Origin of the sequence: Nesterenkonia sp. AY15 (assembly GCF_022565855.1) — a bacterium.
Taxonomy (GTDB): domain Bacteria; phylum Actinomycetota; class Actinomycetes; order Actinomycetales; family Micrococcaceae; genus Nesterenkonia.
This window is the reverse complement of sequence record NZ_JAJOYV010000006.1, coordinates 113585-163352: the sequence shown is the minus strand read 5'-3', so window position 1 is coordinate 163352 and position 49768 is coordinate 113585. Positions and strand designations below refer to the sequence as shown.

46 protein-coding genes and 3 tRNA genes (1 of these 49 only partly in view) are annotated in these 49768 nt (G+C 67.1%); 25 read left to right on the top strand and 24 right to left on the bottom strand.

Annotated elements, in window-relative coordinates; genetic code table 11:
- Positions 1-202: 202 nt before the first annotated feature.
- Positions 203-276, bottom strand: a tRNA-Arg gene (locus LSI54_RS10500).
- Positions 277-587: 311 nt separating this feature from the next.
- On the opposite strand from LSI54_RS10500, the gene LSI54_RS10495 reads away from it, so the two are divergent.
- A complete protein-coding gene (locus LSI54_RS10495; protein WP_241465251.1) occupies positions 588-2462 on the top strand; it encodes a phosphoenolpyruvate carboxykinase (GTP) in 1875 nt (624 codons plus the stop codon).
- 156 nt (positions 2463-2618) lie between these two features.
- Here LSI54_RS10495 and LSI54_RS10490 read toward each other — a convergent pair whose 3' ends face one another.
- Entirely contained in the window at positions 2619-4232 is a 1614-nt protein-coding gene (locus LSI54_RS10490; RefSeq protein ID WP_241478323.1) for a BCCT family transporter, read from the bottom strand.
- A 262-nt stretch (positions 4233-4494) separates the two neighbouring features.
- Between LSI54_RS10490 and LSI54_RS10485 the strand changes: the two genes are divergently transcribed.
- Both LSI54_RS10485 and LSI54_RS10480 read left to right on the top strand, forming a co-directional pair.
- The gene (locus tag LSI54_RS10485; RefSeq protein WP_241478322.1) at positions 4495-6114 is read left to right on the top strand and encodes an SLC13 family permease; all 1620 of its coding nucleotides are present in this window, start codon (positions 4495-4497) and stop codon (positions 6112-6114) included.
- Between the two features lie 70 nt (positions 6115-6184).
- On the top strand, positions 6185-6976 hold the full coding sequence (locus LSI54_RS10480; protein WP_241478321.1) for a carbon-nitrogen hydrolase family protein: 792 nt from the start codon (positions 6185-6187) through the stop codon (positions 6974-6976).
- A gap of 4 nt (positions 6977-6980) precedes the next feature.
- Here the strand turns inward: LSI54_RS10480 and LSI54_RS10475 are convergent, their stop codons facing one another.
- Both LSI54_RS10475 and LSI54_RS10470 read right to left on the bottom strand, forming a co-directional pair.
- A complete protein-coding gene (locus LSI54_RS10475) occupies positions 6981-8699 on the bottom strand; it encodes a flavin monoamine oxidase family protein (RefSeq protein ID WP_241478320.1) in 1719 nt (572 codons plus the stop codon).
- A 30-nt stretch (positions 8700-8729) separates the two neighbouring features.
- Entirely contained in the window at positions 8730-10133 is a 1404-nt protein-coding gene (locus LSI54_RS10470; RefSeq protein ID WP_241465246.1) for a phosphomannomutase/phosphoglucomutase, read from the bottom strand.
- 67 nt (positions 10134-10200) lie between these two features.
- On the opposite strand from LSI54_RS10470, the gene LSI54_RS10465 reads away from it, so the two are divergent.
- Together LSI54_RS10465 and LSI54_RS10460 are read left to right on the top strand one after the other, a co-directional pair.
- Positions 10201-11088 carry a hypothetical protein gene (locus LSI54_RS10465; protein WP_241478319.1) on the top strand — a complete coding sequence of 296 codons (888 nt, stop codon included), beginning with the start codon at positions 10201-10203 and terminating at the stop codon, positions 11086-11088.
- Positions 11089-11126: 38 nt separating this feature from the next.
- Positions 11127-11936: a DNA-formamidopyrimidine glycosylase family protein gene (locus LSI54_RS10460; protein WP_241478318.1), complete on the top strand. Its 810-nt coding sequence runs from the start codon at positions 11127-11129 to the stop codon at positions 11934-11936.
- 241 nt (positions 11937-12177) lie between these two features.
- Here LSI54_RS10460 and LSI54_RS10455 read toward each other — a convergent pair whose 3' ends face one another.
- The 4 genes from LSI54_RS10455 to LSI54_RS10440 all read right to left on the bottom strand — a co-directional run bounded on the left by LSI54_RS10455 (position 12178) and on the right by LSI54_RS10440 (position 14258).
- Entirely contained in the window at positions 12178-12381 is a 204-nt protein-coding gene (locus LSI54_RS10455; RefSeq protein ID WP_241475981.1) for a DUF2945 domain-containing protein, read from the bottom strand.
- A 32-nt stretch (positions 12382-12413) separates the two neighbouring features.
- Positions 12414-12737, bottom strand: coding sequence for a hypothetical protein (locus LSI54_RS10450; protein ID WP_241470499.1), 324 nt, complete (start codon positions 12735-12737; stop codon positions 12414-12416).
- Between the two features lie 101 nt (positions 12738-12838).
- Positions 12839-14056 (bottom strand): MFS transporter, encoded by a 1218-nt coding sequence (locus LSI54_RS10445; RefSeq protein ID WP_241475980.1) that lies wholly within the window; start codon positions 14054-14056, stop codon positions 12839-12841.
- A gap of 114 nt (positions 14057-14170) precedes the next feature.
- Positions 14171-14258: transfer RNA gene (locus tag LSI54_RS10440), tRNA-Ser, on the bottom strand.
- A 102-nt stretch (positions 14259-14360) separates the two neighbouring features.
- Between LSI54_RS10440 and LSI54_RS10435 the strand changes: the two genes are divergently transcribed.
- Both LSI54_RS10435 and LSI54_RS10430 read left to right on the top strand, forming a co-directional pair.
- Positions 14361-15350: an NAD(P)H-quinone oxidoreductase gene (locus LSI54_RS10435; RefSeq protein WP_241478317.1), complete on the top strand. Its 990-nt coding sequence runs from the start codon at positions 14361-14363 to the stop codon at positions 15348-15350.
- 52 nt (positions 15351-15402) lie between these two features.
- On the top strand, positions 15403-15831 hold the full coding sequence (locus LSI54_RS10430) for a hypothetical protein (protein ID WP_342357816.1): 429 nt from the start codon (positions 15403-15405) through the stop codon (positions 15829-15831).
- A gap of 39 nt (positions 15832-15870) precedes the next feature.
- Here LSI54_RS10430 and LSI54_RS10425 read toward each other — a convergent pair whose 3' ends face one another.
- Positions 15871-16317 (bottom strand): NUDIX hydrolase, encoded by a 447-nt coding sequence (locus LSI54_RS10425; RefSeq protein ID WP_241478316.1) that lies wholly within the window; start codon positions 16315-16317, stop codon positions 15871-15873.
- A gap of 68 nt (positions 16318-16385) precedes the next feature.
- On the opposite strand from LSI54_RS10425, the gene LSI54_RS10420 reads away from it, so the two are divergent.
- A complete protein-coding gene (locus LSI54_RS10420) occupies positions 16386-17048 on the top strand; it encodes a pentapeptide repeat-containing protein (protein WP_241478315.1) in 663 nt (220 codons plus the stop codon).
- A gap of 3 nt (positions 17049-17051) precedes the next feature.
- Here LSI54_RS10420 and LSI54_RS10415 read toward each other — a convergent pair whose 3' ends face one another.
- Both LSI54_RS10415 and LSI54_RS10410 read right to left on the bottom strand, forming a co-directional pair.
- Positions 17052-18179: an ArsO family NAD(P)H-dependent flavin-containing monooxygenase gene (locus tag LSI54_RS10415; RefSeq protein ID WP_241478314.1), complete on the bottom strand. Its 1128-nt coding sequence runs from the start codon at positions 18177-18179 to the stop codon at positions 17052-17054.
- Positions 18176-18574 carry an ArsR/SmtB family transcription factor gene (locus LSI54_RS10410; protein WP_241478313.1) on the bottom strand — a complete coding sequence of 133 codons (399 nt, stop codon included), beginning with the start codon at positions 18572-18574 and terminating at the stop codon, positions 18176-18178. The genes LSI54_RS10415 and LSI54_RS10410 overlap by 4 nt, the downstream gene beginning before the upstream one ends.
- A gap of 99 nt (positions 18575-18673) precedes the next feature.
- Here LSI54_RS10410 and LSI54_RS10405 point away from each other — a divergent pair, with 99 nt between their 5' ends.
- On the top strand, positions 18674-19999 hold the full coding sequence (locus LSI54_RS10405) for an NAD(P)-binding domain-containing protein (RefSeq protein ID WP_446740427.1): 1326 nt from the start codon (positions 18674-18676) through the stop codon (positions 19997-19999).
- 475 nt (positions 20000-20474) lie between these two features.
- Here the strand turns inward: LSI54_RS10405 and LSI54_RS10400 are convergent, their stop codons facing one another.
- The 4 genes from LSI54_RS10400 to LSI54_RS10385 all read right to left on the bottom strand — a co-directional run bounded on the left by LSI54_RS10400 (position 20475) and on the right by LSI54_RS10385 (position 24298).
- A complete protein-coding gene (locus LSI54_RS10400; protein ID WP_241470496.1) occupies positions 20475-21032 on the bottom strand; it encodes a sigma-70 family RNA polymerase sigma factor in 558 nt (185 codons plus the stop codon).
- A 402-nt stretch (positions 21033-21434) separates the two neighbouring features.
- Positions 21435-21875, bottom strand: coding sequence for a BON domain-containing protein (locus LSI54_RS13205; RefSeq protein ID WP_342357818.1), 441 nt, complete (start codon positions 21873-21875; stop codon positions 21435-21437).
- Between the two features lie 270 nt (positions 21876-22145).
- Positions 22146-22808 carry a response regulator gene (locus LSI54_RS10390; RefSeq protein ID WP_241478311.1) on the bottom strand — a complete coding sequence of 221 codons (663 nt, stop codon included), beginning with the start codon at positions 22806-22808 and terminating at the stop codon, positions 22146-22148.
- Positions 22805-24298 carry a GAF domain-containing sensor histidine kinase gene (locus LSI54_RS10385; RefSeq protein WP_241478310.1) on the bottom strand — a complete coding sequence of 498 codons (1494 nt, stop codon included), beginning with the start codon at positions 24296-24298 and terminating at the stop codon, positions 22805-22807. The genes LSI54_RS10390 and LSI54_RS10385 overlap by 4 nt, the downstream gene beginning before the upstream one ends.
- On the opposite strand from LSI54_RS10385, the gene LSI54_RS13200 reads away from it, so the two are divergent.
- A complete protein-coding gene (locus LSI54_RS13200; RefSeq protein WP_241478327.1) occupies positions 24233-24484 on the top strand; it encodes a hypothetical protein in 252 nt (83 codons plus the stop codon). The genes LSI54_RS10385 and LSI54_RS13200 overlap by 66 nt on opposite strands.
- A 407-nt stretch (positions 24485-24891) precedes the next feature.
- Here the strand turns inward: LSI54_RS13200 and LSI54_RS10375 are convergent, their stop codons facing one another.
- From LSI54_RS10375 to tmk, 8 genes are all read right to left on the bottom strand, one after another.
- The gene (locus LSI54_RS10375) at positions 24892-26373 is read right to left on the bottom strand and encodes a multicopper oxidase family protein (RefSeq protein ID WP_241478309.1); all 1482 of its coding nucleotides are present in this window, start codon (positions 26371-26373) and stop codon (positions 24892-24894) included.
- A complete protein-coding gene (locus tag LSI54_RS10370; protein ID WP_241470492.1) occupies positions 26370-26654 on the bottom strand; it encodes an SHOCT domain-containing protein in 285 nt (94 codons plus the stop codon). The genes LSI54_RS10375 and LSI54_RS10370 overlap by 4 nt, the downstream gene beginning before the upstream one ends.
- Before the next feature lie 79 nt (positions 26655-26733).
- The gene (locus tag LSI54_RS10365) at positions 26734-27063 is read right to left on the bottom strand and encodes a DUF305 domain-containing protein (protein WP_241478308.1); all 330 of its coding nucleotides are present in this window, start codon (positions 27061-27063) and stop codon (positions 26734-26736) included.
- Between the two features lie 365 nt (positions 27064-27428).
- A tRNA-Thr gene (locus LSI54_RS10360) sits at positions 27429-27501 on the bottom strand.
- A gap of 66 nt (positions 27502-27567) precedes the next feature.
- Positions 27568-28599: a universal stress protein gene (locus LSI54_RS10355; protein WP_241470426.1), complete on the bottom strand. Its 1032-nt coding sequence runs from the start codon at positions 28597-28599 to the stop codon at positions 27568-27570.
- 119 nt (positions 28600-28718) lie between these two features.
- The gene (locus LSI54_RS10350) at positions 28719-30302 is read right to left on the bottom strand and encodes an alpha/beta hydrolase (protein WP_241478307.1); all 1584 of its coding nucleotides are present in this window, start codon (positions 30300-30302) and stop codon (positions 28719-28721) included.
- On the bottom strand, positions 30295-31452 hold the full coding sequence (locus LSI54_RS10345) for a DNA polymerase III subunit delta' (protein WP_241478306.1): 1158 nt from the start codon (positions 31450-31452) through the stop codon (positions 30295-30297). Before LSI54_RS10345 ends, LSI54_RS10350 begins: the two co-directional genes overlap by 8 nt.
- Entirely contained in the window at positions 31449-32087 is a 639-nt protein-coding gene (gene tmk, locus LSI54_RS10340) for a dTMP kinase (protein WP_241465220.1), read from the bottom strand. Before tmk ends, LSI54_RS10345 begins: the two co-directional genes overlap by 4 nt.
- Before the next feature lie 105 nt (positions 32088-32192).
- Here tmk and LSI54_RS10335 point away from each other — a divergent pair, with 105 nt between their 5' ends.
- Genes LSI54_RS10335 through LSI54_RS10325 form a run of 3 tightly spaced genes read left to right on the top strand, consistent with a single transcriptional unit; the run spans position 32193 to position 34665 of the window.
- Positions 32193-33545 carry a trans-sulfuration enzyme family protein gene (locus LSI54_RS10335; RefSeq protein WP_241478305.1) on the top strand — a complete coding sequence of 451 codons (1353 nt, stop codon included), beginning with the start codon at positions 32193-32195 and terminating at the stop codon, positions 33543-33545.
- Positions 33546-33554: 9 nt separating this feature from the next.
- Positions 33555-33866 carry a DUF2516 family protein gene (locus LSI54_RS10330; protein ID WP_051501343.1) on the top strand — a complete coding sequence of 104 codons (312 nt, stop codon included), beginning with the start codon at positions 33555-33557 and terminating at the stop codon, positions 33864-33866.
- A gap of 52 nt (positions 33867-33918) precedes the next feature.
- On the top strand, positions 33919-34665 hold the full coding sequence (locus LSI54_RS10325) for a phosphoglyceromutase (RefSeq protein ID WP_241465218.1): 747 nt from the start codon (positions 33919-33921) through the stop codon (positions 34663-34665).
- 193 nt (positions 34666-34858) lie between these two features.
- Here LSI54_RS10325 and phoU read toward each other — a convergent pair whose 3' ends face one another.
- Positions 34859-35512, bottom strand: a complete 654-nt coding sequence (gene phoU, locus LSI54_RS10320; protein WP_241465217.1) for a phosphate signaling complex protein PhoU — start codon at positions 35510-35512, stop codon at positions 34859-34861.
- 170 nt (positions 35513-35682) lie between these two features.
- Between phoU and LSI54_RS10315 the strand changes: the two genes are divergently transcribed.
- The 12 genes from LSI54_RS10315 to LSI54_RS10260 form a co-directional block, all read left to right on the top strand.
- Positions 35683-36948, top strand: coding sequence for a sensor histidine kinase (locus LSI54_RS10315; protein ID WP_241465216.1), 1266 nt, complete (start codon positions 35683-35685; stop codon positions 36946-36948).
- On the top strand, positions 36945-37625 hold the full coding sequence (locus tag LSI54_RS10310; RefSeq protein WP_241465215.1) for a response regulator: 681 nt from the start codon (positions 36945-36947) through the stop codon (positions 37623-37625). The genes LSI54_RS10315 and LSI54_RS10310 overlap by 4 nt, the downstream gene beginning before the upstream one ends.
- Before the next feature lie 58 nt (positions 37626-37683).
- The gene (gene purH / locus LSI54_RS10305; protein WP_241478304.1) at positions 37684-39381 is read left to right on the top strand and encodes a bifunctional phosphoribosylaminoimidazolecarboxamide formyltransferase/IMP cyclohydrolase; all 1698 of its coding nucleotides are present in this window, start codon (positions 37684-37686) and stop codon (positions 39379-39381) included.
- A gap of 107 nt (positions 39382-39488) precedes the next feature.
- Positions 39489-40823: a magnesium transporter gene (gene mgtE / locus LSI54_RS10300; protein WP_241465213.1), complete on the top strand. Its 1335-nt coding sequence runs from the start codon at positions 39489-39491 to the stop codon at positions 40821-40823.
- Positions 40824-40899: 76 nt separating this feature from the next.
- Positions 40900-43125 carry an NADP-dependent isocitrate dehydrogenase gene (locus LSI54_RS10295; RefSeq protein ID WP_241478303.1) on the top strand — a complete coding sequence of 742 codons (2226 nt, stop codon included), beginning with the start codon at positions 40900-40902 and terminating at the stop codon, positions 43123-43125.
- Between the two features lies 1 nt (position 43126).
- Positions 43127-44041 carry an NAD(P)-dependent oxidoreductase gene (locus LSI54_RS10290; RefSeq protein WP_241478302.1) on the top strand — a complete coding sequence of 305 codons (915 nt, stop codon included), beginning with the start codon at positions 43127-43129 and terminating at the stop codon, positions 44039-44041.
- A gap of 99 nt (positions 44042-44140) precedes the next feature.
- A complete protein-coding gene (locus LSI54_RS10285) occupies positions 44141-44674 on the top strand; it encodes a gamma carbonic anhydrase family protein (RefSeq protein ID WP_241465210.1) in 534 nt (177 codons plus the stop codon).
- Positions 44675-44799: 125 nt separating this feature from the next.
- Positions 44800-45765 (top strand): TIGR03885 family FMN-dependent LLM class oxidoreductase, encoded by a 966-nt coding sequence (locus LSI54_RS10280; protein WP_241478301.1) that lies wholly within the window; start codon positions 44800-44802, stop codon positions 45763-45765.
- Entirely contained in the window at positions 45765-47456 is a 1692-nt protein-coding gene (locus LSI54_RS10275; RefSeq protein ID WP_241470420.1) for an alpha-amylase family protein, read from the top strand. Before LSI54_RS10280 ends, LSI54_RS10275 begins: the two co-directional genes overlap by 1 nt.
- A gap of 108 nt (positions 47457-47564) precedes the next feature.
- On the top strand, positions 47565-48407 hold the full coding sequence (locus LSI54_RS10270) for a hypothetical protein (RefSeq protein WP_241465207.1): 843 nt from the start codon (positions 47565-47567) through the stop codon (positions 48405-48407).
- A gap of 95 nt (positions 48408-48502) precedes the next feature.
- On the top strand, positions 48503-49429 hold the full coding sequence (locus LSI54_RS10265) for a hypothetical protein (protein WP_241478300.1): 927 nt from the start codon (positions 48503-48505) through the stop codon (positions 49427-49429).
- 283 nt (positions 49430-49712) lie between these two features.
- Positions 49713-49768, top strand: the 5' portion of a protein-coding gene (locus LSI54_RS10260; protein WP_241470418.1) for a hypothetical protein. The gene runs 178 nt beyond the window's last position; only the first 56 of its 234 coding nucleotides appear in the window; the start codon lies at positions 49713-49715; its stop codon lies off the right edge, out of view.

Sequence of the window (49768 nt, the reverse complement as noted above, 5' to 3'; positions counted from 1 at the left end):
AAGCACCTATCGGACCTGCGACCTACGGCACGGCTGCGATTGCTGAGGAGGGTCTCTGGGGCCGTTCAGGATGGGCAGGAAGGCCGTGACACGCCGGGGCTATACACACATTTGTTCCTATAACCCTGCGTCAAAGTCTCGGGGCAAAAAAGAACACCCTCTGAATCAACAGATTCAGAAGGTGTTCTCAGAGGATCTTCGGTGCGCCCAAAGGGATTCGAACCCCCGACCTTCGGTTCCGTAGACCGACGCTCTATCCAGCTGAGCTATAGGCGCATCTTCATTTTTCACTGCCTGACCGTCAAGCGATCGCGACCTAGAAGACTATACACGGCACCTCCGGGGCCGACAAATCCTTCGGGTCCCGCTGGGAAGACCGGAGCGCCGTCGTCGTTGTTTACAGTCCCGTCATCTGAGAACGCTACAGTGGTACGTAGCTGGTCCCCATCGGTGTTGACGGGGATGCAGGGATGAGTGCGCACAGTGCTGTGAGCACCCGGGGCATCGATGATGTTCCACGTCCTTGGGTCCTGGTCTCACCAACCAGGAGGGGGTCAGAACGAACCTGTACCCAATGGAGGGAAACAATGGTCAACACCGTTGCAACGGCGCCCGGTGCGAATGGATCGACTGGATCAGGAACCACGGATCCTGAGATCACGGCCGATGCTCCCACAACACATGCCCCGCTGCTGACCTTCGTCCAGGAGATCGCAGCTCTCACCCAGCCCGACCGGATCCACTGGGTGGACGGATCCGAGACGGAGCACCGCACACTCACCGACGAACTGGTCGAGTCCGGGACCCTCACCCGCCTCACCAGCCCAGACTTCCCCAATTCTTTCGCCGCATTCTCAGATCCCGCCGATGTGGCCCGCGTGGAGTCCCGCACCTTCATCTGCTCCGAGAACGAGCGCGACGCCGGCTTCACCAACAACTGGGTCGACCCGGCGGAGATGCGCGAGAAGCTGAGCGGCGTGTTCGACGGTGCGATGCAGGGACGCACCATGTACGTGATCCCCTTCGTGATGGGCCACCTCGACGCTGAGGACCCGAAGTTCGGGGTGGAGATCACCGATTCCGCCTATGTGGTCACCAGCATGCGAATCATGGCCCGGATCGGCACCGATGTGCTGCGCAAGATCGAGGAGCTGGACGCGTTCTTCGTGCCAGCGGTCCACTCGGTCGGCGCCCCCCTTCAGCCAGGTCAGCGCGATGTCCCCTGGCCGTGCAACGACGAGAAGTACATCGTGCACTACCCGGAGACTCGGGAGATCTGGTCCTACGGCTCCGGCTACGGCGGCAACGCCCTGCTCGGGAAGAAGTGCTACGCGCTGCGGATCGCCTCGGTGATGGCCAGGGACGAGGGCTGGCTCGCCGAGCACATGCTCATCCTCAAGCTCACCAGCCCTGCCAATCGCAGCTACTTCATCGCCGGCGCCTTCCCCTCGGCCTGCGGCAAGACCAACCTCGCGCTGATCGACCCCACCCTTGACGGGTGGAAGGCCGAGACCCTCGGTGATGACATCACCTGGATCCGGCCAGGCCACGACGGCGAATTCCGCGTGGTCAACCCGGAGTCGGGCTACTTCGGGGTCGCCCCGGGCACCGGATGGCACACCAACGCCAATGCGATGCGCGCCATCGCCAAGGGCAACTCGGTGTTCACCAACTGCGCGCTCACCGACGACGGCGGCGTCTGGTGGGAGGGCATGACCGAAGAACCTCCGGCACACCTGACCGACTGGCGCGGCGAGGACTGGACCCCGGACTCTGATCAGCCGGCGGCACACCCCAATGCTCGGTTCTGCACCCCGATCGATCAGACCGACATGCTCGCCCCGGAGTACTTCGAGCCCAACGGCGTGAAGCTGGACGCGATCCTCTTCGGTGGACGGCGCAAGACCACCGTCCCGCTGGTCACCCAGGCCCGCGACTGGAAGCACGGCATCTTCTTCGGCGCCACCCTCTCCTCGGAGACCACCGCCGCAGCCGAGGGTGCGGTGGGCAATGTCCGCCGCGACCCGATGGCGATGCTCCCGTTCATCGGTTACGACGCCGGGGACTACCTCAAGCACTGGGTGGAGGTCTCCGGTGAGGCTGACCAGTCCAAGCTGCCCGAGATCTTCCTGGTCAACTGGTTCCGCAGGGGCCGCGACGGAAAGATCTCCTGGCCCGGCTTCGCCGAGAACTCTCGGGTGCTCAAGTGGGTCACCGAACGCCTGGAGGGTGCCGGCAAGGCCGTTGAGACTCCCATCGGCTTCACCCCCACCATGGATGGACTGGATCTGACCGGGCTGGACATCACCCCGGAGGCGCTCGAGGACTCGATCACCGTGCACCGCGACGAATGGGTCACCGAGCTCGAAGGCATCGACGAGTGGTTCGCCGAGTTCGGCGACTCGCTGCCGGAGTCCATCGCGGCTGAGAGCGAAGAGCTGCGCCGTCGTCTGACGCCTTGAACTGAGGTCTCAGAGTCGACGTCCCTGAACTGTGACGGTTCGGAGCTGAGGCGCTGAGCTGTTGAAAAGGCCCGGTCCGCGCGTTCCACGCGCAGACCGGGCCTTTTCTGCGCCCCTGGCGGTTGCGCAGAGCACGCACAGACGGCGGGAGCAGGGCTAGTTGTGCTGACCGGCTCCGACCGGCTGCCGAGGCGCAGCGTGACTGATCCCGGTGAAGCGGGCGTCCCCGCGCAGCTGCTTGATCAGCGAGATGCCGAGCAGGGTGACGATGACGGTGAACGGCACCGCCGAGAGCAGCGCGGTCTGCTGCAGCGCCTGCAGGCCGCCGGCGATCAGCAGGACGATGGCGCAGAGACCGGTGAGCAGGCCCCAGATGCCCAGCATGGGTCGACTCGGGTGCATCGAGCCTCGGGAGGAGAGCACGCTGAGCACGAAGGTGTTCGAGTCTGCGCTGGAGACGAAGAACAGGACCACCATCGCCACGGTGAGCACCGAGGTGATGGCCGTGAGCGGCAGCTCGCCGAGCAGCGCGAAGAAGGTCACGTTGGTGTCCTGCAGGGTTGCCTCGCCGAGGCTGGTGCCGGAGAACATGTCGAAGTGGATCGCGGATCCGCCGAAGATCGTGAACCAGAGGCTGAAGACCAGGGTCGGCACGCCGAGCACCGCGACCACGAACTCGCGGATGGTGCGCCCCTTGGAGATCTTCGCCAGGAAGATTCCGACGAAGGCGCCCCAGCTCAGCCACCAGGCCATCATGAAGTAGGTCCACCACTGCATCCACTGCAGGTCCTCGGGGGTGCCCGGGGTGAGCATCGCGACCATCGGGAACTCTGCGACGAACTGTCCCATGGAGCGGAAGTAGAGGTTGCTGATGAAGCCGGTCGGGCCGACGATCAGCACGAAGAGGCCCAGTGCGGCCGCGGCGAGCATGGTGGCCTTGCTGATCCACTTGATGCCGCGGGTGACCCCTGACATCGCGGAGAGGGTGAAGACCACGGTGATCCCGGCGATGATGACGACCTGCACGAACAGATCGGACGGGATCCCGGTGAGGCTGTTGACCCCCTCGGCGATCTGCGCCGCGCCGAGTCCCAACGAGGTGGTGGTGCCGAAGAGCGTCGCGATGATGGTGAAGATGTCGATGAGCTGACCCGCCCATCCGTCCATGCTCTTGCCCAGCACCGGGCGCAGCATCGGGGAGATCAGCCCGGTGTTGTGCCGACGGTGGGTGGAGTAAGCGATGGCCAGACCGAAGACGCCGAACAGCGCCCAGGCGTTGGGGCCCCAGTTGAAGTAGGAGAACTGCATCGCACGCACGGCGGCGTCCATGGTCTCGGGCTCGGCGAGCCCATGCGGAGGCACCATGAAGTGGCTCATCGGTTCCGCGGCACCGTAGCTGATCAGTCCGATGCCCATCACGGTGCCGCAGATCATCGCGATCCAGGACCAGTTGCTGAACTCAGGACGATCGTGATCCTCGCCGAGCCGGATCTTCCCGAACCTGCTCAGTCCGAGGTAGACCATCAGCACGATGCAGCCGGCGGTGACCGCGAGATAGGCCCACCCGATGTTCTGTGAGGACCAGTTCGAGGCCGCGGCCATCACCAGGTTCAGGTGTTCCGGGACAAATGCGGCCCAGAGCACGAAGCTCAGCAGCGCGGCCACCGAGACGACGAAGACTCCGCTGGGTCGGGAGCTGCGTGGGACTCGGCTGACACCGTTTCGCTCGGTGTCCGGCTCCGCTCTGGGGGGCGTTTTCTGGCTGTTCATCGGTGACCCGCGTCCTTGGCTCAGCGAACAGAGCCAACAGCCCGCCGCGACGAATGCGCGGGCGGCTGCCAGAACATCGGGGACAAGCATACTGAACCTCGCCCGCCTGGCGGCACCATGCTGCCCCCGGCTCGGCGGGCCTGTGGGTGTTTCTCGGCCCGTGGCCCTAGTCAGCTCACCGAACGTGCTCTAGGTTATGAGCCACACGTGATATCTGTCACATGTTTCGGTGGGTGGGGCATCAGAAGGTGGGGGCAGAACCATGGGTGATGATTCCGGGGGTGCAACAGGACGGCAGGCCCCGCGTGGGGCTGTCGTCGACGACGCGGGTCCCGTGAGGTCCCCGGCGAAGACCTGGGCCTTCCGAGGCCTGGGCGTGGTGCTGGCCATCCTCGTGTGGTCGCTGCTCGGCGCAGCCGAGATGTCTGGCGACGCTCGGCTGGTGGCCGGGGTGGCGATCCTGATGGCGGTCTGGTGGATGACCGAATCCATGCCGCTCTCGGTCACCTCGCTGCTGCCGATCGTGTTGTTCCCGGTGCTCACCGCACTGGAGGTCGCCGAGGTCACCGCGCCCTACGCGAACCCGATCGTGTTCCTGTTCCTTGGTGGCTTCCTGATTGCCATCGCGATGCAGAAGTGGAACCTGCACCGCCGGATCGCGCTGCTGACGCTGCGGCGGGTCGGCACGCACCCGCGGCAGATCATCCTCGGGATGATGATCGCCACCGCATTCCTCTCCATGTGGGTCTCCAACACCGCGACGACCCTGATGATGCTGCCGATCGGGCTCAGCGTGCTGACCCTGGTGGTGGAGAACAGCCGGAACACCGGCACCCGCGCCGAGAACGAATCCATGACCGAGGAGATCCGCTCCGGCAAGGCCATCAGCGACGTCATCGACGACCGCGATGTGCGGATCTTCGGGGTGGCCCTGGTGCTGGCGATCGCCTGGGCCGCCACCATCGGCGGGCTGGGCACCCTGCTGGGCTCCCCGCCCAACGCGATCGTCGCGGGCTACATCAGCGAGGAGCTCGGCCGCACCGTGGGCTTCGCCCAATGGATGATCCTCGGCGTGCCGATCGTGGTCGTCTTCATCGGCCTGTCCTGGCTGATCATCACCCGGCTGATGTTCCGCTTCAAGCTCGACGAGATCCCCGGCGGCAAGAAGCTGATCAACGACGAGGTCTCCGCCCTGGGACCGATGAGCCAGGGCGAGAAGGTCGTGCTGAGCGTGTTCATCCTCGCCGCATTCTGCTGGATCGTGCCGGGCTTGCTCTCCGGGATCGGCGACATCGGCACCCAGCTGCCCTGGCTGGAGCTCTTCGACGACACGGTGATCGCCATCGGTGCCGGCGTGCTGCTCTTCCTGATCCCCGGTGACAAGAAGGGCAACATGACCCTGCAGTGGAAGGACGCCGAGGAGGGACTCCCCTGGGGCGTGCTGCTGCTCTTCGGCGGTGGCCTCTCCCTGGCCGCCGCGGTGGCTGCGACCGGCCTGGACGCCTGGTTCGGTGAACAGGTCAGCGGACTCGGCGCACTGCCGATCATCCTGCTGCTGGCCGCGGTCGTGACCATCGTGCTGCTGCTGACCGAGATCACCAGCAACACGGCCACAGCAGCCACTTTCATCCCGATCCTCGGCGGAGTCGCCGTAGGCATCGGGGTGGACCCGGTGACGCTGCTCATCCCGGCTGCACTGGCCGCGACCTGCGCATTCATGCTGCCCGTGGGCACCCCGCCGAATGCCATCGTCTACGCCACCGGCTACGTCAAGATCACCGAGATGGTCCGCGGCGGCGTCGTCCTCAACGTCGTCGGCATCATCTTGATCACCATCTTCACCGTGCTCCTGGGCCCGCTCGCCTTCGACATGGTGTTCTAGGCAATGGCGCTCCAGCGACTTCCTCCACGTCCTTCCCCGTGAGCGCAGAAGGTCGGGGGATACTTGGCGCATGCGAATCGCACTGATGCAGCACACCGCCCGACCCCTGGAGGCCGAGCGCAATCTGGGCCTGATCGACGACGCCGCGGCTCAGGCGCGCGAGCAGGGGGCGCAGCTGCTGGTCACGCCCGAGCTCTTCGCCTTCGGCTACGTCCCGGCGCAGATCCGCGCACAGGTCGGCGCAGAAGAGGTCGACGCCGCCCGCGCCAGGCTGCGCGGCATCGCCCGGGACCGCGAGATCGGCATGGTGTGGTCCCTGCCTGGCGGTGAGGCACCGGATCAGCGCGGGATCACCGCTGATCTGGCCGATGAGCACGGAGAGGTGCTCACCAGCTATCAGAAGGTCCAGCTCTACGGGCCCGAGGAGAAGGCGGCGTTCGCACCGGGGGAGCAGCCACCACCGGTGATCAGCTGGCGCGGACTCAGACTGGGCCTGCTGGTCTGCTACGACGTGGAGTTCCCCGAGATGGTGCGGGCCGCCGCGGTCCGCGGCGCCCAGCTGCTGCTGGTGCCCACCGCCCTGGCCGGGGACGAGGCCTCCGTCCCTGGGATCCTGCTGCCCGCGCGCGCGCTTGAGAACGGTCTCGCCCTGGCCTATGCCAACCACTGCGGCCCGGAGGGTGGGCTGGTGTTCGACGGGCGCAGCGTCGTCGTCGGCCCCGCCGGTCAGCGTCTGGGGGAGCTCGGTGCGGAACCGGGGCTGCTGGTGGTGGATCTGCCCGAGATCACCGAGGAGTCAGCGCCCGGCAGCGCGGACTACCTGCAGGACCGGCGCGCGGACCTGCATCGTCACTGGCTCTAGCCGCTCAGTCCAACCGCACCGGGGCCAGCTCATCCCAGACGTCACCCGGACCGGGATTCTCGCGGGTCGCGGCGCCGCCCAGATGGTGCAGCACCCCCCAGACCGCGTTCAGCGCGGTGGTCACCGCACCGTCGGCCCAGCCGGCGGTGAACGAGATGTCATCCCCGGCGAGGAAGACTCCGCGCTGGTGCTCGGGCAGTCGGTCCTGGACGAAGTGCCCGAAGAGCCGCTCCTGATAGCGGTAGTGACCGGGCAGGTTGTTCTTGAAGGCACCCATGAAGTTCGGGTCCGCCTCCCAGGAGACCGTGATCGGCTCACCGATCATATGCGCGCCGATGTCCACCCCGGGATAGATCTTCGCCAGCGAGTGCAGCATCAGCCGGGTCCGCTCGGCGGCGTCCAGCGGCAGCCACTTCAGGGCGTCGTCGTTCCAGGTGTAGCTGAGCAGGATCGCCGCGGGCCGGTCGGGGCCCTCATCCAGCAGGTAGGTGGCGCGGGGGAGCCGATCGGTCAGCGTCATAGACATCACCGGGCGCCCGGTCTCGGGGTCGACGTCCCGCCAGAAGGGCCGGTCCACCATCACGAAGGTCTTCGAGGAGAGCATGTAGTGGCTCTTCTCGATCGCGGTCCACATCGAGGGGGCGAAGAGGTTCTCATCGGTGTCGATGCGCGCCGAGAGCAGCCAGGACTGGCAGGTCACCACCGCGGCGGCGAACTCCTGGGTGCGGCCCCATTTCTCGGTCACCCGCACCCCGCCGCCGGGCAGCGCAGGGTTGGTGCCGCGATGGATCCCGGAGACCGCTCCGCGCGGGGCTCCGCCGTGCAGGGACTCCAGCGAGGTGCCAGGCGTCCAATGCTGCAGCTCGGAGGGGCGGTGCTTCCACAGCTGCACCGGAAGCCGCTGGGCGCCGCCGTCGATGCTGCGATGGTGATCATCGGCGCCGGTGAACACGACTCGCAGCACCTCGAGGATCGAATTCGTGAAGTCGGTGTCCCAGCCCCCGCTGCCGAACCCGACCTGGCCGAAGGCCTCCAGATGTTCGAAGCTCAGGTCCTTGAACGCCTGGGAGGAGGTGAGGAAGCCGTAGAAGGACTCATCGTCGAAGCGCTCCACCAGCTGGTTCCAGAGCCGCTTCAACGAGGTGACATCGCGCTCGCAGATCGCTTGCTGCACGGCCGCCAGGTCCGCCTCCTCGGTGAGGGCGCGCTGCCAGGCCTGCGCCACCTCGGCGAAGAAGGGCGGCAGGTGGGTGGCGTCCTCGGCGTAGTGCGACTGGCCCTTGAGCTCGATGACCGTGGAGGGAGCCGCCGCGGTGAGTGGATTGGGGAACTCACGGGTCGGCAGACCCAGCAGGTCCACATAGTGATAGAACGCCTTTCCCGACGTGGGGAAGCGCATCCCGCCCAGATCCGCCACCACCTCCGGTGCTGCGGCGAAGGATTGGGTCTTCAGCCGACCGCCGATCTCCCCGGCCTCGAAGATCACCGGCTTGAGTCCCAGCTTCATCAGCTCGTAGGCGGCCACGACGCCAGCCAGCCCGGCCCCGATGACGGCCACCTCGGTGCCCTGAGCCTGCTCCGGGATGGCGCCCAGCCCTGCAGGGTGCTGCAGGTAGTGGTCGTAGCTGAAGGGGAAGTCCGGATTCAGCATGGTGAGCGTCGCCTCCCCGAGGGCGGCGTCTGCGGGATCGGGGGTCTCAGGCAGCGGGCTGGAGAGCGTCATGAGGTCAGCCTATGTCTGCGAGACAGCGGTTCAGCTCTGCGTGACCAGACCGAGGACCTCGTCGCGCACGGCTTCCATCTGCTCGGTGCTGTGGGCCTCGCCGTTGAAACGCAGGAACGGTTCGGTGTTGGAGGGACGCAGGTTGAACCACCAGGTGCCGTCCGTGGCCCGGACTGTCAGTCCGTCCATGTGGGAGATCTCGGCGTCGCGGTCGGCGAAGGCCGCTTCGACCCGTTCTGCCGCTCCGGCCTTGTCCTCGACCTCGGAGTTGATCTCCCCGGAGGCGGAATAGGGGTTGAACTCGGCGGCCAGTTCGCTCAGCGGCCGGTCCTGGTGACCCAGTGATGCGAGCACGTGCATGGCGGCGAGCATGCCGGTGTCGGCGTTGAAGAAATCGCGGAAGTAATAGTGCGCGGAGTGCTCTCCACCGAATACCGCCTGCTCCTCGGCCATGACTGCCTTGATGTAGGAGTGCCCCACCCGGGTCTCCACGGGGCGACCACCGGCCTGCGCCACGACCTCGGGCACCGCGCGGGAGGTGATCAGGTTATGGATGACGACGGGAGTCTCTTCACCCTCGGACTGGGCGCGGGTGATCTCGCGGCGGGCCACCAGCGCCGTCACCGCGGAGGGGGAGACGGGCTCGCCCAGCTCGTCGATCACGAAGCAGCGGTCCGCGTCGCCGTCGAACGCCAGACCGATGTCCGCGCCGGTCTCGCGCACCTTTGCCTGCAGGTCTCGGAGGTTCTCTGATTCCAGCGGGTTGGCAGGGTGATTGGGGAAGGTGCCGTCGAGCTCGAAGAACAGCGGGGTGATCCCCAGCGGCAGGGCCGCCAGCAGGTCATCACCGAGCACTGCTCCGGTGGTCAGCCCGGACATGCCGTTGGCTGCGTCGACGACGACCTTCAGCGGCTTGATCCCGGAGAGGTCCACCAGGGAGCGCAGGTACTCGGAGTACTGGGCCAGGATATTGATCAGCTCCACCGAACCGGTCTCATCGACGGCGGGGATCTCCTCGGCGTCGAGGTAGGTCTGTGCGGCGTCGCGGATGTCCTCCAGCCCGGTCTCCGCGGAGAGCGGCACCGCGCCGGCCTTGGACATCTTCATCCCGTTGTACTGTGCCGGATTGTGACTGGCGGTGAAGACCACGCCGGGGGCCTCCATGGTGCCGGAGGCGAAGTAGAGCATGTCCGTGGAGATCAGACCCAGCTGGGTCACGTTCGCTCCGCGGGAGGTGGCTCCCTGGGTGAAGGCCGCCGTGAAGTCTGCGGAGGAAGCGCGCATGTCACCGCCCACCAGCACGGTCTGCCCGGCGAGACCGAGGACGTCGACGAATGCGGCGCCCACGGCACGCACCGACTCTTCGGTGATGGTCTCGTCCACAAGTCCGCGGACGTCATATGCCTTGAATGAGGCTGAAAGATCAATAGTCACGGGAATTATCGTACGTGAGCGGTGTTCATCTAGCTCGCGCCCAGGGGAACACACGTAGACTGGAGGTGTGGAAATACTGGTAGTCCTCGCAATCGGCGTCATGTTGTTCCTGGGCATCCGCATGCTCATGCAGCGTCAGGCCCAGAAGCTCAACGATGGCATCAAGGTCGCTGTGACGCCTGAGAACGCGCGCAAGGCTGCGCTCGCGCTCTCCGACGAACAGCACCGCGAGCTCTACCGCGCCATCGGCGCGGAGGACGGTCGGCGGGCGCTGGCCATCTTCAAGCAGTCCACCGGAGCGCCGATCAAGGACTGCATCATCGCGGTCCAGGCGCTGCACGCCCACCCCCAGCAGGCACCCTCGGAGCTGCGGGCCGAAGACGAGATGAACGGGGCCGCCGGCGGAGCGGTCGCCAGCCCGATCGACACCCACGATCGGCCCGGCCCCGAGGACGAGGTCCTCGACGGTGAGCTGGTCGAAGACGCCATCGACGGAGTCCGCGATGACGCCGACTCCTCCGACCGTGACCCCTCCAAGCCCATCGGCGAGGCGGACCCGCAGACCGGCGAGATCCTCGGGGAGAACGCTCAGCAGATCCCGAACATCCCCGGCGGCGAGAAGCCCCGACGTGATGGTGATGCCCCTCGCGATGTCGATGAGCGCGCCAAGCGTCTGATGGATGAGTCGGGATTCAACCCCGAAGACGAACTCACCATCCCTGCGGACTGGGGTGCTGAGGAAGAGGAGATCGCAGGATTCCATCTGGAGGTCCAGCGCGGCGCTGAGAAGATCACCCTCTCCCACGATGACCTGGAGCCCTGGGTCCACGATCAGCTCTACGCGCTGCTGCGCGATGACCTGGTGGACGAGGCGGCCGAGCTGCTTTCTGCGCACTCGCCGCTGACCAAAGAGGAAGCCCGCAAGTTCCTTGTGGTCTTCAAGAACCAGACCTGATCCCAGACCTCCTGCAGAACCGCTGACGGAGACCTGACGTGCCTGAGGGAGATACCGTCTTCCGGCAGGCGGCCGTGCTGCACGCCGCCCTTGCCGGAGAGGTGCTCACGGCGAGCGATTTCCGCGTGCCGAAGTATGCGACCGTGGATCTCTCCGGCCGGACCGTGGAGCGAGTGATCGCCCGTGGCAAGCACCTGCTGATGCAGTTCGGTGATCTCACGGTGCAGTCCCATTTGAAGATGGAGGGGACTTGGCACGTCTACCCCCGCGACGCACAGGGGGCACGGCCTCGGTGGCGACGCCCGGCCCACACTGCGCGCTGCGTCCTGCGCACCCATGATCAGGAAGCCGTGGGCTTCTCGCTGGGGGAGCTGAGCATCTCCTCCCCGGCCGAAGCGCAGGAGAAGCTCGCCCATCTCGGCCCCGATCTGCTCGGCCCCGACTGGGATTCCACCGAGGCCTCGCGTCGGCTGCTGTCGGCCCCGCGGCGCAGCATCGGGGTGGCGCTGCTGGACCAGAGCAACCTTGCCGGCATCGGCAACGTCTTCCGCAGCGAGATCTGCTTCCTCGCCGGGATCCTGCCCAGTCGGCCCGTGTCTGAGGTGGCGGATCTTGCGCGGGTGATCGAGCTCAGCGAGAAGCTGCTGAATGTGAACAGGCTGCGCATCCGGCGGTGCACCACCGCCAATCCCACGGCAGGTCCGCCCTACTGGGTGTACGGGCGGGGCGGCAAGCCCTGCATGCGCTGCGGGACCCGGGTGCGCAAGAGCGAACTCGGAGAGGCTGAGCTGCGCGAAGCCGCGGTGGAAGACCGAGTGATCTATTTCTGCCCATCCTGCCAGTCCTGATTGCCCTGAATCCGGGCAGCCCGGGATTCAGGGCAGCCCGGATTCAGGACTGGGCGGGGTCTGCGCTCGGGAACGTCGTGATCGCAGTGTCGAAGCAGTCGGCTTGCTCGGAGAGATCTCCGCGCAGACCTCCGGCGCGCAGTCGGCGTTCATGATCGCCTGGATCATGTATCTGTCAGCGGTGGCCGGGACGGCTTCGTGCGATCACCTTCGCGGACCGCGCAGAAGCAGCCCCGAGCGGCTAGCGCTTATCGAGCGCCTTCTCATGGTGGGCGGCCTCGGCGCCGGTCTTCTCCGACTCCACCAGGTAGACCGGGTCCTCCGCGGAGGCGCGGAAGGTCTGGTCCTGGAACTTCAGATCCTTGGTGTGCTTGGAATTCACGGTCCCGTGGGTCTTGCCCTGCGGGGTGTTCCAAGAGACCTTGTCGCCTTCTTTGAGCGCCATGGGTGGTGCCTGCTCTCTGCTGCGCTGGAGGGTCAGTCGGCGTCGTCGAACTTCTCGCGGTTCGCCCAGGTCTCACCCGGGTCCCCGCCCCAGGCGTCCCAGGCGACCCGGCCCGGGCTGGGGTAGCCGGCCTCGCCGTGGTGGAAGCCCTCGGCGTCACGGTCCACGGTGTGCCGCGCGAAGTACTGGCGCATCTTGTGGATGTGCTCCACCGGCACCTCAGAGCCCTCGGCGAGCTCCTGGGCCCGGTGGCGTCCGGTCTCGGTGAAGCCCTTGCCGGCCTTGCCCTCATCGATCCAGCTCAGCGCGCGTTGGGCGGCGTGCTGGACGTCCTGCGGGGGAGTGTGCCCGGTCATGGGTGACCTCCTGGGTAGGGTCTGCTCGGACTTCACTGTACTGGTGTCGCGGATCCGTTCACCAGCAACCCTGGGAAGAGAGCTGAGCGCAGAGTCACAGGTCAGTCGTTGCCAGGCCGACGACGGCGGCTGACCAGGATCACTGCCAGCAGCGTGGAGAGCAGGTAGACGACGCCCACGGCGAGCCAGCCCAACGTGAAGCCTCCGCCCGAACTGATCAGCAGTCCCATGCCGAGCGGACCGATCGCGAATCCGGTGAACATTCCGGCGGTGACCACTCCGCTGGAGGAGGCCATCTTCGCGGAGGGGATGCTGCGCAGCAGCACGCTCATCAGCACCACCGAGACGCCGAGGGCCGAGGCGCCGTGGAGCACCACCGCGGTCCAGAGCAGCGGGGACCAGCCGGTGGCGTCGGCACCGAGGAAGGCGCCGACGCCGGCCAGCGCGGTCAGTGCCAGTATCAGCAGCAGCAGCGGCCCGGAGGTGCCTCGAGCCATCACCCGCGCCCACCCGATCCGGGCGGTCACCCCGACCACACCGGCGACGGCGGCGGTGGCGCCGCCGAGGACCAGCGAGAAGTCGAGCTCGCGGACCGCGAAGAGCGGGAGGTAGACGTTGGTCGCCTGCACGCCGATCCCATTGAGGCAGCCGAACGCCGCCAGCGCCCAGACCGCGGCGGAGTGCCCGCGGGGTGGGCCTGGGGTCTCCGAGGATGCGTCGGACGTCGCTGGGGCATTCCGAGTCGGATGCAGCAGCGGGACGGTGCGCAGGATGCGCCAGGTCAGCACCAGCAGCACCAGCGGCAGCAGGGCGGCAAGCAGCGCGGTGCCGCGCCAGCCGATCAGCACCGCCAACAGCGGGAAGCTCAGGCTGGCCACCAGCTGGCTGACCTGGACCCCGGACTGTTTGACCCCGACCCAGCCGATGCGTCTATTCGCCGGCACCCGCTCCAGCAGGATCCGGTTGGTGACTCCATTGGGGAAGGACTGGGCGACCCCGGAGAGGCCGGCGGCGACGATGAGCACCATGTAGCCGCCGGGGACCCCGGCGAGACCCAGCGCCACGGAAGCGATCAAGAAGATCACTGTCATCAGCGCGAGATCCGAGTGACGGTCAGCCAGTCGTCCCAGCGTGGCATTGCCGACCGCGGCGCAGGCGAAGCAGACGGTGGCCAGCAGCCCGAACTGCGCCTCGTTGATGCCGAGGTCGGTGATGATCTCTTCGCTGGTGGCGCTGAGCCCGTAGAGCAGCAGCGGGCCGACGGCCACGGCGCCGAGCAGGATGCTCAGCAGTCCCGGCCCAGCCGATTCCTTGCGCATCCGCACCTCCGCTTCACCACCGGTGTCCGCGTGGTCGGGGCGGGACGAACTTTTCAGACCTGCTTCGAGAACCTGAGTGGGGTCCCGGCCGCGGGACCCCACCTTCTCATTGAGCGGAGCGCGTGGGATTCGAACCCACGGTGCGGGGTTGCCGCACACTGGTTTTCAAGACCAGCTCCTTCGGCCGCTCGGACAGCGCTCCTTGGCATTTCAGCCGACATGGAGCTCTCCAGCGTTTCGTGGAAAACTCCAGACACAGACTATACGTGAGTCCCAGGGACGGATCGAGTTGAGGAGCGAGAGCATGCGAGCAGTGCAGTACAGCGACGCCGGTGGACCAGAGGTCATCGCCCTCGCCGAGCAGGCAGACCCCACGCCGGCAACCGGGCAGGTGCGGATCGAGGTCGCCGCCGCGGGACTGAACCGTGCTGACGTGATGCAGCGCCTCGGGGTGTATCCGCCCCCGAGGGGCGCCTCCGAGATCCCCGGGCTGGAAGTCTCAGGCCGAGTCATCGCCGCAGGTCAGGGCAGTGGTGTCATCGTGGAGGAGCTGATCGGCAAGGCAGTCGTGGCGCTGCTGGCCGGTGGCGGCTACGCCGAGAAGGTGGTCGTCGATGCCCGCCATGTGCTGCCGGTGCCGGCCGGAGTCAGCCTCACCGACGCCGCAGGTCTGATCGAGGTGGCCGCCACCGTGCACTCGAACCTGCGCGGCGAAGCTCAGGTGAAGCCGGGGGACACCGTGCTGGTCCACGGCGGGACCGGAGGGATCGGATCCTTCGCGCTGCAGTATCTGCACGGGCTCGGAGCGGAGGTGCTGACCACCGTCGGTTCCGCGGACAAGGCGAGCCTCGCCGTCGAGCTCGGGGCGGACCACGTCATCAACTACCGCGAGGAGGACCTCGGCGCACGGGTCCAGGAGCTCACCGAGGGCCGCGGGGTGGATGTGATCCTCGACGTCGTCGGGGCGAAGTACCTCGAGACCAACCTGCGCTCACTGGCCACCGCCGGGCGACTGGTGATCATCGGGCTGCAGGGTGGACGCACCGCCGAGCTGGACCTGGGGCTGATGCTGGCCAAGCGGCTGCGCATCATCGCGACCACCCTGCGCTCCCGGGACGCCGAGGCCAAGGCCGAGATCGTGCAGGCCGTGGGTGCCGAGATCTGGCCGCTGATCGAATCCGGGCAGATCAGGATCCAGACCGACAAGACCTTCCCGCTGGAGCAGGCCGCTGCGGCGCATGAGTACTTCGACTCCGGCACCCACACCGGCAAGGTCCTGCTGACCATGACGTGATCGACCCCTGTTGCGTTGAGGGAGGGCCGGATTCGATAGACTCTCGGGCATCATGATGAAGCTCTTTCCTCGCCGCCGCCGCGCCCGCCGCCTCGACAAAGAGCTGGGCAAGGGACTGTGGCGGCAGGCCCACGATCGCTACGTGCGCGGCCTGAACCGGTACCACCAGGTGATCGAGGGCGTGAAGGACGACGCGGCCTACAGCCAGCTGGTGCTGGTCGGCGATGAGCTGGCCGAGCAGCTGGACACCGTCTACGAGCTCTGCCGCAAGGCGCAGATCAGTCATTTCAGCGACGGCCTGCAGGTGCCCGGCGGGGCCACGAAGCTGCATTCGTCGCTCTCGCGGGCGGCGAATCACCTGGCCACCACCGCAGAGGCCGCCGCGATGGTGCGGCTGGGTCACGGTGAGCTGGTGGCTGTGCGCCGTCGCGCCGATCAGGTCAATGATTCACTCAAGGACGCCTCGGAGTCCGCGGTCTGAGTTCGGGTGTGACGCCGGACCGTACCGTTCGCTCGGCGTTCAGCGAACGGCGTCGCTCAGCAGCCCGGCGAACCGTCGGCCGACGTCGACCAGCGAGACCCGGTGCAGACCGTCGATCTCTGCGTGGCTGAACCAGCGCACATCATCGGTGGACCCCTCCGGCTCCACCGTCAGTGACCCGCCGGTGATCCGCGCCCGGTAGATGATGCGCAGATTCTGCAGGGGCGTGCCGCGCTGGCTGTCATGGATCCGGCGCTCCCCGGGAATGATGAAATTGTCGATGCCCAGCAGCTCCTCGACCTCGGCCTCGTAGCCCGATTCCTCGAAGACCTCCCGGATGACGCCGTCGGCGGGGTCCTCGCCCGGGTCGAGGCCGCCACCGGGCAGAGTCCAGCCCTTGGCGGTCCCGCTGACATGCCAATGCGGCAGCAGCATCCGCCCATCGTGGTCGGTGATGACGGCATAAGAAGCTACTCGAAGGTCCATATTTGCACTGTAACACCGGGCGATGTCTGCCCGCGGGGCTAGGCTGAGCGCGACCGAGAGGCAGGCAGATGAGACCGATTCAAGGCCCCAGACTTCGCGCGTCCCGACTCGAGGACCTCGCGCCGGGCAGCGCTGCAGCCCTTGAGCGCACCGGCCAGGGAGACCGCATCGTCCTCGAAGACGCCGACCTGAGCGGCATCGATCTCTCCTGCGGCAGACTCACCGAGTGTCTCCTGCGGTCCGTGACTCTGATGGACGCCGACCTCTCCGCCGCCTCGGTGGTCGAATCTCACTGGGAGCGGGTCAACGCGCCGCATCTGAAGGCTCCGCGGTCCACCTGGCGGGAGGTCGTCATCGACGGCAGCCGCTTCGGCGTCGCGGAGCTCTATGACGCCGGGATCAGCGGGCTGGTGCTGCGCGGATGCAAGCTTGATCTGGTGAACCTGCGCAACGCCGTGATCGCCGACGTCTTGTTCGAGAACTGCACGATCGCCGAGCTGGACATCTCCGGCGCCCGCGCCACCCGGGTGAGATTCTCCGACTGCACCGTGGGAACCCTGGAGGCTCGTGAGGCACGACTGAAGGACGTGGATCTGCGCGGCGCCCGGCTGAGCCGGATCGTCGGGATGGCCGGGCTCAAAGGCGCGGTGATCAGCGAGGAGCAGCTGGTGGAGCTGGCCCCCGCGCTGGCGGAGCACCTCGGTCTGCTGGTGTCCGAGGCGCCGCGCTGAGCCTCAGGTGTCTGCGACGGCCATCGCGGTGGCTTTCGCGAAGGGGCCGACGCCGACCAAGGTGGCGGACGCCGTGCCGGTCCAGTCCCCGTAGCCGAGCAGATAGAGCCGAGGGTCGGCAAGGACCTGTGTCTTGGACGGTCCGCCGACGCGAATATGACCGTGCGCATCCCGCAGGCCGAGAGGCTGAAGGTGATGCAGCGCGGGACGGAACCCGGTGCACCAGATGATGACGTCCGCGTCCTGGGTGTCATCGTTCTCCCAGGCCACCCCGGTGGAGGTCAGGCGCGTGAACATCGGGTGGGCTGTGAGCGCGCCGCGGTCTCGCGCCTCACGCACGGAGGGGATCATCACGATGTCGCCGAGCCCGGCGACCCCGGCGTGCTCACGGCCCTCTTCCAGTGCGCGGATGCGGGCGGTGGCTGCGGCGAAGAGCGCCCGGCCGTCGACGTCGTCGGGCAAGAACCTCGGTGGGCGGCTGGATGCCCATGTGGTCTCAGCAACCGTGGAGACTTCGGCCAGAATCTGGGCCGCGGAGTTGCCTCCGCCGACGATGATGACCCGCCGACCCTCGAACTCCTCTGGGTTCTTGTAGTCCGCGGCGTGCAGCTGCTTCCCGGAGAAATCGCGCATGCCGGGGTAGACCGGCCAGAACGGTCGTTCCCAGGTGCCCGTGGTTGAGATGACGGTCTGCGCGGACAGGGAAAGATCGTCACCGGTCAGGAGCATCCGTCCCTGCGGATCCTGATCCTCGGTCTTCACTGCGGTGACCCGATGGGGGCGACAGACGTTCAGCTCATAGCGCTGTTCGTAACGGGTGAGGTAGTCCACGACGTGAGAGCGCGGCGGGTATCCGTGCGCGGACTCGTCCCAGGTCGGCATCATCCATCCGGGCAGCGAGGAGGAGGACGAGGGCGAGAAGATGCGCAGCCCGTCCCACATGCGAGGCCAGGCGCCGCCGGGGCGGTCGGCGGCATCGATGATCACGAAGTCTTCACCCGGCGTGAGGCCGGCCCGGCGAAGGTAGAAACCCGTGGCGAGTCCTGCCTGGCCCCCGCCGACGATGGCGACCTGCACATGGGCGGGTGGTTGTGGCGTGGGACCCTGCGCTGGGTCGGGCTGTTCAGTCACTCGGTTCCGTCCGGGAGATCGCTGCGACACGCCACCGGGTCACCCGCGGGGGCGAGGGCGCCTGCCAACAGTTGGAGCGCGTCGGGAGCCACGCGGTAATAGATCCACTTGCCCCGTCGTTCACCGCGGGTCAGGCCGGCGTCCACGAGGATCCGCATGTGGTGCGAGACCGTCGGCTGCCCCAGGCCTATCGGGCCGGTCATCTCGCAGATGCACGCCTCGCCCTCCGGTGCCGCGGCGATCATCGAGAGCAGCTTGACCCGGGTGGGGTCACCGAGTGCCTTGAACACCCGGGCGAGCGTCTCGGCGTTCTCATCATTGACGAGGCCGCCGGTCACGGGCACGCAGCAGGCGGCGAGCTCGTCGGGTCGGATCGCGGGAAGAGTTGTGGGCACACCCCCATTCTGGCTGACATATTGACATTTGTCGATGCGTGGCTGACAGTGGTGGCAAGCAGTGAATGTATCGATGTTCTTGAATATGAGGAGAAGTGGATGATGAGTGATCTTCCCGTCGCAGTGATCGGTGCCGGACCCCAGGGGATGGCCGCAGCAGCGCAACTCTTGGAGCATGGTCTTGAGCCCCTGGTGCTGGAATCCGGTCAGAGCCCGGCGTCTGCCGTCTCCGAATGGGGACACGTGCGGCTGTTCTCGGCATGGCCCGAGCTGATCGACCAGGCCTCGGCACGTCTGCTGGAGCCCACCGGATGGACCGCGCCCCAGGAGGGCTACCCCACCGGGGCGCAATGGGTTCAGGATTACCTTGCACCGCTGGCGAAGGTGCTGGGTGGCCGCGTCCGATGCGATGCGCGGGTCACTGCGGTCTCGCGCAAGGGACGGGATCGGTTGGTCGACGCCGACCGGGCAGCCCAGCCATTCACCATCCACATGATCGACTCCGCGGGCAGGGAGTCGCGCGTTCAGGCCCGCGCGGTCATCGACGCCTCCGGCAGCTGGCGAGTCCCGAACCCCGCCGGCGCAGACGGCGTGCCCGCCCTGGGTGAACGTGCGGCAGCTGATCTGATCACCTATCAGGTGCCTGATCGGGCAGAGCCCGCGCGGTATGCCGGCAGGCATGTCGTGGTCCTCGGGGCAGGCGATTCAGCCTTCAACGCTCTCCACGAGCTCGTCCAGATCGCAGAACAGCACCCTGACACCCGAATCACCTGGGCGATCCGCCGAGTGGTGAGCGAAGGGACCTTCGGCGGGGGCGCCGCCGACGAGCTTCCCCAGCGTGGTGCACTGGGCCAGCGCGCGAAGCAGGCGGTCGAATCCGGCGCCGTAGAGCTGGTCACCGGATTCAGGACTGCCGAGGTTCGTCGGACCGGTGAGCAGCTGGTGCTGATCGACGAGGATGGGCGTGAGCTGCCCGCTGCAGACGCTGTGGTGGTGCTGACCGGGTTCCGGCCAGACCTGTCCTTCCTCTCCGAGATGCGTCTCGATCTCGATCCGATCCTGGAAGCGCCGCGCCGGGTTGCGGCCGAGATCGACCCCAATATTCACTCCTGCGGCTCCGTGCAGGCCACCGGCGCCGCCGACCTGGCCCAGCCTGAACCTGATCTGTACCTGGTCGGCATGAAGTCCTACGGTCGAGCCCCGACCTTCCTGGCGCTGACCGGCTATGAGCAGGTGCGCAGCGTCGTCGCCAAGCTGGCCGGGGACCACGAAGGCGCGGCTCGGGTCGAGCTGGAGCTGCCGGACACCGGTGTCTGCGGCGGTGCGGGCGACTTCGACGCACCAGAGAGCACCGGTGGAGGCTGCTGTGCTCCAGCGCCCGAACCGCAGCTCATCTCGATCGGCCGCGCACCGGCCGACGTCTGATGTCAGATGCAGCGAGCCCCTCCCGGACTTTCCTGGGAGGGGCTCGCTGCATTGATTCTGCGATTGGTCACGCGGCTGAGCTGCCGGAATCGAGTTCGGCGAGGTGAGCTGCCACGTGTTTCGCATCGCGGAGCGCGCAACATGCTGCTGTTCGCGCAGGACCTGCGCGCGACCGGAGAGCTCCGCCATGACCTGGACGACCGGCAGGTCGCAGATATGTGGACGCGCGCTCTGACCGCCCCGGCTCGATGGTCGCCTGACGTCCGAGATCGTGGCCAGAGCGCGACGTTGTAGCGGGACAGCTGGTCAGGCGGCACCGTCCGAGCAGCTCGTCGGCGAATCTAACCGGGATCTCCTATCGGAGAACCGGTGTCCTTGGCAGCCAACGGGGCTCTGCGGTCCCAGACCTGCACGCATCCGGGTAGTGTCGGAGTGCTCCGTCACGAAGCCGGCTCCCTCTTCCCGCCACGTCACGTCAACCCCGGCGAGACGCTCCCCCCACGGCCCAGGCACTTCCTCCGTCGTGAGCATGGGCCCCCAGTGCCGTTCGCAGTGACTTCAGCCCGTAATACATCCGTGTCCGTAAGGTCGCGACCGGAACCCCCGTCTGTTCCGAAAGCTCCTGATAGCTTCTGCCGTCTAGTTGCACGGCGACAATGACCTCCCGGTGCTCGGAGGTGAGGGTGGCCAGGGATTCATACAGGACGAGCCGCTCCACGATGAGCAGGTCTTCCGTCACCGGCTCGCTCGCCCATTCGATCTTCTCCGCGTCCGAGGGCGCTGGGCGCCGGGCGCGCGCCCGGAGGCAGTCGATGATGAGGTTCCGCTCGATCGCGAACAGCCAGGTCCGCACTGAGCCGCGCGAGCTGCTGTATCGCCCTCTGCTGCGCCAGGCTCGGATGAACGCTTCCTGCACGCAGTCCTCCGCCTCGGCCCGGTCGCCCAACGCGTTGAACGCGTGCGCGAAGAGGGCCCCTCCGTGCGCGGCGTAGGACTCAGTGACATTGAAGTTCGTCTCAGCTGCTGCACGCACGGGAGACACCTCCTCGAGGTCCAGCGCATCCAGCGCCGATCTCCGGAGGGGGACATCCCTGCGGGGCAGGTGCGACTTCCACCGCGACCCCGAGCTCAGTCAACAGATCCACGGCAAGAAGTTTCAGGTCTTCTCGCTGTTCAAGGTTTGGTTCCCTATGACGGCCGGTGCGGCCGGATAGCGACTTTTCGGAGAAACTGCGTTCAAAAGGGGGATGAACAAGCATGAGGAGGATCCCTTACTGCTCTCGGGGTCGTGTCCGGTGCAAGGGACTCGCCGAGAGCGATTCGGCTATTCACGATTCGAACGGTGCCTTCAATAAGCAGTCAACTGCCGTATCTTGACTAAGTGAAGGGACTTAGGTCCCAACCTGAGACGCCCAGGGCGTTCTGGAGGCTCTGGTCAGTAGGGTCGGACGGCCAGTCGGTTGTCGATCCGGGTCACGTTGGGGCAGGCCCAGGTCGCCAGACCTGCCTGTTTCTTCTGCGCCAGAGATGTCACATGCCCGGTCAGGATGGCGGTGTCGCCCAAGATGGTGACCCTCACGTCGCGGGCGTCGAGCTGCGGGTTTCGCAACATTGCGTTCTTCAGCCGCTGTTCTGCGTTCTCCGCAGGCGTGCGATCGATCAGGGTGATCTGGTTGTCCAGAGATTTCACTCCGCAGAGGTCTTGGACCGCCAGCTGGGCGGCTTCGCGTTGAAAGCCCCAGTCCACCTCACCGGTGAGAGTGATGTGGCGGTTCAACACCTGAGACTTGACTGCCCGGGGCACAGCGGTGTCGCAGGTCAAGGCTCGCTCAACGGTTCTGCGGATATCGGAATCTGCGACCCATTGCGAAGCCACCGGGTTCACGACCACTCCGTCAGTACTGTCACCCTGGATGCATCCTGATCCGGGGTCCCCTTGAGATCCACTGCCGCTGCGGTCTGGAGGGCGCGGTCCGTGGGAGTCTCGGCCGTTGATGCGATCTGCATAGACGAACTCCTCTGGTCACTGCCCACAGAGTTGCGGGTCTAACACCACTGTGGTCTAAGGGCTCGGCATCCTGTAGGGCCGGAGGTCCCACCGTCTCTGCATGGAAACCTCTCCCGCAGCTCGACGGCGCGCTCTGGCCTAGTCGGCGGAGTCTCCGACGCTCATCCTCGCCCCGTAGACGGCGACCTGGGTGCGGCGGTCCATTCCGAGCTTCGCCAGAAGTCCCGAGACGTAGTTCTTCACGGTCTTCTCCTTCAGGCTCAGCCGCTCCCCGATCTGCCGATTGGTGAGCCCTTCCGTGATGAGCTTCAGGATCTGGGTCTCACGAAGGGTGAGATCGATTCGCGCTGTTTCCGCGGCCTGCTCCTGTGCCTGCGCGGTCTTGGCACTGAGGGAAGCGTGGACCCTCCGGGCAAGATCGGGGGTGACAAGGTTCTCCCCTTGGGAGACTCGGAGGATGGACTTGATCAGGTGTCGGCCGTGGATGTTCTTGAGCACATACCCAGATGCGCCCGCGACGACAGCGGCGATGCTGGCCGCGTCGTCGTCGTAGGCGGTGAGGATCAGGCACGGGATCTCGGGATGAGCTGAACGGATGCGGCGGCACAGTTCTATGCCACTGCCGTCAGGAAGCTGGACGTCAAGCACCGCAACGTCGGGCAGCGTCGCCGCGACTCGGCCAAGGGTGCCACGCGCGGTGGCAGATTCTCCTACCACTTCCATACCAGGTTCGATATCGATGAGCTGAGCGATGCCACGTCGCACGACCTCGTGATCATCGACGAGGAAGACCCGGATCATGGGAGCCCCGGAGATTTGACGGGTGCCCACCAGAGCGCGCGGGTGCCTCCGGCGCCGCGCGGGGAGAGCGTGAAGTCGCCGCCGTGAGCCCGAGCCCTGGCCCGCAGGTTGTCGGTGCCGCTGCGTCGGGATGTGTCGGAGGAGAGCCCTACGCCGTCGTCATCGACTCTGAGAGTCACGGTGTGGGGAGTCGCGGTGATCTCCACCTCAATCGTTGTGGCGTCGGCGTGCCGTGCAACATTGCAGAGCGTCTCGCGCAGGGCTGCTGCGACGTCGTCAGCCAGGGAACCGACGATGATGAGGTCGATGGTTCCGACGAAGGTGATTCGCGGCTGTGCAGACAGCGTGTCGGAGAGCTCCGTGAGGATCCTGAGGAGACGGTGACGGGTGGCCTCAGCGCCGGTGCGTGTCTGCAGGGTGAAGATGGCGGTTCGAATGTCACCTATCGCCGCATCGATCTGTGTCACGTGTGCTTCAATGCTGTCGCTGAGTTGAGGGTGTGCCGACGCCAGCGCCTCCAGCCCCAGCCCGGTGCCGAAGAGTCGCTGGATGACATGGTCGTGGAGATCCTGCGCGATGCGGGCGCGCTCGTCGACGATTTCCAGTCGTTGCCGATCCGCCCGGGCCCAGGCAAGGGCGATAGCGAGACCGGCCTGGGCGGCAAACTCCTCGAGCAGCTCAAGATCATCCTCGGTGAACGGTGATTCGTCGGCTGACCGGGTGGCGCATAGTGCCGCCACGCGGTCACCATCCACGACGAGAGGCACCGCAACCATCGAGGCGCTCGGAATGTCATCGGCGAACGGAACGGGTTCGTCTCCCCCCTCCGGCGTGATGCCGGGCTCCCCATCCATGGCTCGGGCGAGGACGCAATCCATCCAAGGAACTGAGGAACGCTCGATCTGTGTGGCACGGTCTCCACGAGCAGTGTGGACATAGAAATCACGGCCCACAGCTTCAGAGACCACGACGCTGACCAGCTGCGCGCCGGTGAGAGACACGACGCTCTCTGCAAGCACACCGAACACTTCGCCGCCCTCCGCAGCCAACAGCTTCGCCGCGACCTCGCTCAGCGCTGCACTGAGTTCCTGCGCGCGACGGGATCGTTCGTAGACGCGTGCGTTGTCGATCGCGGTCGCCGCGGTCGCCGCCAGAGCTTTGACCAGAGCCTCATCGTGTGAGGTGAACGCCTTCTCGGAGGGGTTGGTGAGGTAGAGGGCGCCGTAGGTGCTTCCCCGGATCGTGATGGGGACACCGAGAAACGCCTTCATGGCGGGGTGTGCCAGCGGTGCGCCCACGGAACGAGGATCCTCTGTCAGATTCCGCAGCCGGATTGGGGCGCCACCAGTCAGAACAGCACCTAGAACGCCGAGTCCGCGGGGAGGGGCTCCCATCTGCTTGACGAGCTCGGGAGACATCCCCACGTGGATGAATCGCTCCATGGTGCCATGGTCATCAACGACCCCGAGGGCTCCGAATCGCGCGTCCACCAGAGTTCGCGCCGATTCTGCAAGGTTGTGGAGGACCTGGTCGAGATCAAGATCCCCAGTCACGAGTTGACTTGCTTGGAGCAGGCTCAGCAATCCGTGCTGATCTGTCAGGAAGTGGTTGCTTCGCACCATTTCGGCTCGGCTTGGTGTGGTCACGTCGGGAGCATAGAGGTCGCGAAAATCTGAAGCTGGAGTCTCCACGTCTGCCCCCGATGGTAGATAGATCTCAGCATATGTCGGATATCACTGGCAGGGGAGCCTTGGTCTCCAAAATCCACGAGCAGACACGGGTGGGTCCGCCGAACCAATCGGTGAAAGGTCTGGTCACGCCGCGAGTGCCGTACTGACCTGTCGAAAGGTACTCGAACCTGTTGGTGGAACGAGTAATGAATCAGGCCGAGCATCAAGTCTTGGACGGGCGGGCAGCCGAACAGCGGAGGTCAGGATATGAGCTGAACGCCTCGACCATGGGGTAGAGAAGTCACATCTAAGGTCAGCTTCCGCTCCCTTGTCGCTGCCCGTCTGGCCCGGGCTCGTGGGCATCATCGTGGGTCGTGCTGCTCCTTCGTTGGCCGGTGCGGTATGCACCGGTGTCAGCGGACCTCGATGGTGCCCATCATGCCGAGGTCTTCATGGTCGAGGATGTGGCAGTGGTAGACGGTGCGGCCGCCGAAGTCTTCGAAGGCCACCCGGATCGTCACCTCTCCGAAGGCCGGGATGTTGACCACGTCCTGCCACCGCGGCACGGAGACGTCGCTGCCGCCGTCGATCACGACCTGCATGGGCCACACATGCAGGTGCATCGGGTGGTCCATGGGGCTGGAGTTGGTCAGGATCCACTCCTCCACGGTGCCCACCTGGGCCCGCTGGTCGGTGCGTTCAGCGTCGAACTCGCGCCCGTCGATCGTGAAGGACATCATCCCCCCGGGACCGCTCATGCCTCTCATCCCGCCCATGCCCATGCCCATGGCGAAGTCAATGGTGCGACGGGCCGCGACCGGCTCGTCGCGCAGGTCCCGCAGGGCCGGACCCGCGGGCACGGGCCCGGCCTCCCCGGCCGGGTCCCCGGCGACCTCGAGGATGAGCAGGTCGATCGGCTCGTCGTTGCCGGGGCCGTCTCCGGGCGTGGCCCCGCCCATCATGGTGTCCATGGTCCCGCGTTCCACTGGGGTGGCGCGAAGCGTGGAGGTGCCCTCGCGGGTGTCCACCAGCAGCTCCACGCGGTTGCCGGGGGCCAGTGTCACTTCGGTGACGTCCACCGGCTCGGGCAGCCGGCCGACGTCGCGGGCCAGCAGTCGCAGGTCCTGCCCGTCCAGGGTCAGGCTCAGGTACCGGGAAGGGCAGGCGTTGACGACCCGCCACAGCTCCCGCTCCCCGGGGGCTGCGTCGGCCTCAGGTCGGACCTGACCGTTGACCAGCACGGTCTCACCCTCCCGGCCGATCATTCGTTGCCGTGGGGAGACCTCGGCGAGGTTGCCGGAGCCGTCCAGGGTGATGTCGGAGACGACCAGGACGCGCTCACGGGCCACCGGGACGGGATCGGGGTCCTCGACGACGATGGTCCCGTAGAGCCCGGCAGCGATCTGGTCGGCCACGTGCCCGTGTTTGTGCGGGTGGTACCAGTATGTGCCGGGCGGGTGGTCCTGCGGCAGGACGTACTCGTAGTCGAAGGACTCACCAGGGTCGATGCTCACGAAGGGGTTGTCCCCGTTGTTCTCAGGAGACACGTGCAACCCGTGCACGTGCAGGTTCGTCGGGGTCTCCAGACCGTTGGTCATCGCCACCCGGACCGTGTCCCCACCCCGGACCCGCAGGGTGGGTCCGGGCAGCGACCCGTTGAAAGCCCGCACGCTCGCCTCACGCGCCCCGATCCGCACCCGGGCGGGGGCGGCCTCCAAGGCCAGGTCCAGGACCCCGTCCCGGCTGGCCAGCACCTCGGGCTGCACCAGCCCCCGGCCGCCGCCGCGGGTCACGCCGCCGCCGCTGGTCCACCACAGCCCGCCTGCACCCGCGGCCGCAGCGCCGACCCCGACCGCACCCAGGGCCAGCAGCTGCCGTCGTGTCAGCGGGCTCACCGGTCACCATCCTCCAGGGTCCGCAGCCGTTCGCTGAACTCCTCGGTGCTGATCTCCCCGCGCGCGTAGCGCTCCTCGAGGATCTCCCGGGACCGGCGCGGGCGCGCACCGGTCGGCGGAGCCGAACCGCCCTGGCGGCTCCCGTCGCCGGAACTGCCGGTGAGAGCTTTCAGAAGCACAAGCACAAGCACGATCACGATCACGACCGTTCCCACGATCAGCAGGAGCCAGAAGAACCACATCCAGCCCATGCCCCCTCCCATTCCGCTGTCCCACATCATCACGGTCCTCCTTCGTGGCTCGGATTGCTGCTCTCCATCGGCTGCCGCACGAGTGCGACGATGCCAGACGCCGGAGCGGTCAGGAAGCCTCCGGCAGCTCTTGAAGCATCCGCTCGATCTCGGCGATCTCCGCCTCCTGGTCCTCGACCACGTGGCGGGCCAGCTCGACGCCCTCCAGATTCTGTCCCTGCGCGACCTGCAGATGAGCCATTTCGACCTGACCCTCGTCATGGACGATCATCTGTTCCAGGTGCAGCCGGGCGGCTTCCGTGCCTTCGAGGGTGGATATGTCCGCCTCGCTCATCATCCCGCTCATCCCGGCCCGGGAGCCATGATCCAGGTCCTCTGTGGCACCAGGGTCTGCCCCACATGTGTCGCGCAGGGCATTCGTGCGCTCGGCCCCGGGCATTGATGACCTCCTGGGTGAGCTCGGCAGCTTCGGGACTGGACCGGAGGCACCGGTTCGCTCTACGTCCTGTGGTCGGCGATCTCTGCGATGCTCGCCAGGATGATTCCGGGGGATCCGAGGGCCACGTCGGTGCCGGCGCATTCATCGATTTCGCCGAGCGTATGGCCGGTCATGGGTCGAAGGTGCAGTTCTAGGCGAGGCCAGCGGGTGGGCTCCGCCCGACTCCGAGCCACGAAAACAGAATTCGGGCGGGAGGGCCGTGCCTCCCGCCCGAATGTTGACCCTTGTCTGAAGCCCAGGTTCAGCGTCCGGACAGGGAAGAACCCTCCGAACTGAATATAACTGCAGGTCAGAGGGCTCATCGGAGCCGCCTGCCGGAATCGAACCGGCGACCTATTCATTACGAGTGAATCGCTCTACCGACTGAGCTAAGGCGGCGTGGCACCGCGGTGAGGCGCACGAGGGTTCACTTTACTGGTGCACCCCACCGCGGTCAAAGCTCGCTCAGTCGTGAGCTGGGACGACCATCACCGGAGCCGTCGCGTGGTGCAGCAGCTCGCGGGAGACCGAGCCAAGCAGCGCGCTGCGCATTCCTCCGTGACCCCGGGTGCCGACCACTGTCAGCTGTGCCTTGCTGCCCATCTCCTGCATCACATTGACCGGGAAGCCTTCCTCGACGGAACCGGTGACGGAGAGCTCCGGGAACTGCGCCTGGATCCAACCGACTTCCACGTCGAGGTCCCTGTTCAGGTCATCCACCCGGGTCTGCACCATCGCCTGCTCGCGGGCGGCAAGCTCCGGGTACCACATGGCCGCCGTCGTCAGCGGTGGCAGCGCCATCACCAGCTGCAGTCGGGTGCCGTGGCTGATCGCTGTTCGAGCGGCCTGCACGGAGGCTCGCCGGGAATGTGGAGATCCGTCGATGCCGACGACCACCGGCCGGGTGTCAGCGGTGCTGATCGCCTCGGAACCCTCGCCCACGCTGGACTCGTCGGTGTGTGGGACCACCACCGTGGGGGAGTGTGCGTGACCTGGCAGGGCGGCTGCCACGGATCCCAGGATGCGCCCGGTGAACCCGCCGCGGCCGCGGCTTCCGACCACGCACAGCTCAGCGGAGCCCGAGAGATGGACCATCAACCCTGCGGCGTCGCCGTGCTCCAGTCGGTAGGTGACCTCGCCGGCATGTCCTGCAAGCTGTTCCCGTGCCGTGTTCAGCGTCTTCTCCGTGGCCTGCCGCGCCAGGGTCTGGCCCCCGGCATCCGGGAAGCTCTCGAGGTATCCGCTCACCGCGGGGGGGATGGTGAAGGAGCTCATCACCGTCAGCGGGAGACCACGGAAGTGCGCCTCGCGGGCCGCCCAGCGCAGTGCGGAGGTGGCGTTGGGTGAACCGTCGAACCCGACGAGGACGCCGAGCGGGCGCGGGGCCCGTGCCTGTTCACCGCCAGCCGTCGGCTCCGGAGCGCTCGAGGTGTGGGCATCGTGAGTCTGGGAATCGGATGACGTCGCATCGGGTGTGAGCGGAGCTTCTGTGTTCATGGCAGTGTCCTAACGCAGATCAGCTGAAAAGGACCGATGAGTCAGAAAGGCCGTGTGGACGTCGTCGTCACCGGTAGTCAGAGTCTACAAGGCAGTTTCTACAACCGGTAGAAAAAAGTTCAACAATCTTCGCGACCCTCGGCCAGGTCCCCGCCGAGCAGATACCCGTCCACCGCCTGATCCACGCAGCTGTTGCCTGACCGGTACGCCAGGTGCCCTTCGCCTTCGCGGATGATCAGCGCAGACTGCGGCACCTGCTCGTGCATGTTCTCCGCCCATTCCACCGGGGTGGCAGGGTCTCCGGTGGTGCCGATCATCAGCAGCTCGTCGACCTCGCTGAGCTCAGGGTCCCAGGGTTCCGCGACGTTCTGAACGGGCCACTCCTCGCAGACAACGGCCCTGTGCCCGAGGTAGGGCCCGAAGGTGGGGGCTTCTTCGGAGACCTCTTCGAACTCGGCCTCGATCTGATCGGGGTCCTGCGGCATCGGATAGTCCAGGCACATCACTGCGGTGAATACGAAGCTGTTGATCCATCCGTAGCTGCCGTCGGGGCTCCGCCCGGACTGCAGGTCCGCGAAGTACTGAAAGCTGGTGAAGTCCTGCTGCACCAGGGCCATGGTCAGCGCCTCGGAGAGCAGCGGCCAGCTCGCGCGGCTGTACATCGGGGTGATGAAGCCGCTGACCAGGGTGGAGACATTGATGGTCCGTCCGTCCGCGCCCTGCGCCGGGTTCTCGGCGACTCCGGCGAAGAGCTCCTGCACGCCGTCGACCACCTCATCCACGGTGTCTCCGGCCGGGCAGGTCGCCTGCTCGGTGCACCACTGCGCATAGTTCTCCAGCGCCACCTCGAAGCCGAGCGCCTGCCCCTTGTTCAACTCGTGGGCATCGATCGAGACGTCGAGCATCCCGTCCAGGACGAAGCGCCCCACCCGCTCACCGTAGTGCTCGGCGTAGGTCATCCCCAGCTTGGTGCCGTAGGAGAAGCCCAGGTAGTTCAGCTCGTCCTGACCCAGCACGGCGCGGATCACGTCCATGTCCCGGACCGCCGAGAGCGTGTCCACGTGTCCCAGCAGAGCGCCGCTCTCGGACTCGCACCGTGCCGCCAGCTCGGCGGCCGATTCGCGGGCCTCCGCGTATGAGGACTCGGCGTCGAGCTGTTCGTCGGAGACCTGCTCGCGGTACTCGTCCATCTCGGCGTCGTCCAGGCAGTTCACCGGCGCTGACCGGTGCACCCCGCGCGGGTCGAAACCGATGATGTTGTAGTGCTCGACGAGCTCCTCGCTGAACGCGATGGCGAGCGAGTCGGCGACCGCGTCGTAGCCGGAGGAGCCGGGTCCGCCGGGATTGGTGAGCAGATATTCGGCCTGGTCTCCGCCGGACTGGGAGCTGATGATCCGGATCTCGAGATCCGTTTGTGCCCCCGGATCGGCCCAGTCCATCGGCACCGTGACATCGGCGCACATCATGGTCTCCTCGCAGGAGGTCCAATCGATGTCCTGCTCGTAATACTCGGTGTAGTCCTCGGCCGCGCCGGCCAGTTCGCCCGCCGGCACCGAGGTGGCAGTCATCGGCTCCGCCTCAGCGTCTGCCGCGCCGGAATCCTCGTCCCCACCGGCGTTCACGCAGCCCGAGAGCAGCAGCGCGGCAGCGGCGGCGAGGCTGATCAGCCGAAGCCTGCGGGGAGGGAGACCAATCTCAGGCATGGGACCTCCCAGGTAGGAACTGCATCATCAACGCCTCCACGGCCAGCAGCGGGGGGACATTCTGGGTGATCCGGGTCCGGGCTGCGTTGATCGCGTCGAGCCCGGCGAGGGTCTGCTCGGCGCTGAGCGATTCCGCGTATCGCTTCAGCTCCTCACGCAGATGCTCGTTGATCAGCTCCGCATGGGTCTCCAGCTTCAGGCTCAGCACATCTCGGAAGACCGCGGTGAGGTCGATCAGCGCCCGGTCCAGGGAATCGGCGACGGCGCGCTTGGCCCGCCGGGTGTTCTCCTCCTCCAGCTTCTTGAACTGGCTGCGCAGCTTGGGCGGGATCTTCTCCTCGGCCTCAAGCCCCAGTGACCGACGCAGCGAGGCCTGTTCGGCCTCCAGCCGCGCCTCCGCAGTGCTGGCAGCATCCGCCTGGGTCATCTCCACCAGAGACCCCGCGGCCTTGATCGCGGCCGAGGAAGAGGTCAGCCGCAGCGGCAGGGTGACCACCTGCTCGCGCCTGCTCCGTGCCTCCGGGTCCCGGGCCAGCCGGCGCGCGACCCCGATGTGGTTCTGCGAGACCCGCGCGGCGAACTGCGCCTGCTCCTCGTTGAGCCCGTCCCGGCTGGTCAGGAGCTGCGCCACCGCGGCGGTGGGCGGGATCCGCAGGCTCACCAGCCGGCAGCGCGAGCGGATGGTGACCAGCACGTCCGCCGGACTCGGGGCGCACAGCACCCAGAGCGTATGCGGCGGCGGCTCCTCGATCGCCTTGAGCAGCACATTGGTGGCCCGTTCGGTCATCCGGTCCGCGTCCTCGACCACGATCACGCGCCAGCGTGCACCCTGGGGCTTCTCCTGCGCGGTGGTGATCAGCTGGCGGACATCGTCGATCTTGTAGGTCACGTTCTCGGTGGAGACCAGCTTCACCGAGGGATGGCTCTCCGCGGACACCAGCCGGCAGGACCGGCATTCGCCGCAGCCGCGGGCCGCCGGCTCGTCCTGGTCACAGTTCAGGGCGGCGGCGAAGGCGCGTGCGGCGTTGGACCGTCCCGAGCCTGGGGGACCGGTGAACAGCCACGCATGTGCGGGGGTGCCTGACCCTGCGGCGCGACGAAGCTGTTCGACGACGGCATCCTGACCGACCAGCTCGGTATAGACGCTCATGGGCTCAGCAGCTCCTGGACCCGGGACCGGATCGCGGCCTGCAGCTCCTGCGCGGAACCAGACGCGTCGAGCACCAGATATCGCTCGGGCGCGGCGTCCGCGCGGGCGAGGAAGGCGTGGCGCAGCCGGTCATGGAAGGCGTCCTCGGCGGACTCGATCCGGTCCGAGTGTCCCGCGCGGCCCTCCCGCCTGGCACGCGCGATGGCCGGATCGATGTCCAGCACCACGGTGAGATCCGGCTGCAGCCCGCCGGTGGCGAAGGCGTTGATCTCAGCGACGGCCGCTGTCCCGAGCTCGCGTCCCACACCCTGGTAGGCCACCGAGGAATCCACATAGCGGTCGCAGAGCACGAAGCGGCCGGCCTCGAGTGCGGGCTCGATCCGCTGGACCACATGGGCGGCGCGGGAGGCCGCGAAGAGCAGCGCCTCGGTGCGCGGATCGACCTCGCCCTGATCATGTTCGAGCACCAGCGAGCGGATGCGCTCGCCGATCACGGTTCCGCCGGGCTCGCGGGTGCGCTCGTAGGGCACCGACCGATCCTCGAACCAGGACTCGAGCAGGTCCAGCTGGGTGGTCTTGCCGGCGCCGTCGCCGCCTTCGAAGGCGACGAAGCCTCCGCGTCTGAGATGGGTCACGCTCCCAGCCTACCCAGCCCCGGTGACACGGACATGACACCGGGAGCCCGGGCAGCGGCGGGCGGCCCACCCAATCCCGGACACCTGCTGGGGTACCGTAACAGTGTGAACCAGCACGAACGCACCTTTGTGGTCAGTGCGGGCCGCGGCCCCCACGGTCCGAACCAGCCCGTCAACATGCCGGTGGACTTCACCTCCACGTATTCCTACCGGCCAGGCGTCCACGCCTCCTTGGACTACGCGCGGGAGGGGATGCCCTCCTGGTCCCCGCTGGAGGAGCTGCTGGCTCAGCTCGAGGCGGGCACCCGCACCACCTCCCAGTCCCAAGGTCAGGTCACCACGGCCGAGGAGCATCCGGTCCAGGTGCTGCCAGGTCTGCTGTTCTCCTCCGGGATGGCCGCCATCTCCGCCGTCGTGCATCTGCTGCCACCCGGAGGCCACCTGATCATGCCGCGGCACAGCTACATGGGATTCTCCGCGCTGGCCCAGCAGATGGCAGACCAGGGTCTGCTCACGCTGCACCGGGTGGACATCGCCGACACCGCGCAGGTCTCCAGCACGCTGCACGACGTCTCCACCCTGGCTGGCGCCCAGGACGCTCGCGTCATGCTGTGGATCGAATCCCCGACCAACCCGATGCTGGAGATCGCGGACCTTCCCGCGCTGCTGGCCGCTGCGAAGCAGCGCGGGGTACTCACTGCGGTGGACAACACCTTCGCGACACCGCTGCGCCAGCGCCCGCTCCAACACGGCGCCGACGTCGTGGTCCACTCGGTCACCAAGTTCCTCTCCGGACACTCCGACCTCATCATGGGCGCCGCGATCACCGGTGACCCCGAGATCCATCAGCGGCTGCACCAGCACCGCACCCTCCACGGCGCGATCCCGGGCCCGATGGAGGTCTTCCTCGCCCTGCGCGGCGTGCGCACCCTCGCGGTGCGCCTGGACGCCGCGGAGTCCAACGCCGGCGAGCTCTCCCGCCGGCTGGATCAGCTCAGCCAGGATGCCGGGCTGCCGCTGCGCAAGGTCAACTACCCCGGCCTGGCCGCGCACCCGCAGCATCAGCGCGCCGCAGAGCAGCTCGGCGGGTTCGGCGCGATCCTGACCATCGAGCTCGACGCCGACCATCCCGGTTCCGCCGACGCCTGGGATTCAGCACAGCCCGGTTCCGGAGAGCCCCAGCCGGGACAGCCCGATTCGGGCCAGCGCATCACAAGTCAGCGCAGCGAGGCCGAGGTGGCCGACGCGGTGCTCAGCGCACTGCAGCTCTGGACCCCGGCCACCAGCCTGGGCGGCGTGGAGTCCCTCGCCGAGCGCCGTCGTCGTCATCCGGGTGAACCGTCCTCGGTCCCGGACGGGCTGATCCGGCTCTCGGTGGGCATCGAGGACGTCGAGGATCTCTTCGCAGATCTGCTCAACGCGTTGCGCGCCGCCGCAGCCGGGGAGCCCATCCGATAACATCGGGGTATGCAGTCTCCCCTCTCTGATATCTGGATCTTCGTCCTGCAGACCGAAGCCTGGATGCACCTCGCCTTCGCACTGGTCTGCCTCGGGCTCGCCATCGTGGCACTGGTCAAGTGCATCCCCAAGAACGCGCAGCGGTTCGACATCGCCTTCAAGCGGACCAAGGGCTTCTGGCTGGGCATGACCGGCGGCGCCGTCGTCCTGGCTCTGCTCGGCGCTGCGGGAGCCGGTCCCTTCGGCCTGATCTTCCCGGTGGCCGCGGCCTGCATGGCGATGGTCTACCTGACCGACGTGAACCCCGAAGTCTCCGACTGACCGCACCCTGCGCTGATTTCCACGTTCGACTCCGAAAGGGAGACACACTCCTATGGCCTATGACCTGATCCTGCTCCGCCACGGGCAGAGCGACTGGAACGAGAAGAACCTCTTCACCGGGTGGGTGGATGTGCCGCTGACCGCCCTGGGCCGTGAAGAGGCCGCACGCGGCGGTGAGCTGCTCAAGGAGCACCAGCTGCTCCCCGACGTGGTCCACACCTCGCTGCTGCAGCGCGCCATCACCACCTGCCACCTGGCGCTGGAGACCGCAGACCGGCTATGGATCCCGGTGAAGCGCGACTGGCGGCTCAACGAGCGCCACTACGGCGCGCTCCAGGGCAAGGACAAGGCCGAGACGCTGGCGCAGTACGGCGAAGAGCAGTTCATGATGTGGCGCCGCTCCTATGACACCCCTCCGCCGGAGATCGCCGCCGACGACGAGTTCTCCCAGCTGGGGGATCCGCGCTACGCCGACCTCGGCGACTCCGCGCCGCGCACCGAGTGCCTCAAGGACGTCGTGGATCGGATGCTGCCCTACTGGGAGTCCGCCGTGATCCCGGATCTGCGCGAGAACAAGACCGTGCTGCTCGCAGCCCACGGCAACTCGCTGCGCGCCCTGGTGAAGTACCTCGACGGAATCTCCGACGAGGACATCGCCGGACTCAACATCCCCACCGGGATCCCGCTGCACTACCAGCTCGACGACGATCTCAAGCCGCTGAACCCCGGCGGCACCTACCTCGACCCCGAGGCCGCCAAGGACGCGATCAAGGCCGTGGCGAACCAGGGCAAGAAGTAGTCCGCACAGCGAAAGAGACCCCTCAGACATCATGCGATGCCTGAGGGGTCTCTTCGTGGGTCATCCGATGCTCACGCGCCATCGATCGGCCGGCCTGCGGCGGAATGGGCGCCCGAGAGTGGCGTGATCACGCCGCAGAGCGCCCGATGCATGGTGGTGGATGTGCCTGGGGAAGGCCGTCCCACCAGCAGGCTCAGTGTTCGCGGGTGTCCCAGGCGCCGGTGACCAGATAGTCGACCTTGTTCGCCACCGAGACCCCGTGGTCCCCGAATCGTTCGAAGAACCGGCTCACCAGGGTGGAGTCCACGCTGGTCGCCGCACTCTGCTGCCAGTCATCGGCGGCGACGATGGTGAACACCGAGGCGTGCAGGTCGTTGAGCTGTTCGTTCAGCGCGTGGATCTCCGCGACCAGGTGCAGCTCGCGGGTCTCCAGCAGCGTGATCAGCCGCGACGAGATCTCGGTGCTCAGCTTGGCCATCTTGTCGAAGACCGAGTGCAGCGAGTCCGGGGCCACCCGGTCCGGGTACCGCATCCGGGCGAGCTGGGCGATATGCCGCGCCAGATCGCCCATGCGCTCCAGCGAGGTGCTCATCCGCAGCGCGCCCACGATCATCCGCAGGTCTGAGGCCACCGGACCCTGCAGCGCGAGCAGCTCGATGGCCTTCTCGTCGAGCTCCACCTGCAGCCGGTCGATCTGGGCATCGGCGGCGATGACCTCCTCCGCCAGCTGGAGATCGGTGGTGTCGAAGGCGGTGTAGGCCTTCTCCATCGCAGTATGGACCAATGATGTGATCTGTATCAGCTGCTCACCAAGGTTGATGAGGTCTGCCTGAAAGAGCTTTCGCACGTGTTCGCGTTCCTTTCCCGCCGTGGAGTATCCCGACAGTGAATCCTTGCTGACGCAGATGAACGCCAGCGAAGTCAGCAGTCGACGCGAAGGTGAACGCTGGCTGAACCCTGGGCGCTGGTCCGGGCTTATGGTGACCCTCACCGGGAGTCGGGCCTAAGCTGTAGGACGTGGATCACCTGCTCATCGCCGCACTGTCCGGCGTCGTCGGCCTGGCACTTGGCGTTGTCGGCATGTATGCCTTCCGCGTCAGTGAGAAGCAGCGTGCCGCCGGCATCGATGTGGACGAACCCTCGATGCCCGCAGGCGCCACCGAGGTGCTCGCCTCGCTCGGGCTGGCCTATATCGTGGTGGACACCGTCGACGGGGTGGTGCGCGCCAACCCGGCCGCCTACGCCTTCGGCCTGGTCCGCGGCCATACTGTGGTCCACCAGCAGCTGCTGAACCTCACCGCCCGGGTCCGCGGGGACGGGGTGATCATCGATCAGGAGCATGAGCTGGCCCGTGGGCTGCAGGGGGAGACCTCACTGGTCGTGCACCTGCGCGTGGCGCCGCTGGGGGATGAGTACATCCTGGTCCTCGCCGATGACCGCACGGAGTTCTCCCGCATCGAGGCTGTGCGAAATGACTTCGTCGCCAACGTCTCCCACGAGCTGAAGACCCCGGTCGGGGCGATCTCGCTGCTGGCCGAGACCATCGAGGACGCCGCCGACGACGACGTCGCCGTTCGGCGCTTCACCCAGCGCCTGCACAAGGAATCCCGCCGGCTCGCGGCGCTGGTCCAAGACATCATCGAGCTCTCCCGGGTGCAGGGCAAGAACGTGGTCCACGCCGGCCGGCCGGTGGACCTCGAAGACGTCATCGCCGACGCCGCGGACCGCTCTCGGCTGCCCGCGGAGTCCAAGAACATCGAGCTGAAGATCGGTGGTGCGCTTCCGCACCGGGTCCACGGCGACGCCGACCAGCTGGCGATGGCGTTCCGGAACCTGATCGACAACGCCGTGCGCTACTCCCCGGAATCCACCCGGGTCGGCATCGGGCTCTCCAGCCGCGACGGGATCGCCCAGGTCACCATCACCGACCAGGGGATCGGAATCGCAAGGGAGGACCAGGAGCGGATCTTCGAACGCTTCTACCGGGTCGACGCCGCCCGCTCCCGCCAGACCGGAGGCACCGGCCTGGGCCTGAGCATCGTCAAGCACGTGATCACCAACCACGGCGGCGAGGTCGCGCTGTGGTCCCAGCAGGGGAGGGGCTCCACCTTCACGGTGCGCCTGCCCGAGCTCGACGAGAGCCTCGACACCCTTGAAGGGCTCGGCCGGGGTGCGGCCGGGCTTGGCCAAGCATCAGTTCGCACCGCCCCACATGGTGCTGCATCGCGTCACAGTGCAGCGAACCCGGCACCCACCAGGGCCGGCGAAGGAGGAAACGCGTGACCAGAATTCTGCTCGTCGAGGATGAGCCCTCATTCTCAGAAGCACTGTCCTATGCCCTCGAGAAGGAGGGGTACGACGTCGTCGTCGCGGAGAACGGCCTCGACGCCGTCGAGATATTCACCCGTGAAGGAGCAGATCTGGTCCTGCTGGACCTGATGCTCCCCGGGCAGTCCGGCACCGAGGTGTGCCGCCAGATCCGGCTGCAGTCCAATGTTCCGGTGATCATGCTCACGGCCAAGGACTCCGAGATCGACAAGGTCGTGGGCCTGGAGCTCGGCGCCGATGACTACGTCACCAAGCCCTACTCCTCCCGGGAGCTACTCGCCCGAGTCCGAGCGGTGCTGCGCCGGCGGGTCGAGACCGAGGTGGACGACGGCTCGATGGTCATCGCGGGACCGGTCAGCATGGACATCGAACGCCACACCGTGGAGGTCAAGGGCGCACCGCTGAGCCTGCCGCTGAAGGAGTTCGAGCTGCTGGAGATGCTGCTGCGCAACGCCGGGCGGGTGCTCACCCGGGGCCAGCTCATCGATCGGGTCTGGGGATCGGACTATGTCGGAGACACCAAGACCCTCGACGTCCACGTCAAGCGACTCCGCGCCAAGATCGAACCCGACCCGTCACGCCCGGAGTTCCTGATCACCGTCCGCGGGCTGGGCTACAAATTTGAGTCCTGAACCGGGTCGGTAGACTGGCCCAGGTCCCCGAAGCGTCGTCCCCCTCACAGGAGTGTGCATGAGCACCGTCAGCGATTCCGCAGCGCAGAACACCACCGCGGCTGCCCCCGGCGCCTCCGGCACCTCCGGCGCCGCCTCGCGCCAGCCGATCCGGCGCGCCCTGATCTCGGTCTATGACAAGACCGGGCTGGAGGACCTCGCCGCGGGACTGCACGCCGCCGGCGTCGAGATCGTCTCCACCGGCTCCACCGCCAAGCGCATCGCCGCCGCCGGGGTCCCTGTCATCGAGGTCTCCGAGGTCACCGGCTTCGCGGAGTGCCTGGACGGCCGGGTGAAGACCCTGCACCCCCGGGTGCACGCCGGCATCCTGGCGGACCGTCGCCGCGAAGACCACCGGGCCCAGCTCGAGGAGCTTCAGATCGAACCCTTCGACCTGGTCGTGGTGAACCTCTACCCCTTCGCCGACACCGTCGCCTCCGGCGCCGCGGAGGACCAGATCGTCGAACAGATCGACATCGGCGGACCCTCCATGGTCCGCGCCGCCGCCAAGAACCACGCCTCCGTCGCTGTGGTGGTCGATCCGCTGCGCTATCACGACATCATCTCCGCGGCCTCCGCCGGAGGCTTCACGCTCACCGCCCGGCAGCGCCTGGCCGCCCTGGCCTTCGCCCACACGGCCGCCTACGACACCGCCGTGGCGCGCTGGACCTCCCAGCAGTTCGACGACGACTTCGACGCCGCCTCGGTGCCCGCCTCGCCGCTGAGCCGCACCGAGAAGAAGCTGAACTTCCCGCCCTACGCCGGGCTCGCGCTGCAGCGCCTGGACACCCTGCGCTACGGCGAGAACGCGCACCAGCCCGCCGCGCTCTATGCCGACTCCAGCGCCCGCCCCGGCCTGGCCCAGGCCCAGACGCTGCACGGCAAGGCGATGAGCTACAACAACTATGTCGACGCCGACGCCGCAGTGCGCACCGCCTTCGACTTCGCCCAGCCCGCCGTGGCGATCATCAAGCACGCCAACCCCTGCGGTGTGGCCGTGGGCGCCACCGTGGCCGAGGCCCACCGCACCGCCCACGCCTGCGACCCGCTCTCGGCCTTCGGCGGTGTCATCGCCGCCAACCGCACCGTCACCGCGGAGATGGCCAAGACCGTCTCGGAGATCTTCACCGAAGTCGTCGTCGCCCCGGCCTTCGAGGAGGAGGCGCTGGCGATCCTGACCAGGAAGAAGAACATCCGGCTGCTGCGCCTGCCCGAAGGCCACCGGCGCGACCGGGTGGAATACAAGCAGATCTCCGGAGGCATGCTGCTCCAGGCCTCCGACGCGGTCGACGCCGAGGGTGACACCACCTCCGGCTGGAAGCTGGTCTCCGGGGAAGCCGCCGACGTCGACATGCTCGCCGACCTCGACTTCGCCTGGCGGGCGATCCGCTCGGTGAAGTCCAACGCGATCCTGCTGGCGAAGAACCAGGCCACCGTGGGGATCGGCATGGGTCAGGTCAACCGGCTCGACTCCTGCCGGCTCGCTGTGCAGCGCGCGAACACGCTCGCCGGTGACGGGGTGGAGCGGGCCCGCGGGTCCGTCGCGGCCTCCGACGCCTTCTTCCCCTTCGCCGACGGGCTGCAGAGCCTGATCGCCGCCGGGGTGCGCGCGGTCGTGCAGCCCGGCGGGTCCCAGCGCGACGAGGAGGTCATCTCCGCAGCCCGCGACGCCGGCCTGACCATGTACCTCACCGGAACGCGCCACTTCTTCCACTGATCGACCACCACCACTGACCAGATCTGCAGCCGCGAACCTCACCCCGTCCGCACCCGCGGATCCGGTCGCCCCTACGCCTGCTCGGCACCCTTGAAAGGGTGGAACCCGTGAACGAACTGCTTGACGAGCTGGAAGACATGATCCGTGAGGAGCGCCTCACGGAGCTGCGCTCCGCCCTGGACGAGCTCAACGTGGGTGACATCGTCGACTTCCTGGAACGCCTCGGCGTCAAGAACCGCGCGGTGGCCTTCCGGCTGCTCTCCAAGGGCGTCGCCGTCGAAGCCTTCGACCTGCTGGACCAGTCGCTGCAGGGCGAGATCATCGAGGGCCTCAAGGACGTCGAGGTCGCGCACTACTTCGAGTCCCTGGACCCCGATGACCGAGTCCGGCTCATGGACGAGATGCCGGCTTCGATCGCCCGCCGGATGATGCGCCACCTGGACCCGCGTGAGCGCAGCCTGACCAACATCGTGCTCGGCTACCCCAGCGGCACCATCGGGCGCCAGATGAGCCCCGAGTTCGTCGCGATCCCCGAGCACTGGACCGTCGCCGAGGCGATGGACAAGGTCAGCAAGGCCGGTGAGGACGCGGAGACGCTCTACACCCTGCCCGTGGTGGACCCCGGTCGGCTGCTGCAGGGCGTGGTCTCGCTGCGCGACCTGGTCAGCAACAGCGGCGAGACACTCATCGCGGAGCTGATGCGCGAGGCAGATTCGGTGGACGCCGACCACGACGCCGAGGACGCCGCTCGCATGTGCGCCGACCGCAAGCACCTCGCCGTGCCGGTCACCGACTCCGAGCACCGGGTGGTCGGGATCTTCACGGTCGACGACGCACTCGACATCCTCGAGCGCGCCGAATCCGAGGACGCCGCCCGCCACGGTGGCGCCGAGCCGCTGAACCGGCCCTACCTCTCCACCCCGGTGCTGCAGATCATGCGCTCCCGCGTGGTGTGGCTGCTGGTGCTGGCTCTGGGTGCCGCGCTCACCGTCCAGGTGCTCGACGTCTTCGAGGGCACCATCGAATCCATGGTGGTGCTCAGCCTGTTCGTGCCGCTGCTGATCGGCACCGGCGGCAACACCGGCAACCAGGCAGCGACCACGGTCGTCCGCGCGCTGGCGCTGGGCGACGTGGGCACCCGAGACGTGTTCAAGGTGCTCTGGCGCGAGGTGCGGGTGGGCATCACCCTGGGTGCCACGCTCGGCGTGCTGGGCTTCCTGGTCGCCGGACTTTTCTACGGCTGGGACATCGGCACCGTGATCGGGCTGACACTGCTCTCCATCTGCACCCTGGCCGCCTCGGTGGGCGGGCTGATGCCGCTGCTGGGCAAGAAGCTCGGTGCCGACCCGGCAGTCTTCGCCAACCCGTTCATCTCGACCTTCGTGGATGCCACCGGACTCATCGTGTACTTCATGATCGCCCGCACCGTGCTGGGAATCTGAGTGCCCGGGCCAGCCGGAGCATCTGGGGTAGATTTGTGATCAGGGAAACAACATATAACCGAACTTGAGGAGATCCATGCCGACGGCAAAGATCATCTATACCAACACCGACGAAGCGCCGATGCTGGCCACGTTCTCCCTCAAACCCATCGTGGAGGGCTTCGCCGCCCCCGCCGGGGTTGAGGTCGAGACCCGCGACATCTCACTGGCCGGCCGCATCATCTCTGCGTTCCCCGAGTATCTCCGTGAGGACCAGCGCGAGAGCGACTCCCTCGCCGAGCTCGGCGCCCTGGCGAAGACCCCAGAAGCCAACATCGTGAAGCTGCCGAACATCTCCGCCTCGGGACCCCAGCTCAAGGCCGCCATCGCCGAGCTGCAGTCCGCCGGATATGCCCTGCCCGACTACCCCGAGTCACCGTCCACCGATGAGGAGCGCGACGTGCGCGCCCGCTACGGCAAGGTCCAGGGCTCCGCGGTGAACCCGGTGCTTCGCGAAGGCAACTCGGACCGCCGCGCCCCCGCTTCGGTGAAGAACTACGTGCGCGCCAACCCGCACTCCATGGGCGACTGGAGCGCAGACTCCAAGACCAACGTGGCCACCATGGACTCTGGCGACTTCGCCGCCAACGAGCAGTCAGTGGTGCTCGACGTCGAGGACACGCTCACCATCACCCACGTCTCCACCGACGGCACCTCCACCGTGCTCAAGGAGTCCCTCCCGGTCAAGGCCGGAGAGGTCGTCGACGCCACCGTGATGCGCGCCGCCGAGCTCGACGCGTTCCTCACCGCCCAGGTGGCCCGCGCCAAGGAAGAGGATGTGCTCTTCTCGGCCCACCTGAAGGCCACGATGATGAAGGTCTCGGACCCGATCATCTTCGGACACATCGTGCGGGCCTTCCTCCCGACGGTCTTCGAGAAGCACGGGGCGACCCTCGCCGAGGCCGGACTCTCCGCCAATGACGGACTGGCCTCCATCCTCGCCGGCGCCGAGAAGCTCGGCGAGGCGGGCGACGCCATCAAGGCCGAGATCACCCAGGGCCTGGCCGACGGCCCCCGGATGTCGATGGTCGATGACTCCAAGGGCATCACCAACCTGCACGCACCCTCCGACGTCATCGTGGACGCCTCCATGCCCGCGATGATCCGCAACGGCGGCAAGGCCTGGGGCCCCACCGGAGAGACCGACGACACCCTCGCGATCATCCCCGACTCCTCCTACGCCGGGGTCTACCAGGCGGTCATCGAAGACTGCCGCGCCCACGGCGCCTACGACCCGACCACCATCGGCACCGTGCCCAACATCGGACTGATGGCGCAGAAGGCCGAGGAGTACGGCTCCCACGACAAGACCTTCGAGATCGATGCCGCCGGCACCGTGCAGGTCACCAACGCCGCCGGCGACGTGCTGCTCGAGCACGAGGTCTCCGCAGGAGACATCTGGCGCGCCTGCCAGACCAAGGACGCCCCCATCCAGGACTGGGTGAAGCTCGCCGTGACCCGGGCCCGCGAATTCGGCACCCCCGCGGTGTTCTGGCTCGATGACAAGCGCGCCCACGACCGCACCATGATCGAGAAGGTCAACCACGCCCTGGCCCAGCTGGACACCGACGGGCTCGAGATCAAGATCCTCGACCCGGTGGCGGCCACGAAGTACACCGTGGAGCGGCTGCGCCGCGGCGAGGACACCATCTCGGTGACCGGCAACGTGCTGCGCGACTACCTCACCGACCTGTTCCCGATCCTGGAGCTGGGAACCTCGGCGAAGATGCTCTCCATCGTGCCGCTGATGGCAGGCGGCGGACTCTTCGAGACCGGCGCCGGCGGCTCCGCGCCGAAGCATGTCCAGCAGCTGGCCGAGCAGAACTACCTGCGCTGGGACTCCCTGGGTGAGTTCTTCGCCCTGGTGCCCTCGCTGGAGAAGTACGCCGAGCAGGCCCAGGCCCCCAAGGCCAAGGTCCTCGCCTCCGCGCTGGACCGCGCCACGGCCACCTTCCTGATGGAGAACCGCTCGCCGGGACGCAAGCTCGGCACCATCGACAACCGCGGCTCGCACTTCTACCTGGCCATGTACTGGGCCCAGGAGCTGGCCGCGCAGACCGAGGACACCGAGCTGGCTCAGCGCTTCACCTCCGTGGCGGAGGCGCTGACCTCGAACGAGGAGCAGATCCTGAGCGAGCTCAACGGAGTCCAGGGCGAACCGGTGGATCTGGGCGGCTACTATCGCCCCGATGAGGCCAAGGCCTTCGCCGCGATGCGCCCCTCGGCGACCCTGAACAGCATCATCGACGGCCTCAAGGCCTGAGATGACGCGGCTCCACGTCCGGCCCGAGGCCGACGCTGTGCTCCGCGAGGGGCTGCGGCAGCAGGGCGCCGTCCTCGTCGGTGAGGATGAACAGCCCGAGGGCATCATCGTCACCGGGATGTTCAAGACGCTGAACCTCGCCGAGGTGCTCGAGGCCAATCCCCAGGTGCGCTGGGTGCAGCTGCCCAGCGCCGGCATCGAGCTCTACGCGGAGATCCTCACCCAGTTCCCAGAACTGACCTGGACCTCCGCGAAGGGCTCCTACGCCAAACCGGTCGGGGAGCATGCGCTGGCGCTGACCCTCGCGGCGCTGCGCGGACTCAAGGCCCGGGCCCTGGCGAACAGCTGGGGCACCGAGGGCGGGATCTCGCTGAACGGGCTGCGCTGCGTCGTCGTCGGCGGAGGTGGGGTCGCGGCGGAGATCGTCCGGCTCTACAAGGCCTTCGACACCCACGTCACCGTCGTCCGGCGCACCGCCGAACCGGTGGAGCACGCCGATGTCACCGTCGCCTTCGAGGGTCTCGATGAGGCGCTGGACGGGGCCGAGGTGGTGGCGCTGGCAGCAGCGGCCACTCCTGCCACCCGGCACCTGCTCAACGCCGACCGGCTGGCGCTGCTGGCCGACGGCGCGGTGGTCGCCAACGTGGGCCGCGGCAGCCTGGTGGACCAGACAGCGCTCGTCGAGGCGCTGAGCACCGGAGCCCTGCGCGGCGCCGGTCTCGACGTCACCGAGCCGGAGCCGCTTCCCGAGACCGACCCGCTCTGGTCGCTCCAGAACTGCCTGATCACCCCGCACACCGCGGACACCACGGAGATGGTGGTGCCGCTGCTGCGGGAGCGGATCCTGGCGAACCACCGCCGCTTCCATGCCGGCGAACCGATGCTGGGCCTGGTGGATCCTGCCCAGGGATACTGAGGACATCCCCAGCCCGCACCACCAGGTCGACCTTCACCACCAGCACTGCCTTCACGCCCAGCACGACCCGACCCCCTTCGGATCCCAGGAGTAATCTTCATGGCACATGTGCTCACCGTCAGCGGACACACGCCCCAGATCGGTGAGGGCGTGTTCCTGGCCCCCACCGCCGCGATCACCGGGGAGGTGACCATGGCGAAGGACTCCTCGGCCTTCTACGGCGTCTCGGTCCGCGGCGATTCGGCGGCGATCTCGGTGGGGGAGGGCACCAATCTGCAGGACAACGCGGTGCTCCATGCCGATCCCGGTCACCCGTGCACCCTGGGTGCCGGGATCTCCGTCGGGCACTCCGCAGTGGTCCACGGCTGCACCGTGGGAGACGGCTCGCTGATCGGGATGAGTGCGACCATCATGAACGGCGCCGTCATCGGCGAGCAGAGCCTCATCGCTGCCGGGGCCGTGGTGCTCGAGGGCACCGAGGTTCCGCCGCGGTCCCTGGTCGCCGGCGTTCCCGCCAAGGTCCGGCGCGAGCTCACCGAGGAGGAGATCGCCGGGCTGCGCAGCAACGCCGAGGTCTACCTGGGTCACAAGGACGCCCACCGCGCCGCCCAGGGCACTGTCATCGAGGGTTAGCGCAGGGAACTCTCGACGCCCCGGGTCAGTAAGATTCCGAGGTAACAGTTCTCTTACGTCCAGGTGGTCACCAGGGCACTCTCAGTAACCTTCAGTCAAGGACACGAGACGAGAGGCAGTCACACATGACCATCTACGGGTTCCACGCATCACAGGAACAGATCGCCCCCTCCCAGCTGCTGCGCGACGTCCAGCACGCCGAGACGGTCGGATTCCAGGCCGCCATGAGCTCGGACCACTTCATGCCCTGGTCGCAGCGGCAGGGCCACTCGGGATTCACCCTCTCCTGGCTCGGCGCCGCACTGGCCACCACCGCCTTCCCCATCGGATCGGTGATCGCTCCAGGCCAGCGCTATCACCCCGCCATCGTCGCGCAGGCCACAGCCACCCTGGGTGAGATGTTTCCCGGCAGGTACTGGGCCGCGCTGGGTGCCGGACAGGCGATGAACGAACACGTCACCGGAGAGCTCTGGATGGACAAGGAGACCCGACGACGGCGGCTGCTCGAATGTGCGGACATCATCTCCCGGCTGCACCGCGGTGAGCGGATCATCAGCCACCGCGGCTTCGTCAGCGTGGACGACGCCTACCTCTATGACCGCCCCGAGGAGCCCATCCCGCTCTACGCCACCTGCATCACCCCCGACGCCGCTCGCCTCGCCGCTGTCTGGGCCAAGGGCATGATCACCCTGAACCAGCCCGAGGATGTGCAGAACGAGGTGCTCGCCGCCTACCGCGAAGCCGGCGGGGAAGGTCCCGCCATGCTGCAGATCCACCTCAGCTGGGCGCAGACACGGGAGCAGGCCGAGGCCATCGCCCACGACCAATGGCGCACCAACGTCTTGGGCTCACCGCTGGACCAGGACCTGCCCACCCCGGAACACTTCGACTCCGCCGCCGCGGAGGTCAGCCTGGAGACCGTGGCGAAGGCGGTGTGGATCTCCGAGGAGCCCGGCCAGCTCGCCGAATGGATCGACGCCGCCGTCCAGCCCGGTTTCGACCAGGTCTACCTCCACCATGTGGGCCAGGAGCAGCGACCCTGGCTCGACCTCGCCGGCGAGTCGATCCTCCCCGAACTGAAGGGCGCCTGATGCGCATCACCGACACCGCTGACCTCTGGTACAAGAACGCCGTCATCTACTGCGTGGATCTGGAGACCTACCTGGACTCGGACGGCGACGGGATCGGTGACCTGCCGGGGCTGACCCAGCGGATCGACTACCTCGCCGACATCGGCGTCAGCTGCCTCTGGCTCATGCCCTTCTACCCCTCGCCCCGCCGGGACAACGGCTACGACATCTCTGACATGTTCGGGGTCGATCGGCGCTACGGCGATCACGGGGACTTCGTCGAGCTGGTCCGAGTGGCCCATGACCGTGGGATCCGAGTCATCGTGGACCTGGTCATCAATCACACCTCGGACCAGCACCCATGGTTCCGCAGCTCGCGGGCCTCCAAGGACAGCCCCTACCGAGACTTCTACGTCTGGCGCAGCGACACCCCGCCGGACACCTCCGAGGAGGCGATGTTCCCCGGGCAGGAAGGCGGGATCTGGACCCACGACGAGAAGACCGAGGAGTGGTACCTGCACCACTTCCTGCACACCCAGCCGGACCTGAACACCTCCAATCCGCAGGTCCGCGATGCGATCACCAAGACCATGGGCTTCTGGCTCCAGCTCGGGGTGGACGGCTTCCGGGTGGACGCGGTGCCCTTCGCGATCAACCAGACCACGCTCACCGGGGCAGATCAGCACGACTTCGTGGAACCCCACGACTACCTGCGCACGCTGCGGGCCTTCCTGCAGCGCCGCTCCACCGGAACGAGCTCCGCGATGATCCTCGGCGAGGTGAACCTTCCACACCAGGAACAGCTGGCCTTCTTCGGCGGGGAGGACGGTGACCAGCTCACCATGCAGTTCGACTTCACCGTGAACCAGAAGGCCTTCCTCTCCTTCGCCCGCGAGGACGCTCGGCCCCTCGCCGAAGCCCTGGCGCAGCGGCCGCAGAACCTCCCCACCGAGACCCAGTACGCGAACTTCCTGCGCAACCACGACGAGCTCACCCTGGACCTGCTCAGCGCCGCAGAGCGCGACGAGGTGCTGGACACCTTCGCCCCCGAGGAGGACATGCGATTCGCCGGCCGTGGGCTGCGTCGTCGGCTGCCCGCCATGTTCGACGGTGACCCGCGGCGGATCAAGATGGCCTACTCGCTGCTGTTCTCCCTGCCCGGCACCCCGGTGCTCTTCTACGGCGAGGAGATCGGAATGGGGGAGAACCTCGAAGTGCCCGGACGCGAGGCCGTCCGAACGCCGATGCAGTGGAGTCAGGACAAGAACGGCGGATTCTCCTCGGCCCGCCCCTCGAAGCTCGCACGCAAGGTCGTGGAGGGTCCCTTCGGGCCCGAACACGTCAACGCTGCACAGGCCCGCCGGGACGAGGACTCGCTGCTCCACCATGTCAGCCGTCTGGCCCGACGCTACCGCGACTGCCCCGAGCTGGGCTGGGGTGAGCTGTCGATCCTTCAGCAGCCGCACCACGAAGTGCTCGCGCATCGCATGACCAGCGGCGATCAGTCCATGGTCCTGATCCATAACCTCTCACCGAAGTCCCTCGTGGTGCCGCTGATGCTGGAGGACGAGGAGAAGGACACCGAGCTCATCGACCTGCTTCAGGACGGCGCCTGCGCCATCGATGCCGAACACCGCACCGAAGTCACGCTGGACGGCTATGGCTGCCGGTGGCTGCGGGTGAAGCGCCCCGGGGATCCGCGCCTTCTCTGAGCGCGACGGCGCGGGTGGAGCGCGAGGCGCTACGCTGAAGAGTCCCACCCGCGCCGCGCCCTCGCGCAGCTCGTCGACCTGCACCGTGTATGTCCCCAAGGAGGCCCCATGAAGCGTTCGGCTCTGGCTGGCAGCGCTGCTGCCGCCGTCGTGCTGCTCGCCGGCTGTGGCGGGAACCCCTTCGCGGGCGATGCGGAGGACGACGAGCCCCAGGTTCCGAGCTTCGGGCAGATCCAGGACCGCATGTGGGATGCGATGCTGACCGCGGACACCGTGAACATCGAAGGCGAGATCGAAGCCGCCGAGGCCGACGTCGACCAGATGTTCCAAGACATCGACGAAGACGACACCGGGGATCTGCTGATCACCGGCGCCGTGGACGGCAGCGACTCCGAGATGACCTTCACCGCTGGCGACGTCACCTTCACCCAGCGCGCCATCGACGGGGTGGAGTACTTCCGCGGGGAGGACTTCGCCGCGCTGCTGATGAGCGAGATGGATGAAGAGATCACCGCCCTCATCGAAGAGGACTTCATCACCTCGGTGGTCGTCGAGCAGTGGGTCCAGTTCAGCACCGACGGCGCAGGCGCAGTCTTCTCCGCCCAGGACTTCATCAGCACCTGGCAGCGTGAGCTCGAGGGCCAGGAGATCGCCGGGCTCGAGGGCACCGCAGAGACCCGTGACGGCGCGCAGGTCTACGTCTACGCCACCGAGGACGGCTCCACCGAGCTCGTGGTCGCCGCAGACGGAGCCCCCTACCTGGTCCAGATGCGCGACGAGGACTCCAGCTACGTCTTCAGCGCCTGGAACGAGACCCAGCGCCCGGACCAGCCGGAGAACGTGATGACCTTGGACGAGATCTTCGAGGCCATCGCCGCCGAGCACGGCTGGTCCACAGAGGAACTCGATGGGGAGCTCGAGGACGAGAACAACGACGACGCCGAGGCCTGAGCGGCACGAGAGACCAACACAACGGGGGGTTGTGCAGAAACGGGACGCCTGGACATCAGTCCGGGGTCCCAGCCACACAGTGGAAGGGAAACACCATGAGCAACGGAACCCAGACGTCCCCCAAGGCCGTCACGCGAGCATTCACCACCACGGCGGTGCTGAGCATCGCAGCCCTGGCACTGGCCGGCTGCGGTGAGGAAGATCCGCGTGAAGCGGAGAACCCGCAGGAGAACGTCGACACTGACGGAGCGGAGGACCAGGGAGTCACCTCAGACGAGATCGCCGAGAATGAGGACGACGAGCAGGTCGCGGACCTCGCCGAGATCGAGACCGAGGTCTGGGAGTCCTCCCTGGAGCAGGAGAGCGTCAGCATCACCATGGCGGCAGGTCTGGAGCGCGGCCATGAGCTCTTCGGATACGCACCGGAGTTCTTCGAAGGCGACGACGAGGGCTTCGAGCTCTCGGTCACCGGAGAACTCGAAGGAGACGCCGCGACCGAGCTGAACTACAGCCCCGACTTCCAGGTGTTCACCTTCGGCGACGACACGTTCCAGTCCGTGGAGGCCTTCGTCTTCGACTACGAGGCGCAGGTCCCGCCCGAGGTGGAGCCAGAGGTCGATGCCGAGGAGCTCAGCGCAGCCCTGAGCGCCGAAGGGGAATGGGTCGACGTCAGCGACGCCGAGCCCGCGGTGCCGCGCACCCCCGACGCGCTGCTGGAGCTGCTGCGCGCCGAGGTCACCGAGACCTTGGACGTCGACTCCCTGGCCGAGCTCGACCTGGACTCGTCGCTGGACACTCGGGACGGTCAGAACGTCTGGGTCTACTCCAACGAAGACGTCGAGCTCGCGGTGCTCGCCGACGAGGGTTCACCGCAGCTAATGGGTCTGCGCCTGCCCGGTGAGGACCAGGACCTCGAGGTCACCGTCACGGACTGGGACGAGGCTGAGACCCCGGAGGAGCCCGAGGATGAGGCGGTCATCGACGATGAGCAGCTGCAGGGGATTCTCAGCGATCTCGTCTGAGCCCAGGATTCGGGCTGGTTCAGCCCGGCAGACCCTCGGCGGACCCCCGGCAGGCTCCCAGCTTACATTCAGGAATGCCGGCCCACAGCAACGCCGGCTCCATGCCCGGTAGGAGCTCCCCATGAATCAGGCCGGAATGGCCGAATAGGCTTTCGCTGAAGCGTCCGGTCTGTGCAGACTAGGTGCAGGTCATCTAGGGGATCTCACACGGTCGCTCAACGATGACAGACCGCGGAAAGACCGCGCAGCATCTTCTGATGCAAATGACGGAGGTAAACGAATTATGGCTACCACCGAAACAAGCAAGCTTCGCACCCTGGCCGGCGTCGTCGGCATCGG

Coding starts and splice junctions, on each gene's coding strand:
- LSI54_RS10495 (WP_241465251.1), top strand. CDS start 588: ATGGTCAACACCGTTGCAACGGCGCCCGGTGCGAATGGATCGACTGGA.
- LSI54_RS10490 (WP_241478323.1), bottom strand. CDS start 4,232: ATGAACAGCCAGAAAACGCCCCCCAGAGCGGAGCCGGACACCGAGCGA.
- LSI54_RS10485 (WP_241478322.1), top strand. CDS start 4,495: ATGGGTGATGATTCCGGGGGTGCAACAGGACGGCAGGCCCCGCGTGGG.
- LSI54_RS10480 (WP_241478321.1), top strand. CDS start 6,185: ATGCGAATCGCACTGATGCAGCACACCGCCCGACCCCTGGAGGCCGAG.
- LSI54_RS10475 (WP_241478320.1), bottom strand. CDS start 8,699: ATGACGCTCTCCAGCCCGCTGCCTGAGACCCCCGATCCCGCAGACGCC.
- LSI54_RS10455 (WP_241475981.1), bottom strand. CDS start 12,381: ATGGCGCTCAAAGAAGGCGACAAGGTCTCTTGGAACACCCCGCAGGGC.
- LSI54_RS10450 (WP_241470499.1), bottom strand. CDS start 12,737: ATGACCGGGCACACTCCCCCGCAGGACGTCCAGCACGCCGCCCAACGC.
- LSI54_RS10445 (WP_241475980.1), bottom strand. CDS start 14,056: ATGCGCAAGGAATCGGCTGGGCCGGGACTGCTGAGCATCCTGCTCGGC.
- LSI54_RS10435 (WP_241478317.1), top strand. CDS start 14,361: ATGCGAGCAGTGCAGTACAGCGACGCCGGTGGACCAGAGGTCATCGCC.
- LSI54_RS10430 (WP_342357816.1), top strand. CDS start 15,403: ATGATGAAGCTCTTTCCTCGCCGCCGCCGCGCCCGCCGCCTCGACAAA.
- LSI54_RS10425 (WP_241478316.1), bottom strand. CDS start 16,317: ATGGACCTTCGAGTAGCTTCTTATGCCGTCATCACCGACCACGATGGG.
- LSI54_RS10420 (WP_241478315.1), top strand. CDS start 16,386: ATGAGACCGATTCAAGGCCCCAGACTTCGCGCGTCCCGACTCGAGGAC.
- LSI54_RS10405 (WP_446740427.1), top strand. CDS start 18,674: ATGATGAGTGATCTTCCCGTCGCAGTGATCGGTGCCGGACCCCAGGGG.
- LSI54_RS10390 (WP_241478311.1), bottom strand. CDS start 22,808: ATGATCCGGGTCTTCCTCGTCGATGATCACGAGGTCGTGCGACGTGGC.
- LSI54_RS10370 (WP_241470492.1), bottom strand. CDS start 26,654: ATGATGTGGGACAGCGGAATGGGAGGGGGCATGGGCTGGATGTGGTTC.
- LSI54_RS10365 (WP_241478308.1), bottom strand. CDS start 27,063: ATGCCCGGGGCCGAGCGCACGAATGCCCTGCGCGACACATGTGGGGCA.
- LSI54_RS10355 (WP_241470426.1), bottom strand. CDS start 28,599: ATGAACACAGAAGCTCCGCTCACACCCGATGCGACGTCATCCGATTCC.
- LSI54_RS10350 (WP_241478307.1), bottom strand. CDS start 30,302: ATGCCTGAGATTGGTCTCCCTCCCCGCAGGCTTCGGCTGATCAGCCTC.
- LSI54_RS10345 (WP_241478306.1), bottom strand. CDS start 31,452: ATGAGCGTCTATACCGAGCTGGTCGGTCAGGATGCCGTCGTCGAACAG.
- LSI54_RS10330 (WP_051501343.1), top strand. CDS start 33,555: ATGCAGTCTCCCCTCTCTGATATCTGGATCTTCGTCCTGCAGACCGAA.
- LSI54_RS10325 (WP_241465218.1), top strand. CDS start 33,919: ATGGCCTATGACCTGATCCTGCTCCGCCACGGGCAGAGCGACTGGAAC.
- purH (WP_241478304.1), top strand. CDS start 37,684: ATGAGCACCGTCAGCGATTCCGCAGCGCAGAACACCACCGCGGCTGCC.
- LSI54_RS10295 (WP_241478303.1), top strand. CDS start 40,900: ATGCCGACGGCAAAGATCATCTATACCAACACCGACGAAGCGCCGATG.
- LSI54_RS10290 (WP_241478302.1), top strand. CDS start 43,127: ATGACGCGGCTCCACGTCCGGCCCGAGGCCGACGCTGTGCTCCGCGAG.
- LSI54_RS10285 (WP_241465210.1), top strand. CDS start 44,141: ATGGCACATGTGCTCACCGTCAGCGGACACACGCCCCAGATCGGTGAG.
- LSI54_RS10280 (WP_241478301.1), top strand. CDS start 44,800: ATGACCATCTACGGGTTCCACGCATCACAGGAACAGATCGCCCCCTCC.
- LSI54_RS10275 (WP_241470420.1), top strand. CDS start 45,765: ATGCGCATCACCGACACCGCTGACCTCTGGTACAAGAACGCCGTCATC.
- LSI54_RS10270 (WP_241465207.1), top strand. CDS start 47,565: ATGAAGCGTTCGGCTCTGGCTGGCAGCGCTGCTGCCGCCGTCGTGCTG.
- LSI54_RS10265 (WP_241478300.1), top strand. CDS start 48,503: ATGAGCAACGGAACCCAGACGTCCCCCAAGGCCGTCACGCGAGCATTC.